At 49.7% G+C, this 44563-nt stretch carries 42 protein-coding genes; 37 read left to right on the plus strand and 5 right to left on the minus strand.

Annotation, left to right across the window (positions count from 1 at the left end):
* The 14 genes from FD09_RS13855 to FD09_RS13920 form a co-directional block, all read left to right on the plus strand.
* A partial coding sequence (locus tag FD09_RS13855) for a hypothetical protein (RefSeq protein ID WP_057822292.1) occupies window positions 1-1304 on the plus strand: 1304 nt, incomplete at its 5' end.
* The gene (locus FD09_RS13860; protein ID WP_057822293.1) at window positions 1304-1936 is read left to right on the plus strand and encodes a hypothetical protein; all 633 of its coding nucleotides are present in this window, start codon (window positions 1304-1306) and stop codon (window positions 1934-1936) included. The genes FD09_RS13855 and FD09_RS13860, both read left to right, overlap by 1 nt.
* A 118-nt stretch (window positions 1937-2054) precedes the next feature.
* The gene (locus FD09_RS13865) at window positions 2055-2315 is read left to right on the plus strand and encodes a hypothetical protein (RefSeq protein WP_057822294.1); all 261 of its coding nucleotides are present in this window, start codon (window positions 2055-2057) and stop codon (window positions 2313-2315) included.
* Complete coding sequence (locus FD09_RS13870) at window positions 2315-2992, plus strand: hypothetical protein (RefSeq protein ID WP_057822295.1); 678 nt, start codon at window positions 2315-2317, stop codon at window positions 2990-2992. The genes FD09_RS13865 and FD09_RS13870 overlap by 1 nt, the downstream gene beginning before the upstream one ends.
* 27 nt (window positions 2993-3019) lie before the next feature.
* Window positions 3020-3502: a hypothetical protein gene (locus FD09_RS13875; RefSeq protein ID WP_057822296.1), complete on the plus strand. Its 483-nt coding sequence runs from the start codon at window positions 3020-3022 to the stop codon at window positions 3500-3502.
* A 120-nt stretch (window positions 3503-3622) separates the two neighbouring features.
* Entirely contained in the window at window positions 3623-4480 is an 858-nt protein-coding gene (locus tag FD09_RS13880) for a hypothetical protein (protein WP_157053842.1), read from the plus strand.
* A gap of 23 nt (window positions 4481-4503) precedes the next feature.
* Entirely contained in the window at window positions 4504-4962 is a 459-nt protein-coding gene (locus tag FD09_RS13885; RefSeq protein WP_057822298.1) for a hypothetical protein, read from the plus strand.
* The gene (locus FD09_RS13890; RefSeq protein ID WP_057822299.1) at window positions 4959-5441 is read left to right on the plus strand and encodes a DUF5085 family protein; all 483 of its coding nucleotides are present in this window, start codon (window positions 4959-4961) and stop codon (window positions 5439-5441) included. The genes FD09_RS13885 and FD09_RS13890 overlap by 4 nt, the downstream gene beginning before the upstream one ends.
* A gap of 43 nt (window positions 5442-5484) precedes the next feature.
* A complete protein-coding gene (locus tag FD09_RS13895; protein ID WP_057822300.1) occupies window positions 5485-5946 on the plus strand; it encodes a hypothetical protein in 462 nt (153 codons plus the stop codon).
* A gap of 108 nt (window positions 5947-6054) precedes the next feature.
* Window positions 6055-6501, plus strand: a complete 447-nt coding sequence (locus tag FD09_RS13900; protein ID WP_057822301.1) for a YwiB family protein — start codon at window positions 6055-6057, stop codon at window positions 6499-6501.
* 44 nt (window positions 6502-6545) lie between these two features.
* A complete protein-coding gene (gene rpoE / locus FD09_RS13905) occupies window positions 6546-7217 on the plus strand; it encodes a DNA-directed RNA polymerase subunit delta (protein ID WP_162261529.1) in 672 nt (223 codons plus the stop codon).
* Between the two features lie 157 nt (window positions 7218-7374).
* Window positions 7375-9018, plus strand: a complete 1644-nt coding sequence (locus FD09_RS13910) for a CTP synthase (protein ID WP_057822302.1) — start codon at window positions 7375-7377, stop codon at window positions 9016-9018.
* 138 nt (window positions 9019-9156) lie between these two features.
* Entirely contained in the window at window positions 9157-10419 is a 1263-nt protein-coding gene (locus tag FD09_RS13915; RefSeq protein WP_057822303.1) for a UDP-N-acetylglucosamine 1-carboxyvinyltransferase, read from the plus strand.
* Window positions 10420-10522: 103 nt separating this feature from the next.
* Entirely contained in the window at window positions 10523-10804 is a 282-nt protein-coding gene (locus FD09_RS13920; RefSeq protein WP_057822304.1) for a type B 50S ribosomal protein L31, read from the plus strand.
* Window positions 10805-11017: 213 nt separating this feature from the next.
* Here FD09_RS13920 and FD09_RS13925 read toward each other — a convergent pair whose 3' ends face one another.
* Both FD09_RS13925 and FD09_RS13930 read right to left on the minus strand, forming a co-directional pair.
* Window positions 11018-11674: an HAD family hydrolase gene (locus tag FD09_RS13925; RefSeq protein WP_083487962.1), complete on the minus strand. Its 657-nt coding sequence runs from the start codon at window positions 11672-11674 to the stop codon at window positions 11018-11020.
* A complete protein-coding gene (locus tag FD09_RS13930; RefSeq protein ID WP_235812303.1) occupies window positions 11664-12911 on the minus strand; it encodes a multidrug efflux MFS transporter in 1248 nt (415 codons plus the stop codon). The genes FD09_RS13925 and FD09_RS13930 overlap by 11 nt, the downstream gene beginning before the upstream one ends.
* 251 nt (window positions 12912-13162) lie before the next feature.
* On the opposite strand from FD09_RS13930, the gene FD09_RS13935 reads away from it, so the two are divergent.
* The 10 genes from FD09_RS13935 to FD09_RS13980 all read left to right on the plus strand — a co-directional run bounded on the left by FD09_RS13935 (window position 13163) and on the right by FD09_RS13980 (window position 23619).
* Window positions 13163-13939, plus strand: a complete 777-nt coding sequence (locus FD09_RS13935) for a hypothetical protein (RefSeq protein WP_057822305.1) — start codon at window positions 13163-13165, stop codon at window positions 13937-13939.
* A complete protein-coding gene (locus tag FD09_RS13940; protein ID WP_057822306.1) occupies window positions 13932-15029 on the plus strand; it encodes a D-alanine--D-alanine ligase family protein in 1098 nt (365 codons plus the stop codon). The genes FD09_RS13935 and FD09_RS13940 overlap by 8 nt, the downstream gene beginning before the upstream one ends.
* Before the next feature lie 22 nt (window positions 15030-15051).
* Window positions 15052-16425 carry a UDP-N-acetylmuramoyl-tripeptide--D-alanyl-D-alanine ligase gene (locus FD09_RS13945; protein ID WP_057822307.1) on the plus strand — a complete coding sequence of 458 codons (1374 nt, stop codon included), beginning with the start codon at window positions 15052-15054 and terminating at the stop codon, window positions 16423-16425.
* A gap of 403 nt (window positions 16426-16828) precedes the next feature.
* Window positions 16829-18292 carry a MutS-related protein gene (locus FD09_RS13950; RefSeq protein ID WP_235812304.1) on the plus strand — a complete coding sequence of 488 codons (1464 nt, stop codon included), beginning with the start codon at window positions 16829-16831 and terminating at the stop codon, window positions 18290-18292.
* A 278-nt stretch (window positions 18293-18570) separates the two neighbouring features.
* Window positions 18571-20061: a degradosome RNA helicase CshA gene (gene cshA / locus FD09_RS13955; protein ID WP_057822309.1), complete on the plus strand. Its 1491-nt coding sequence runs from the start codon at window positions 18571-18573 to the stop codon at window positions 20059-20061.
* Window positions 20062-20419: 358 nt separating this feature from the next.
* Entirely contained in the window at window positions 20420-20779 is a 360-nt protein-coding gene (gene acpS, locus FD09_RS13960; protein ID WP_057822310.1) for a holo-ACP synthase, read from the plus strand.
* Entirely contained in the window at window positions 20779-21906 is a 1128-nt protein-coding gene (alr, locus tag FD09_RS13965; RefSeq protein WP_057822311.1) for an alanine racemase, read from the plus strand. Before acpS ends, alr begins: the two co-directional genes overlap by 1 nt.
* A 328-nt stretch (window positions 21907-22234) precedes the next feature.
* Window positions 22235-22480 carry a hypothetical protein gene (locus FD09_RS13970; RefSeq protein ID WP_057822312.1) on the plus strand — a complete coding sequence of 82 codons (246 nt, stop codon included), beginning with the start codon at window positions 22235-22237 and terminating at the stop codon, window positions 22478-22480.
* 30 nt (window positions 22481-22510) lie between these two features.
* Window positions 22511-22879, plus strand: coding sequence for a type II toxin-antitoxin system PemK/MazF family toxin (locus FD09_RS13975; protein ID WP_057822313.1), 369 nt, complete (start codon window positions 22511-22513; stop codon window positions 22877-22879).
* Window positions 22880-23100: 221 nt separating this feature from the next.
* Entirely contained in the window at window positions 23101-23619 is a 519-nt protein-coding gene (locus FD09_RS13980) for a QueT transporter family protein (RefSeq protein WP_057822331.1), read from the plus strand.
* Here FD09_RS13980 and FD09_RS13985 read toward each other — a convergent pair.
* Window positions 23616-24302, minus strand: a complete 687-nt coding sequence (locus FD09_RS13985) for an O-methyltransferase (RefSeq protein WP_057822314.1) — start codon at window positions 24300-24302, stop codon at window positions 23616-23618. The two genes, FD09_RS13980 and FD09_RS13985, sit on opposite strands and share 4 nt — an antisense overlap.
* Before the next feature lie 179 nt (window positions 24303-24481).
* Here FD09_RS13985 and cbpA point away from each other — a divergent pair, with 179 nt between their 5' ends.
* Window positions 24482-25156 carry a cyclic di-AMP binding protein CbpA gene (cbpA, locus tag FD09_RS13990; protein WP_057822315.1) on the plus strand — a complete coding sequence of 225 codons (675 nt, stop codon included), beginning with the start codon at window positions 24482-24484 and terminating at the stop codon, window positions 25154-25156.
* Window positions 25157-25212: 56 nt separating this feature from the next.
* Here cbpA and FD09_RS13995 read toward each other — a convergent pair whose 3' ends face one another.
* A complete protein-coding gene (locus tag FD09_RS13995; RefSeq protein WP_057822316.1) occupies window positions 25213-26394 on the minus strand; it encodes a L,D-transpeptidase family protein in 1182 nt (393 codons plus the stop codon).
* Window positions 26395-26971: 577 nt separating this feature from the next.
* Window positions 26972-27952 carry an L-lactate dehydrogenase gene (locus FD09_RS14000; protein ID WP_157053844.1) on the minus strand — a complete coding sequence of 327 codons (981 nt, stop codon included), beginning with the start codon at window positions 27950-27952 and terminating at the stop codon, window positions 26972-26974.
* A gap of 247 nt (window positions 27953-28199) precedes the next feature.
* Between FD09_RS14000 and pth the strand changes: the two genes are divergently transcribed.
* The 12 genes from pth (at window position 28200) to lysS (ending at window position 44200) form a co-directional block, all read left to right on the plus strand.
* Window positions 28200-28757, plus strand: coding sequence for an aminoacyl-tRNA hydrolase (gene pth / locus FD09_RS14005; protein WP_057822332.1), 558 nt, complete (start codon window positions 28200-28202; stop codon window positions 28755-28757).
* A 25-nt stretch (window positions 28758-28782) separates the two neighbouring features.
* Window positions 28783-32316, plus strand: coding sequence for a transcription-repair coupling factor (gene mfd, locus FD09_RS14010; RefSeq protein ID WP_083487968.1), 3534 nt, complete (start codon window positions 28783-28785; stop codon window positions 32314-32316).
* Window positions 32309-33895 (plus strand): putative polysaccharide biosynthesis protein, encoded by a 1587-nt coding sequence (locus FD09_RS14015; RefSeq protein ID WP_057822318.1) that lies wholly within the window; start codon window positions 32309-32311, stop codon window positions 33893-33895. Before mfd ends, FD09_RS14015 begins: the two co-directional genes overlap by 8 nt.
* 363 nt (window positions 33896-34258) lie before the next feature.
* Window positions 34259-34531: an RNA-binding S4 domain-containing protein gene (locus tag FD09_RS14020; RefSeq protein ID WP_057822319.1), complete on the plus strand. Its 273-nt coding sequence runs from the start codon at window positions 34259-34261 to the stop codon at window positions 34529-34531.
* Window positions 34532-34662: 131 nt separating this feature from the next.
* Window positions 34663-35061 carry an FtsB family cell division protein gene (locus FD09_RS14025; protein WP_057822320.1) on the plus strand — a complete coding sequence of 133 codons (399 nt, stop codon included), beginning with the start codon at window positions 34663-34665 and terminating at the stop codon, window positions 35059-35061.
* A gap of 386 nt (window positions 35062-35447) precedes the next feature.
* Complete coding sequence (locus tag FD09_RS14035) at window positions 35448-35975, plus strand: S1 domain-containing RNA-binding protein (protein WP_057822322.1); 528 nt, start codon at window positions 35448-35450, stop codon at window positions 35973-35975.
* Window positions 35976-36074: 99 nt separating this feature from the next.
* Window positions 36075-37427 carry a tRNA lysidine(34) synthetase TilS gene (tilS, locus tag FD09_RS14040; RefSeq protein WP_057822323.1) on the plus strand — a complete coding sequence of 451 codons (1353 nt, stop codon included), beginning with the start codon at window positions 36075-36077 and terminating at the stop codon, window positions 37425-37427.
* A gap of 17 nt (window positions 37428-37444) precedes the next feature.
* Complete coding sequence (hpt, locus tag FD09_RS14045; protein WP_057822324.1) at window positions 37445-37984, plus strand: hypoxanthine phosphoribosyltransferase; 540 nt, start codon at window positions 37445-37447, stop codon at window positions 37982-37984.
* A 90-nt stretch (window positions 37985-38074) separates the two neighbouring features.
* Window positions 38075-40303, plus strand: coding sequence for an ATP-dependent zinc metalloprotease FtsH (ftsH, locus tag FD09_RS14050; RefSeq protein WP_083487973.1), 2229 nt, complete (start codon window positions 38075-38077; stop codon window positions 40301-40303).
* Window positions 40304-40642: 339 nt separating this feature from the next.
* Window positions 40643-41521 (plus strand): Hsp33 family molecular chaperone HslO, encoded by an 879-nt coding sequence (gene hslO / locus FD09_RS14055; protein WP_057822325.1) that lies wholly within the window; start codon window positions 40643-40645, stop codon window positions 41519-41521.
* Window positions 41522-41590: 69 nt separating this feature from the next.
* The gene (gene dusB / locus FD09_RS14060; protein ID WP_057822326.1) at window positions 41591-42619 is read left to right on the plus strand and encodes a tRNA dihydrouridine synthase DusB; all 1029 of its coding nucleotides are present in this window, start codon (window positions 41591-41593) and stop codon (window positions 42617-42619) included.
* A gap of 51 nt (window positions 42620-42670) precedes the next feature.
* Window positions 42671-44200 (plus strand): lysine--tRNA ligase, encoded by a 1530-nt coding sequence (lysS, locus tag FD09_RS14065; RefSeq protein WP_083487974.1) that lies wholly within the window; start codon window positions 42671-42673, stop codon window positions 44198-44200.
* The last annotated feature ends 363 nt before the right edge of the window (window positions 44201-44563 follow it).

The following is a 44563-nucleotide window of genomic DNA, read 5'->3' on the forward strand; positions in this document are numbered from 1 at the left end:
ACAGTGAGTTGCCGCACATCATTGATGATCAACAGGATGCCTGGGCAAACTACGAGAAATCCAGTGAAGAACTCACTAAAAATGCCGATTTGTTACTGCAGGACATCGGGCATGTCATCAGCCAGTACATGGGACAACCCGCAGTGCGGATGAATGGGTATGTGGCGGGCAGCTTTCGACAGATGCTGGGCGCGAAGTTGTTGGCAGATACAGCGCAGGTCAGTCAAGTAGACCAAGACAACGTCCATTTGATGGGTCAATATGCCAAGCTGTTGAAGGACCAATGGAAATCCCATGTGGCCTATGTCAAAAAAGTGTTGCAGGCCAAGAAAGAAGAAATGAAAAAGCAGGGATGGGTGAACCTGCTTTTTGAAGCGGTGGTTACTGCCGTTGCGGTGGGTGCGGCGGTTGCAGCAGCTGTCGCGATGGGACCATTAGTTGCCGGAATAGCGGTTGCGGCAACGGCATTATTTCCTGTGAGCAGAATGATTGGTGAATATCATCAGGCTACGACTGGTGAAGATGGAGACAGATACGACTTCATAAAGAACGGATTTGTTTATGCTTTTGGAAAAAGTAATGGAGAAATTGCCTATCAGGTAGCGGATATTGGGTTATCGATAGTAGGCAGTACCAGTGCGTTAAATGAGTTTTCCAAGGTATTTGGGGTGGCCAGCGCGAAAGAACTCAAAATCGGCGGACTTAGTTTCGTCAAGTCTGTGTTATCTGCAGAGACCTCTGGGGAGGTTAAAAGTATCGTGATCTCAAAGAGCAAAGATATTTTGAGCAATGCGCGCAATAATATTAAGGCCACATGGACAAGCAAAGTGACGGTGCATAGCCTATTTGAAGGAGCAGACCAGACGACAGTGTTGAACAATGCATCCAAATCGATGGCGGATAATTTCAAGTTGGTTACTGCTGCGAAAGGAGATTTTTCTCAGATGGGTGAGGTGTTTAAATCGATCCGGAGTGCAAATTCCATTTTGCATAATCCAGTGATTAAAGAACACGCTGCCCGTAAGGAAGTAATTCAGACAATAACGAAGAGCTTTGGTGAAGCCTATGGCAAAGAAACACTGAAAAAGGGTGCAGAAAAAGCAGCGGACCAATATGTCATTGATCCGCTCTTAGAAAAAGGCCTGGGGATTCCTGAAGAACCGACTTCTGTGTCAGGTAAATTTGTTCAGTACGCAGGCGAGAAGTGGGGCAAGAAGTTTGGAGAGGGTGTTTTTAATCTCGGTAAGACCGATATCATCACACACAATCCCTTTGTTCGCAGCGTACTTGAGGGGGCGCACTAATGAATATGGCATGGTTAGCCAGCGCAGCCCACTCGCCAGTGTATTACTATTCGATCGCGGCTCTGATTTATCTGGGTGTACTGATACTTGTGGGGTATTACTGCCGAACCTGTATTTTGACACCAGGTAACGATAAGAAGATTATCATACTGCTTGTTGGGGGTATCCTTACGTTCGTTGTTTCTCAGTTGTTTGTCGGTGCGATGATCTTAAATGGATATGAGACTCAATATGGTAAATTTCAAGGCGCCATTGGTTCCGCCCTTGAGGCAACACTTGGCTTGCTATTGATTGGTTTGGCTGGTTGGCTGGTACCAGTAATGGTCAATTACTTTTATTTCAAAAGGGAAGTGATGACAGATACTAAATTGAAAACGCAGCAGCATTTCTATGCGACTAATCGGTCGTGGCTAATGGTCCGAACGGGTGGTGTTTTTATCACAATGTCGTTCATGTCTCTCGGCTTTTTCATTCTTCTGTTGTTTGCTCAATACACAGACAATAATGACCTTCGGATAAAGTCATTGGCAATTTCTCAACTACTTGTTCTTTCGCTGCTGGGAGCGTACATCGGGAAGACAATATTGCGGAGTAACGATTTGGTTTTTAAATGGAAGCCACAAATTGTGTAGGATGAGGGCAATCAGACCTGAAGGCCTTTGTGCTAGTACGTGCAAAAACGTGCTGAACTGATGCGTTATTAGAATGCCACTCTGAGCGATCTAAAAACTGACCGTTTATCAAGAAGTCATGAAGGTCTTTAGTGAAGCCTATGGCAAGGAAACACTGAAAAAGGGTGTAGAAAGAATTGCGGACAAATATGTCATTGATCCGTTCTTAGAAAAAAACCTGGAGATTCCTGAAAAACCGACTTCTGTGTCGGGCAAGTTTATTCAGTATGGAGGCGAGAAGTGGGGTGAGAAGATTGGGAAAGGTGTGTTTAATCTCGGTAAGACCGATATTGTTAAACACAATCCTTTTGTTCGCAGCGTACTTGAGGAGGCGCACTAATGAGTGTGACTTTAGCAATTGAGTCAACACATTCGGCATTGACTTACTATTCGGTTGCAGCACTGAGTTATCTGAGTGTACTTTTACTTTTGGGGTATTATTCCCGTACGTGTATTTTAACGCCGAATAAGGACAAAAAAATTTTCATTTTGCTGGGGGTAATTATCCTTGCGTTCGTTGCCGCCATAATTCTCGTAGGAATGATGATTATGTCTGGGTATGAAGCACATCTTGCAAGACAATTGAGTATCGCTGAGCAAGCAATAGACTCTGCATGGGGTGGTGCTCTGGGTGTGTTTTTGGTTGGCTTTGCAGGTTGGCAAGTACCTGTATTGGTTAATTATTATTACTTCAAGCGGGAATTAATGTTGGAGGCTAATTTACAAGCACGGCAACACTTTTATGCAACCAATCGTTCCTGGTTAGTTATTCGGCTCGGTTGTATCTTTATTATTGTGGGCTTTATCTTTCTAGCACTATTCATTGACCAGTTGTTTGTAAAATACACAAACTGGTCAACGCTTTGGAAGACAATTTCAGCACTAATTGAATTGGTGGTAGTGATTGTTGGCGGCATCATTGGTTGGCGTTTGTTGCAAAGCAATGATTGGGTATTTTGGTGGAAACCACAACTTGCAAAAAGCGTGAGGAAAACCCGAGGGAACGAATCGCAATAAAAAAGTTACAACCGTGGGAACCAATGGATGCAATTGAAAATTGACGAAGAAAAACACTATCAAGAGGAAAAAGGGGAGAGAACAATGGAAACAACATCGAATGTACTGTATTGGCTCGGACGTCTGGAAGGAGCAGCATTCTTCATTCTGCTTATTTTTTACCTGAACGCTTACCGCAACTACAAGCGTTCTTTGCAAAAGCCTTTTGGACAGGGAGGCTTAGAGCCGATTTCGAAAGGTTCTGAACAGGAGAAACAATTGAAGCAGGTTGCTGGAGCAAATTGGAAGTGGGTAGTGGCGTGGTTTGTCGTACGAATTGCAAATGTTGCCTACTATAACTGGTTAAACAACATGGAGGTGACAACTGCACAAGTATTCACGTTTTATAATCTCATACTGGGATACTATGCGTTTGCAATGGGTAGTGTGATTGTATTCGGCTACTTTGTTTGGCGTAAGACAAATCGAATTAAACAGGCTACACACCAATCAACGGTGGCCATTAAATAAGCGGAAGAAATTTAAAAGCAATACAGTGAAGAATACATCTGGATTATTTTCATCAATTGGTCAGAGTATTGATCACGTTAAAAATGCTTAAAACTCTGTCAATCAATGGATTGGAGCGGAATGATGAAGGAAGATATGTTGTGGCTGGATAAGTCCTATGCTTCAAACGCCAAAGCCATACTGCAAATCTCTAAACTACGTTGGGTTGTCGTGGTATCTGAGTTTATTTGTGGGATTATACTGTATTCTTTCGCTCAGGAAAAGTATGGCCAAACAGCCGCCATTCCAGTGTTGATGTACCTTGTTTTGGTTGCTCTCATTTGCCTTGTGGGCCAAAGCATCACCATGGCAAGGGTCAGTCAAGCTATCCAATTGCTTAGCTTTTCACTCACTACTGGTGCAATTGGCGGGTTAGTTATTTCTGTAGAGTTGGCGACCGGCTCATTATTTAAACAAATGCCATATTGCGTTTTTATTGGAAGCCTTTTTATTTGGTTAGTGATTGCAGCTGTTGTCTTTGCAATCCTGTATAGGAAAATGCTAAGAGGTGATTTTAAAAAGCAGATGTCGGCTGCAAAAACGAAACGAATTGTTCGACAGAGTAAAACATACTCAGGTATATTGGTGATGCTTATTGGCGGTTCATCATTATTTTTGCACATGGCTGAAAAGTCACAAGTCGGTCAGGCTATTCTTTGGGTGATGGGAACAATTAGTAGTATTTTCATTGCCGGAATGAGTGGTGGACTGATTCTCCTAGTACTTGCTAAGGCAAAGTTCCCGAGTTTTAACATTAAGATTCCGTCACGGCGGGAATTGCGAGAGGCGCGACGAGAAAATGCTGCGGCAAATACTGAGTTTAAGCAAAGAAAGCAAAATGGCGTTTTTTTTCAAGTGAACGATGTTAGCCCCAGCGAGAGTCATGATTCTCTTCAGATCCCACGACAGCATGTCAGCGAGTGGTTGAAAAACGAATAAAACCTAGAGGGAGGAAGAAAAATATGTCAATTATTCAGGAACACCCTTTGTACATGCCGTATTTGATGTCTACTGAAAAAGATGGCAGTCCCAATCAGTGGATTGATGGGCTGAATGAAATAGGTTCCAATCCGATGGCGGAAGGATTCTATCAAGTGGCGCCGATTATCGTCAAAGTGAGAGAGGTAACAAGCAGTCAGTTTCATTTCACCTATTATATGCCGGTGATTGCTGAACCGTCAGACCTCTCCTTATCTCAAAGTGGGCTTCAGTATGTGGATAAGATCGCAGTACCACATGCATTAATGATTCGTCAGGCTAATCATACCGACGATTACACGGCCGCAATTCGTGATTTAGAACTCTATGCCAATGAGAACAATTACCCTCTGACCGGAGATTTTTATATGGTGGTGACCGAGGTTTATGACACACATATTTTCGATATTTTTGGCGAGTTAGAAGCGGGGCGGTCGGAATGATTGCTACAGATCAATTTTTTTCATTTCCCAATTTTGTGGCCAAAATGTTTGCTGACGATAGCAAGACCATGCTCGCTGATCATTATGCTGAGTTGTATCAACAAATTGAAGAAGCGGGGTTAACGACGACGAATCGTTATGTATTCACCATTCTCAACATGTTTCGTGATGAATTGCCAATCTACGAGGTGGGTATTCCGGTGGTGGAGGACACCGCCAACTTCACGGATGCCAGTGTTTCTTTCCGCAGTGTTTTTTTCCAGAGGGATCTATTGATGACCCGGATTACGACGGATTTTGATCGGCAAGCGGTGCTGGCATACACCAACTTGAAGAAGTTTGCTGAGGAGTCTGGTTGCCAAATCATGGCCCCTTTTTTCAATGTGATGACTCTCCATGATGATGGCACGCCCTGGTATCTTGATGTGAGTTGCCGTGCTAAAACACAGATGGCACATACGCAAAAGAACCGGTTTTAACAATCGGCATTACGGAATTGAATTAGTGAAGGAAATGATCAGTATGGCACCCACCATTCAAGAACAACCGCTTTACATGCAGTATTTGATCTCGACACAGCATACGGCCAGTCCCGATGAATGGGCCACTGGTCTCAATGAATTGCAGGAAGTCATTGTGGATAAGGAATTCTATCAGGTGGCCCCTGTGGTCGTGAAGATGGCACGGTTAAGTGACGACCGGTTTCAGTTTATCTACTATGTTCCTATATCGTTACCCCTGACTGGTAATAGTCAATTCTCCGAGCAGTTTCACTATGTCGATAAGCTAGCGGTAGACCACGCGCTGGTTTTGCGTCAGGCCAATAATACGGCTAGTTATCGCGATGCCATTAAGATTCTTGAAGAGTATGCTAACCAAAACGGGTATACTTTATCCGGCGACTACTATATGGTCGTCACAGAGATCTACGATACTTACGTTCTTGATATCTTTGCTAAATTGGAATCGGGTTGGCACGCATAGCTGCTTTTTCATGTCACTTACCTCTCAAGTCATCGTCCATTCGCCGATTTGCGTATTGCGGTACAATGGTACTAGTAGAGTTGAGCAGTTTTGAAAGGAAGTGGCGTTGTGGCTCTTGAATCGGCAGTCCCGATTAGTATTCATTTGGAAACCCGTATTCAACGCAAGGACGAAGAGGAGCATCATGTGTACGACGAAGAGGGGACCATTGCCCAAGTCGGTGACAATCTCTATATTCGGTATGAAGAGACCAACCCGGAGAATGACGATAATCAACCGGTGACGGTGAAGATTGTGCCCAATGGGGATGTTCAAGTGACCCGGGGGCGCTCGGCCGGGAATACTTTTTCCCGGTTATTCTTCAGTAATGGTAAACGGGTGATTGCCAGTTATCGGACACCGTATGGGATGTTATCGATTGAGACGGTGACCCAGGCCCTGCAAGTGCGCATTCGGCAGGCGCCGCTGGCTGGGCGGATCAATATTGCTTATCAATTGATGGCCGCCGGGGAGTATCTTGGTGACTACCAACTTCAATTGCTTTTTGGTGCATGAGAGCGTAAGATGTGCTATAAGACTGTGAAAGGACGTGTACCCGCTTGAATCTGGACGTTTTTAAGGGTGAAAATAAAGACGAATTGTCAATGATCGAAGTCGCCCATGCTATTTTGAAGCAACGTGGCGAGACCATTCCATTCGCCGATTTAGTCAACGAGATCCAAACCTATCTCGGCAAGAGTGATGAGGAGATCCGTGATCGCTTATCGCAATTCTATACGGACCTGAACGTTGACGGCAGCTTTATCTCCCTTGGGGATAACGTATGGGGCCTGCGTTCCTGGTATCCGTTCGATTCTGTGGATGAGGCGGTCAACCACGGTGACGAGGACGAAGAAGATCGGCCGCGCCGCAAGAAGCGGAAGAAGGTCAATGCCTTCTTGGCCGATGTGGACAGTGACGATGACGTCATTGACTACAACGATGATGATCCGGAAGATGATGACTTCGATGATGATGACGACGACGACGATGATGATACGGACGATACCGATGATCATACGCCGTTGAGCAAGATCGCGAAGGATATTCCGGCGGATGATGATTCTGATGATGACGCGACAGACGATAGTCTGGACGATGGTATTGAAGGCCAGTTGCAGGAATTCTCTGACGACGACACGGACGATGATGATGCCGATGACGGTCCTGACTTCTCTGGCGACGATGATTCAAATGATGATGACTCGGATGAAGCCGACGAAGACAAGTAAAATACTTGACGACGTTGTTATTTTTTAGTAGGATACTTTTTGGGCACTCTCTAAGATTTTAGAGAGTACGGTCGCAAGCTCCCTGTTCGAAGGAATGGGGAGCTTGCTTTGTTTTTAATTATTTCCCCCACAAAATAATGGATGAAGGAGTTAATTTATGACCAAGTATGTATTCATTACCGGCGGGGTTGTTTCTTCGCTGGGCAAGGGCATTGTTGCTGCGTCACTGGGTCGTTTACTGAAGAATCGCGGTCTGAAGGTGACCTTACAGAAGTTTGATCCCTACATCAACGTGGATCCCGGCACGATGAATCCTTATCAACACGGTGAGGTATTTGTCACCGAGGACGGCGCAGAAACCGATCTGGATCTTGGTCACTACGAACGCTTCATCGACAGTAATTTGAACCAATATTCAAACGTCACCACCGGGAAGATTTATTCCGAAGTGTTGGCAAAAGAACGGAAGGGCGAATACTTGGGCGCGACTGTTCAAGTCATTCCCCACATTACCGATATGATCAAGGATAAGATCATGCGGGCAGCCACCACCACTGACTCTGATGTGGTTATTACTGAAATCGGCGGGACTGTCGGGGATATTGAATCCCTGCCATTCTTGGAAGCTTTACGGCAGATGAAGTCGGAAGTCGGCGCGGAGAATGTCACTTATATCCATGTGACCCTGGTACCGTACTTGCGGGCAGCAGGCGAAATGAAGACCAAGCCGACCCAGCATAGTGTCAAAGAGCTGCGCGGTTTGGGAATTCAGCCTAACGTTTTGGTATTGCGGACAGAGAAGCCGATTACTCAGGATATGCGTAACAAGATTGCGACACTGTGTGATGTGGCTCCGGATGCAATTATCGAATCCAGGGATGTGCCGGTGTTGTACACCTTGCCCTTGATGCTGCAAAAGCAGGGCATGGACCAGATTGTGTGCGATCAGCTCCATATTGATGCTCCGAAGGCTGATATGACTGCTTGGCGCGCATTGGAACAACGGGTGAAGCACTTGAAGCACAAGACCAAGATCACGCTGGTCGGCAAGTATGTGGAGTTGCAGGATGCCTATATTTCTGTCACTGAAGCATTGAAGCATGCGGGCTTTGCCTATGATTCCGATATTGAACTGACTAAGGTGCAATCTGAGAATGTCACGAAAGAAAATGTGGCAGACTTGATGGCCGGTGCGCAAGGGATCATCGTCCCTGGTGGTTTTGGTAATCGTGGTGTCGAAGGCAAGATTCTGGCCATTCAATATGCCCGGGAACACAATGTGCCGTTCCTTGGCGTCTGCCTAGGGATGCAAATGGCCACAGTAGAATTTGCCCGGCATGTGGCCAATTTACCGGAAGCCAACTCCACCGAAGTGGATCCCGAAACGCCGGATAACGTCATTGACTTGATGCCGGATCAAAAGGATGTCACTGATATCGGCGGCACTTTGCGGTTGGGTTCTTACCCGGCTAAGCTGAAGCAAGGCACACTGGTCGCTAAGGCGTATGGCAACCAGTCCGTCATTATGGAACGCCACCGTCACCGTTACGAATTCAATAACAAGTACCGGGAGCTCTTTGAGAAGAAGGGCATGGTTTATGCGGGGGTTTCTCCAGATAATCGCCTGGTCGAAATTATTGAATTACCGAAATTGAAGTTCTTTGTGGGTGTCCAATACCATCCTGAATTCCAATCTCGGCCGAATCGCCCAGAACCAATTTATAAGGCGTTTATCGGGGCCGCTTCCGATTTACCAGAAATTACACCGGTGCAAGCAGACCGGGCCAAACAAGAGAAGTAGTCCGATTCACGAAAGTCAGCCTGACAAGGGCTGGCTTTTTTTCTCGCAATTCTTTATCATAGTGTAGTATGCCTGTTTTCAAGTTTTTCGCAGGCCCTTCTAGTGAACGCATTTTTACGATAAAGGATTTTACACGAAATGAAAAAAATGATAATTCATGGTGGGAAACCGCTGGCCGGTTCGGTGACGATTGGCGGTGCTAAGAATAGTACTGTCGCGTTAATTCCGGCGGCCATTCTTTCCGAAACACCAGTGGTGCTCGACAGCGTACCGCATATTCAAGACGTGACCAATCTCATGTCTATTCTTGGCGAGATGAACGTGGAATGCAGCATGACGGGCGATACATTGACGATCGACCCGACGAAAATTGAATTTAAGCCCTTACCCAACGGTAAAATCAAGAGTCTTCGCGCCAGTTATTACTTCATGGGCGCGCTATTAGGGCGCTTTGGCAAAGCTGTGGTGGGACTACCTGGGGGCGATGATATTGGCCCCAGGCCGATTGATCAGCACGTGAAGGGGTTTGAGTCCCTCGGTGCAGTGGTGACCAACGACAAGGGCGTTGTGGTGATTGAATCCCCCACAGAGGGCCTGCACGGGGCGCGGATTCATTTTGATATGGTTTCCGTTGGGGCGACCATTAACGTGATCCTGGCTGCAGTCCGGGCGCATGGCCGCACGGTCATTGAGAATGCCGCCAAGGAACCAGAGATTATTGATCTTGCCACCTATTTGAACAACATGGGGGCGGTGATTCGGGGCGCTGGGACCGATGTGATCCGGATTGAAGGGGTGCCGCATTTGCGTGCTAAGAACGCGCACACCATCATTCCTGACCGGATTGAGGCCGGTACTTATTTGGCGATCGCGGCAGCAGTAGGCGAAGGCATCATCATCAAGAACATTATTAGTGAACATTTAGACGCTTATCTGGCCAAGCTGGAAGAAATGGGCGTCAAGATGAAGATCGATGAGGACAGCATCTTCGTCTACCCGTCTGGCGAGTTGAACACGGTCCAAATTCAGACAGGCACTTATCCAGGTTTTGCGACGGATTTACAGCAGCCCATTACGCCTCTTTTGTTGCGGGCAAATGGCGAAAGTATCGTCACAGATACCATTTATCCCAAGCGCGTGCGCCACATTCCGGAATTGCGGCGGATGGGCGCGGACATCTATACGGACCACGACGTGATTATTGTCCATCACGCCGACCATTTGCATGGCGCCACCGTGTCAGCCGATGAAATCCGCGCCGGGGCGTGTTTAATGCTGGCCGGTTTGATGGCCGATGGCACGACAACGATTATTAACGTGGAAAATATTTTGCGGGGATACGATCGCGTGGTCGACAAACTCCGCGGTATCGGCGCTGATGTGACGATGGTGGACAATTGAAAATGAGTCATTGACGAATGGCCAATGCACGTGGTAGCATACAGTATTGTGCGTAGTAATCTCTATTTCAGCAAATGATTTAGGGCAAAGGAGAGTATTAATAATGAAGCAAGGAATTCATCCAGATTACCATAAAGTCGTATTTCAAGATTCGTCGACTGGTTTTAAGTTCGTATCCGGCTCAACTGCCACTTCTAATGAAACCGTTGAATTTGAAGGCGAAACTTACCCATTGATCCGGGTCGAAGTGACTTCTGATTCCCACCCGTTCTACACTGGGAAGCAAAAGTTCACCCAAGCCGACGGCCAAATCGATCGGTTCAACAAGAAGTATGGTTTTACCGACAAGAACAAGAAGCCCGAAGAAGAAGAAAGCGCAAAGTAGTTCGGCGTTTTTGGTGGGGATTTTCCAGGAGACTGGGAAGTCCTCTTTTTTTGTGGAGAGGGCGCAGCGGACCGTTTAGGGGCGTAGGCAGAAGGCAGGGCAGGCAGAAAACCCGCACTTAGGTTTTATGCCTGCCCTGCCTTCTGCCCTAGCCCCTGGTCCGCGGAGCCCGTTTCTGGAGACTATGCCCAGTGAACCCCGTCATCCCTCTCTTCAAACAAGCTCCTCCAACCGCCCCACAAACTCCCCATAATCCCCAAACCGCCAATCCGCCTGACTTTGATCAATCACATAATCCTTCGGCCGTAACGCCCAAGTCGTCAACCCGGCACGCTTCGCTGCCGTAATACCGGGGATACTGTCTTCAATCACCAGGCAATTAGCCGGATCGAGTTGCAGGCGGGCTACGGTTTCGTGGTAGATTTGCGGATCGGGTTTGTTCCGGGTCATGGTGTCGCCACTAATCACGACTGAGAAATAATCAGTGAGGCCACAAGCCACTAGCATTCGCTGGATTTCATCTGGCGAACCGGCAGAGGCCAAAGCGGTTTGTATATGCCAGTCCTGGAGTTGTTGCAACGCCTGGGGGACACCATCGATCAAGTAGTCTGCATAGGGAATTCTGTGCGTCCGCCGATAATTGTCGAATTGAGCCCGAATTTTCGCCCGTTCTGCGGGATAGGGTAAGGCAATTTCCCAACCGGCCGCCGCCGATTTGCCTAAATAGTCTTGAATGTTACGGGAGCGCGGTGTGACTTGATGGCGGTCAAAGTAACGCATCCGTCGTTCAAAGTAGAATTTCTCACTATTAACTAAAACACCGTCCATATCAAAAATTACAGCTTGGGGCAATGTAGATTCATTCTTCACTTTCGTTGGCCTCTTTCTTCACGTGCTCGGATTGTCGAATATCTTTGGTGTTGAAATTAACCCAGATCAGGTTCACGAGGACTAGCAGGCTGGTGCTCAGAAATACAGCGGAGTAACTGAACATTCCGGAGATTGTGGAGCCGATCAGCGGCCCAGCCACATTGCCCACTGCTTGGAACGACTGGTTATAACTGAAAATTCGACCGGCGGCATAATGGGGACTGTATTTCGCCAGCAGCGTCTGGACTTGCGGAATCAAAGCCGCGTCAGAAATGCCGACGAGAAAACGCAGAAAACCAAGTTGCCAGATGTTTGTGACAAAGGCTTGGGGAATATACACGAGGATGGCGAAGATCAAACCGATCAATAATATTTTTTCGGTACCGATCCGGTCCCCCAATGCACCGAAGCGGGGCGCCACGAGTAATGTGGCCACCCCGGGCAGTGAGGCAATAATTCCGGATACCAGTGCAATGCCGCCGTGCCCGCCCATCAATTGCCGAACATACAGACTGAGAATCGGGCTGATGGAGTTATTGGAAGCTTGAATGATCATCGTGGTGACAAACATACCGATCACGACGTGGGGATACTTTAACTCATGGAAGACTTGTTTCATTGGGACGGATTCTGACCGTTTGACTGGGACAAAATGCTCGTGCACGAAAAACAGACTCAGGAAGAACACCAGCAATAATAGGGTGCCGGTCACAAAGAAGGTCGTCCGGTAACCCACCACCTCGGCGATAGCGCCGCCGAGCAGTGGTCCCAGTAGCATCCCAGATACATTTCCCGTAGTCAAAGTGCCCAGTGCTTTACCGGATTGGGAACGTGGGGCCGTCGTCGCAATCAGGGCGTTGGCGTTGGATATGTATCCGGCAAAGATGCCTTGAAGGAAGCGCAGCAAGACCAGCTGATAGACGTTGGTCACCAGTCCCATACAGGCAATCACCACGGCCATACCAAGGCTGGCCCGCAGCAGCATCAATTTACGGCCGCGCTCGTCGGCCATCTTGCCCCAGATGGGCGAGATGACGGCGGTGACTAAGAAGGTCGCCGCAAAGGTGAGGCCGCTCCAAAAGCTGAGTTGGGTGCGGGTGAAATCGCCTAGAGTGTCAATGTAAAGCGACATGAAGGGCATGATTAGGGAAAAGCCGATACCGGCCATGAAGTTGCCGAACCATAATACTCTGAGGTTTTGCTGCCACTCGGGAAGTTTCCTGCGTTGCTTTGCCAAGTTGATCGAGTCCTTTCGGTGGGGTGTGGGGGTAACTTTTAGTTTAGCATAGTGGGGGTGCGGGGCTGGGTGCGCTACTCGTAAACGGGCTGCGCGTCCCAGGCCCCTCGCGCTAAGCCCTCTCATCAGAAACGGGCTGCGCCCCTAACCGGTCGGCTCCGCCCTCTGTTCTTCTTGCACCATCCTCTCTAATAAAGTAGAGTATTTAAGGATAAGAAAAGCTTTGTCAAGTGAAGGAGCAGCGCTTTTTTATGGCGAATGCAGTGCTATACGTTCATTTAGAAACGGTGTCGAATTTGACCGTTTCGTATGGTATGAATGCGGATGATTTTTTGGCTGGTATTCCAGATATGCCGCACCATTTATTATTGTTGACCCCTGTGAACAGTCAGGAAATGGTTGATCCGCACACTGGGTTCAACGTGATTTCTGGTGTCGAAGATGTGGAGCGGTATTTGCGGGATACGAAGATCACACCCAAGAAGTGGATCGATTATCAGCACACGCTTTATCTAGACCAGATCACTCCCCAAGAAGTTGCGGAGATGCTCTATTTGGGGCACGCTTATAATCACTTAACACCGCCTTTCTACTATAAATTAGGTAATCAGTATGTGTATCTGGATCGACCGGACGGCACGCAAAAGATTTATTACCGCAACCTGGATCAGTTCTTTGTGAGTCTGGATCATGCCATTGCGCGGCATATCCGGGAACGGGAAGTGGAACAACGTTTTTGGCGGATGCTGCGTAATGATACGGTGGCGCCGCTGCCCGATCATTTGTGGGTGACCTTGCGCCCGTTCCTGATCGATGGCGTCCTCTTTAGCTTCGATGAAATTCGGATGCACCAAAAAGATTATCAAATTCCGCTTTACCGACTCCGACGTAAATTACTAATTACCGATCAAACATGGTTGCGGGGCGAGGACGACTTAGTGGGTCATCTGACCTATTCCCGCAAGCAGCACACCTGGCGGTTCGAATCGCCAACGACAGAAAGGAACGGGGAAGATGTCGATGCATAACACAGTCTTTTTACTATACGGCGGGGTGAGTTCGGAGCATGACATATCTGTGCTCAGTGCCCGGTCGGTGGTCGAAAATATTTATTACGAATACCACGATTTAGTACCGGTTTATATCACCAAGCAGGGCGAGTTTCTCAGCGGTGCATCCCTGACGGCACCTTTGTCAGATAAAACATCCTTGTACTTAGAAGCGGGCAGCACTGCCCAATGGCGGGAGGCCAAAACGTCGGTGGGCGTACCCCTGGACTGGCGGCGGCTGCAGGCCGACAACGTGCTGGTTTTCCCGATGCTTCATGGGACGAACGGAGAAGATGGCACGATTCAAGGATGGCTGGAAACAGTCGGGGTGCCTTATGTCGGCAATGGCGTGCGGGCCAGTGCCAGCGCCATGGATAAGATCATTTCCAAACAAATCTTTGCGGATGCTGATTTGCCCCAGGTGCCTTATGAATGGATCGACGATACGGCTTGGCAAATGAATGCAGCCCGGACTGATTTTCTGAACCGCGTATCCGGCGGCCTGCTTTTTCCACTTTACGTGAAGCCGGCCAATGCAGGTTCGAGTATTGGGATTACCCGGGTGACGGAAGAAAGCAAGCTGGTGGAAGCTATGGAATTTGCCTTCCACTATGACGATCGGGTTCTGGTCGAACAGGGTGTGCCCAATGCCCGGGAAATCGAGTTGGCGCTGCTGGGCAATCGGGACGATTTGAACATTTCTGTCCCTGGTGAGATCGGTAAGACCCGCTCGTTTTACGATTTCAATGCGAAATTCGTGGAGGGTGAAACCAAGCTGATCATTCCTGCTCAGATACCAGAGGAAACCACTTCGCAGTTGGAGGGTATTGCTCAAACGGCCTTCATGGAATTGTCTGCTTCCGGCTTAGCCCGGATCGACTTTTTACTCAGTGATGGCGGCGATGTCTATATCAACGAAGTCCAAACCATGCCGGGCTTCACCCAGTATTCAATGTATCCCTACCTGTGGCAGCATACGGGCATTAATTACGGGGACTTGTTAGAGGAATTGATGACGTTGGGGCAAAAGCAGTATACCCATCGCCAAAATATTGAGAAAAATTACTGATTAGAAAGCAGTTGGCATAAACATGCATTTTAAAGTGTCCGAAATTGTGGCGGCATTGAACGCGCCGGCGGTTCCGAAGAAGTTTGCAGATAATGAAGTGGATAGTGTCAGTTTTGATACCCGAGAAATTAAGCCCGGAGCCCTTTTTGTGCCGCTCATCGGTGAACGCGACGGTCACGACTTTGTCCCCGCCGCCATTACCGCGGGGGCCACTGCCACTTTTTGGCAAAAGGACCATACTGTGGATATTCCCACAGACATTGCCGTCATTATTGTGGATGATCCCCTCCAAGCCATGTGGCAGTTGGCGCAACATTATTTGCGCAAGATTAATCCCAAGGTAGTAGCAGTAACCGGTTCCAATGGTAAGACCACAACCAAGGATATGATTGCCACAATTTTAGCGACCCAATATAATGTGGCCAAAACCTACGCTAATTATAATAATGAAATTGGCTTGCCGTTCACGATTCTCAATGCGCCGACTAATACGGAAGTGCTCGTATTAGAAATGGGCATGGATCGGCCCGGCCAAATTTCCCATATGACTCAGTTGGCCCGGCCGGATGTGGCCGTGATCACGATGATCGGGGAGGCCCATATTGAATTCTTCGGCACCCGGGATAAAATTGCGGACGCCAAGATGGAAATCGTTCAGGGCCTATCTGCCGATGGCACCTTTGTCTTCAACGGTGATGAACCTTTGTTGCAAGAACGAGCGGCCAAGGTGACCCAAAAGCAAAAGACATTCGGCACCCAATCGACGGATGATCTCTATCCAGTATCCGTCAGTGCTGGCACCCATCACACCACTTTTGTGACCAATAAGTGGGCGGATGTGACCTTCACGATTCCCATGATGGGGGAGTACAACGTCCAAAACGCATTGGCCGCCATTCAAGCCGCCCGCGTTTTCCATGTTCTGCCGGAGAAATGTGCCCAAGCCCTGCGCAAATTTGTCCCGACGAAGAATCGGGCGCAGTGGCTAGAAGGCGACGCCGGTGAACAAATTTTGTCTGATGTCTACAATTCTAACCCCACCGCTGTCCGGGAAGTCCTCCACGATTTCGTCCAGGTTCCCACTGACGGTCAACGGATCATCGTACTGGGCGACATGTTGGAATTAGGCGACCAATCTGCCCAATTACATGCCAGCTTGGCGACGGATATTGATCCGGCCAAGATTGCCCAGGTATTCCTCTATGGCCACGACATTAAATCCCTCGCCGACGCACTGAGCGAAAAATACCCCACCACCGCTCTCCACTACTACCCCGTCGGCGACCAAACCACCCTCATCCACGACCTCCAAAACACCGCCCATTCCAGCGACCTTGTATTACTCAAGGGCAGTCACGGGATGCATTTAGAGAATGTGCTGGCGCGGTTAATGTAGCTCTAAACTTCAATTGTCCATGATATTAATGGGTTAAGACAAAAGTAGTGCCAATGCGCAGCATTGGCACTACTTTTGCCTTAACCTTTTTTATATCTTCCAATCACGTCATAATCTATACTCTCCCACCCACTTTTCGGTATACTTAACCCGAGGCAGGTGAGCAATTACGAATAATTACACAACAATAATCGTCGTCTTCATCGGCGCGGTCGCAGCGCTCTTCGCATGGTCCAAGTCGCGCGAACAACGACTGATCCAACGACTCCAACGCGAATGGGGCCAGTTTCCCCAATCGTACCGCAACGATTCAGAAGCCAGCCTAGAAGAGGCCTATGCGGCCCAAAAGAAACTGACAAAATATGACAGCCGCATTGACGATCTGACCTGGCATGACCTGGACATGTTCCGCGTGTTCAACCAAATCAACGCTACCCACTCCAGTGTGGGATCAGAACGACTTTTTGGCCAACTCCACAGCTTTAACTTCGGCGACGCAGCCAAACGAGAACCGCTGATTGACTTCTTTACCCAGCATCCCCAGGAGCGGCTAAAGATTCAAACCGATTTTGCCCACTTAGGACGCGTCGATCATAACCAGAGTCAAAATTACTTGCTCCACACTACGGAGAGTAATCTGCAGGGGATCGCTAAATACGTCGTGATGGCAGCTATTCCCTTGGTATCCTTGATCACTTTAGGCGTCTCCTGGCTGTTGCGGGCAACCCCCGTCATTGTGGCATTTCCTTTCGCCGGGATCATTCTTTTGATTAGTGCACTGTTTAATATCATTTATTATCAAAAGCAAAAGACGGTCTTGGAAGCTGAAATGATTTCCATGAGTTATCTAGTCCGCACCATCGTCACCTCCAAAAAACTGGCTAAAGTGGCGACGCCGTCCCAGGCACAGATCAAAAAGAATCTGGGACCTTTGGCAGCGATCACCCAATTTGCTTTTGCATTTCGGACCACAGATGCCAGCGACATGGGGTTCTTGATGGACTACTTGAACGGTTTGTTCATGCTGCCGTTTATCGCATACAACTTCGTGTTGAAACGACTCCAGAATCAACACGCCGCGGCGTTAGATTTATGGACGACGGTGGGAGACTTGGAGGCAGCCATTGCCATCGCCAACTATCGGTTAGCGGCTGGCAACACGTGTATCCCCGTATTTCGCAAGGGCAGTGTGACCGCTGAAGGACTCATTCACCCGTTATTGCCAAATGCCGTCGACAATCCAGTGAACTGGCGGCGCAATACCATCATCACCGGTTCCAATGCATCCGGTAAATCAACCTATGTGAAGAGTGTCGCAGTCAACTGTATTTTGGCGCAAACCATTAACACCTGCACGGCCAAATCATTCACGCTGCAGGCCGGCCATGTTATCACTGCCATGGCGGTTCAGGACAACCTGGCAGAAGGGGACAGTTACTTTGTTTCTGAAATCAAAGCAATCAAACGTCTGCTCGACCTGGTCGCCACCGGGCAGCATTGTTACGGGTTTGTGGATGAAATCTTGAAAGGCACCAACACGGTCGAACGAATTGCCGCGTCGGCCAGCGTCGTCGCCTGGCTCAATCAATTCCCGAGTCTCGTCATGATCGCCACCCACGACAACGAACTCACCGAAATGCTCGCCGATTCTTGCGACAACTGGCACTTCCAAGAAACAGTCACCAAGGACCACGGCGTCGAATTCGACTACCAACTCCACCAAGGTCCGGCGACATCCCACAATGCCATCGCTTTACTCGGCACCATGGACTACCCTGAATCCCTCATCCACGAAGCCAATCAACTCGCTGATGAATTCGAGCAAACCAAGAGCTGGCCGAAAGTACCAGTTGCCCAACCAGAGTAATTATTGTCAGCTTTGATACTGTGTGGTGACGGAACTACCGCCGCAGCTTGCGCAGCACTGGCACGGCAGGCATAGACTTTCTACCTGGTTTTCCGAAAACGAGCTTCCAGGAATGCTTCGCGTTTGCACCCACCGCACACTTGTGCTAGTATTGTAAGAATGCAAATTGTCATGTACCTATGTTGAGGTACAAATAAAGGAGCCAGTTCCGCGCACACACAGTGCGGCGTCTATTAGCGGGGCAGGGTCCTTTGTGTTTTCTACAAGGAGGAACTTATTTGAATTTTGACGAACTAGGTTTAGAACCCAAATTGCTGCAAGCTGTTTCCGAAGCGGGCTTTGAAGAAGCCACACCGATCCAGTCCGGGACGATCCCACTGGTATTGGCAGGTAAAGACGTGATCGGACAAGCCCAGACGGGTACCGGTAAGACAGCCGCTTTCGGACTGCCCTTACTGCAAAAGCTTGATCCCAGCAAGAAGGGTGTCCAAGCCATCGTTATCTCGCCAACGCGGGAACTGGCCGTCCAGACCCAAGAAGAACTCTATCGCTTGGGCAAAGATAAACATGCAAAAGTGACGGTCGTATACGGTGGTGCTGATATTCGGCGCCAGATCCGCAATCTGAAGGAGAATCCCCAAATCGTTGTCGGGACTCCCGGTCGGTTACTGGATCATTTAAACCGGAAGACTGTGAAACTGGAGAATGTCCACACTGTCGTCTTAGACGAAGCGGACGAAATGCTCGATATGGGCTTCATTGAAGACATCGAGAAGATTCTCAGTTATGTCCCAAATGAACATCAAACACTGCTCTTCTCCGCCACCATGCCTGGCCCGATCATGCGCATTGCAGATCGCTTCATGCATGACCCTGAAGTGGTAAAAATTAAGTCCCAGGAATTAACTGCTGACTTGATTGATCAATATTATGTCCGCGCTCGGGAATACGAGAAGTTTGACGTGATGACCAGCCTCATTGATGTCCAAGATCCAGATCTGGCACTGATCTTTGGCCGGACCAAGCGTCGGGTTGATGAATTAACCCGCGGCTTGCAAGCACGAGGCTATAACGCCGAGGGGATCCATGGTGATCTTTCTCAGCAAAAGCGGATGGCTGTTTTGCGTCAGTTCAAGAACGGCCAACTGGATATCCTGGTGGCTACTGATGTGGCAGCGCGTGGTTTGGATATTTCTGGGGTAACCCATGTATTCAACTACGACATCCCCCAAGATCCAGACAGTTATGTGCACCGGATCGGCCGGACTGGCCGGGCCGGTAAACACGGGGTATCGATTACTTTCGTGACTCCGAACGAAATGGGCTACTTGCGGACAATCGAAGAATTGACCAAGAAGCGTATGTTGCCGTTGAAGCCGCCGACGGAAGAAGAAGCCTTAGCTGGTCAATTGGCCAGTGCTAAGGAAACAGTGGTCCAAACCATTGCGGACGACGACTTGGAAAAATATGAACCGATGGCAGAAGAATTGTTGGAGCAATATACGCCATTACAATTGGTGTCTGCTTACCTCAAGTCCATCAGTAAAGATGGCTCTGACGTCAAGGTGACGATCACACCGGAACGGCCTCTGCCTTTCCGCAAAGCATCGCACCATCGCTCTGACAAGCGCGGCAGCAGCAACCAGCGTCATTACAGCAAGAACCGGAATAACAGCAGCAATCGCCGCAACCGTGACGACAAGCACAGCTATTCCCGGGATCACCGCTCTAAGGACAAGAAAAATTTCAAAGTACATTCACGCGCTTAATCATTAAACACAAATTGGGACTGGAGCAAGATCCTCCCTGATGAGCCGTGCCAAAGCTCCGCAATCTCCGGCTGAATGGGCTGGAACGCTGTGACGGCGGTTTGAGCCCGCAAAAACCGCGGTCTCAAACACGCCTAACCGCATCCGCGCAAAAAGCGCGCGGTGCGGTTTCCACAGCTGAGCCCATTCAGCCTCCGATTGCTACGCATTGGCACTACATCCATCAGGGTCAGGATTTTGTCCCAGTCCCTTTCTTTTTTGGAGACTGATTCACTTCCGGCAACGTTTTCTTGTAAAACGCGGAGTGTGATCGGCACCAGTTCGTGCTAAAATTAACCCAGAATTGGAGGTGCCGCCAGTGATCGCAGGTATCGGCGTCGATATCACCGACATTGACCGAGTACAAAAAGCAGCCGCGGGCAGCAAAGCTTTTGCCCAGCGCATCTTAACGGCCGCAGAATACACTGTGTATCAAACACTGACAGAGAAACGCCAAGCTGAATACCTGGCCGGTCGTTTCTCCGCCAAGGAGTCCTATAGCAAGGCATACGGCACGGGCCTCGGGCCTGTGACCTTCCAGGATGTTGAGATTCTGGACAACGAAAAGGGTCGTCCTGTGGTGACTAAGCACCCCTTTACCGGTATTGCTCACGTGTCTATTTCCCATACAGATACGGTGGCTATGACCGAAGTAATCTTAGAGAGAAGTGACACGTAATGGTTGTGGGTAATTTAAGACCAGCGACAGTGACCGTGGACCTCGCGGCAATTCGGCATAACGTATCCGAAGAAATCGCCCGGTTGGATGGCCATACTGAAATGTTTGCCGTAGTAAAGGCTGATGGGTACGGTCATGGGGCGGTCCCCGTGGCGCAAGCCTGTGCAGAGGCAGGGGCGACTGGTTTTTGTGTGGCATTACTAGACGAAGCCTTGGAATTACGGGCAGCTCATTTTACCCAACCCATTCTAGTCCTTGGTATCACGCCGGCCAATGAAGCGGCCATTGCGGCGGCCAACGATGTTTCCTTGACCTTTGGTACATTGGATTGGTTAAAGGATGCCCAGGCAGATTTGGCGGCGCATGCGCATCGGAACCTGAAGGTGCACATTGCCTTGGATACCGGTATGGGTCGGATTGGTTTTCGAGAGGAAGACGATCTGGCCGCTGCTGCGCAATATTTAACAGCGCATGCGGACAGCTTCACCACAGAGGGGGTCTTTACCCACTTTGCGACGGCGGATGAAAAAGACACCACGTATTTCCACGCCCAGGCCAAGCGCTTCAATGAGTTAGTGGCCGTATTACCGAAACGACCGCGGTATGTGCATGTCTCCAATTCGGCCACCAGTTTGTGGCACGCGGCCTGTAATGGCAACATGATCCGGTTTGGGGTGGCTATCTATGGGTTGAACCCCTCTGGTCGAGGAATTCCAGAAGTACCTTATCCGTTGCAGCCGGCCTTGAGTTTGACCAGTGAACTCACCTTTGTGAAACAACTGCATCAGGGCGACGCTGTGAGCTATGGCGCCACCTACCATGCATCCGGCGACGAATGGATCGGGACGATTCCGCTGGGCTATGCCGATGGTTGGCTGCGTCGGTTGCAGGGATTCCACGTGTTAGTGAATGGTGCGTTATGTGAAATTGTCGGACGGGTATGTATGGATCAATTCATGGTCCGCTTACCGAATAAAGTACCTGTGGGCACCAAGGTCACACTTGTGGGCAGTGATCAAGGGACGACTATCAGCATGCAAGATGTCGCCGATTATTCCCGGACCATTCATTATGAGTTATGCTGCATCTTGACACAACGCTTGCCGCGCCGGTATATTAACCAATGAGCTGTATTTTAGCTTAGGGGATATTTGGGAACTGAAGCAGAACAGTCAATTGTCGGAGTTGCGATCATCAGCAATTAGGAAGAGCGGTTCGCCGCTCAATTAGAAATGGGTTTCTCGTGTGGGAAACTTGTCTGAAGTAAACAGCACGACCGGTCAGTATGGGAACTGATTGGTACGGCTTTTCGACGTAAACGCGCGGTGCCTGGCAGAGAACCATGAGCTAAGGACCGCCAAGCAACAATTCTTAAGTGCGAGGATTGTCGCTTGGCGGACGCTTAGCTCGGGTTCTCTGGGCGTCAGGCACCGCGCTCTGTGGGGGTTAACTGATATGGGATACGATACGATCCAGATCCATTTGGATGCGTTGCTTAAGGAACAATTGAGTACTTACAGCCATACCAATATGGTGGATGAAAGTGCCGTTGTTTCAGCTGCACTTCGCCAGTACTTAGAGTCGGATCAGCCCACCTCAAGTGAGCTGGCGGCGGGGTACAAAGAAATGGCGACAATTAATCGGGCGATTGCGGCCGATTTTGCCGCCACGGAGGATCATGACGAACGTCGGATCGTTTAAGCCGACGGTATACTAAGAGGGGGCCAAAGTTTGGCGCAGGAAGTGAATCGCGGCGATATCTATTATGCAGATCTTTCCCCGGTGGTGGGATCTGAGCAGGGCGGCTCGCGGCCGGTGTTAGTGGTGCAAAACGACGTGGGCAATCATTTTAGCCCGACTGTCATTGTGGCGGCAATTACGGCGAAGATCCAGAAGCCGAAGATGCCGACGCATGTCGCCCTGACACCCCCTGAGGACGATATTGACCGTCCTTCTGTTGTATTGTTGGAACAAATTCGGACCATCGATAAGCAACGTTTGAAATACAAAGTCACGCATCTGCGGCGCCAGAAAATGGTTGCCGTTAATCGGGCATTAGCGATCAGTGTGGGTTTACAACCCATCAAAAACGATCGCTGAAGCAAGTTGAGCGTGAGCAATCACGCCGTTTGTGCTATACTACATGGGCTGCCTTGTGCAGTCTATTTTTTTTGCAGAGGCCGCAGCCGACCGGTTAGAAGCGTAAGGATAAGAGCTTCTGGTCGGTGGATCCCGCTTATGCAAGCCCGTTTATTGTGGCGATTGCCACCGTGGTTCGTAACCATCCCACGAAAACAAAACTATTGGAGGAATTTATTATTATGTCTCGAGCACATAGCGCGTATTCTTTACGCGCAATTTTAGTTAACGCGGTCATTGCTGCGTTGTACGTCGCCTTAACTTTAGTGGCGGCGGCGTTTCACTTATCCGGTCTGCAAATTCAATTCCGGGTTTCTGAAGGATTGAATCACTTGGTTGTTTTTGACAAACGGTATATCTGGGGTGTAACCCTAGGCGTCTTGGTCGCCAATCTGTTAGATACAACTACCCCAGTAATTTTGAATGTGCCATTCGGTGTGGCCCAAACGTTACTCAGTTTATTGTTAGTCGGTTATGTGGCGCCGAAATTACCGAAACTATGGATGCGAATGGTGCTTAACATCATCGTCTTTACAATTTCCATGTGCATGATTGCCTGGATGCTTCATTTGGCATACAAGTTGCCGTTCTGGATCACTTACTTGTCGACAGGTGTCTCTGAAGCCATTATCATGACGATCACCGCACCAATCATGGCTGCAGTTGATCAGGCTGTGCACTTCTCCAAAGTACTCGACTAAAAATGGTACGCCTTATCCGCGTTTTTCGTCATCATCAATAACCCATCCCCCAGCGGTATCAAGGTCGCAGTCAGGTCTGGTTCAGCAAATACGCTGTCTAGCAGTTGACGCAAGTTGCGATGAATTCCCTTGAGCCGATGGGGGATTTCTGTCTCTGGCGAAAAGACGGTACCGCCTTGCAAGACATCATCAATGAACACTGTGCCGCCCACTTTTACCCGGGCGAGCACTGCGGGCAATTGATGGATGTATTGAGCTTTGGCGCTATCCATGAAGGCGACGTCATACGTGTCGGTGAGCGTCGATAAAATGTCTGTGGCATCACCGGTCAACATGGTAATCTGATGATGGTGATCATATTGAGCCAGATTGGCGCGGGCATGGTCAATCATCGTTGGTGCCCGCTCAATGGTGGACACCTTGCCCTGGCTGCCCATGAGGTGGGAAAATAAAAGGGCAGAGAAGCCGATCGCTGTGCCCAGCTCCAACACACTGGTCGGGTGGACTTGGCGAAACCAGGTCTGAAAATAATCGACGGTTTCATGGGGGATGATAGGCACATCCCGGTCCCGTGCACTAGTCTCTAGTTCTGCCAAGGGTGCAGGTAAGGGCTGACCATGACTGCGCAGGAAGTTGCGCAGCGGCACTGGGATGGCTGGGTGATGGAGCATTTCATTATGCATAAGAAATCAACCTTTCGTGAAAGTGCCTTTCTACTGTAGCATAGAAAAGCTTATATTTTTGTGTCAGATGGCGCATTGTTTCTCATTAAAACGTTAGATTTCTGTTTCGCCAAATCCTGGATTTATGGTATCATGAAACAAAGCAAGGGCATATTTTCATGCCGCAGGAGGACAGTCACATGATTATTAAATCGTTGGTATTGAAGAAAGAGTTTCTCACTACCGTGAAAGAAACGGCGACTTTAGCGGAAGCGTTACAAGTGCTTGAAGAGTCCGGCTTCCGGTGTGTGCCGATCTTGGATGAGTCGGGTAAGATTTTCCGCGGCAATATTTATAAGATGCATATTTATCGGCATAAATCCCAGGGCGGCGACATGAACTTACCCGTGACGTACCTGCTCAAGAACGCGACGAAGACCGTACCGGTTAACTCGCCGTTCTTTAAGGTCTTCTTTAATATTAAAGACCTGCCATATATCGCGGTACTGGATTCTGATGGCACGTTCTATGGCATCTTAACCCACGCAAAGTTGTTATCCATGTTGTCTGAAGCGTGGAACGTAGATGTCGGTTCATACGTATTGACGGTATTGTCTGCTGGGGAGCAGGGCGATCTGGCGGACATGGCGAAGATCATTGCCAAAGATGCGTCAATTGCGGGTTGTATCACCTTGGATGCCCATCGGGAACAATTCGTGCGGCGGACATTATTCACGTTGCCGGCCGGCATGGATGGTGCCACGATGGAACACATCGTTCGTCGTTTGGAACGCAAGAACTTCCGGGTCGCTGAAATTGATGACCTGCAACAAGGTATCACCATCCGCAATGATGAGATCAGTCCAGATTATTAATTAATTAAATGCAGTAAAAAAGCACAGCCGCGGCTGTGCTTTTTGTGTGCATCCGATTAGTAAATGAATACTGGTGTGCCAGCTGGGATCAAGTTATACAACTTGGCCATTACATCCGGCGGGGTGTTCACACACCCGTGACTGCCGTGTTCCTTATACCAATCACCGCCGTATTTCGGTTGCCACGGGGAGTCATGTAAACCGACCCCGGTGTAATCAATATAAGTCTTGGGGATTTCGTTCCCGGAGTAATTTTGACCAGAACCACTCACCAGTGGATGACGGGTAAAGTCGCTGCCCTTCTTGATTGTGGCGGCTAACTCTGTGGCTTCACTGGATTGCTGAATGCTCCAGCCCCAGGTGCCAGCCGGAATGGAAACCGTGCTGCCGCTGTGAGTCTTGAACGTTCGCGTCTTGTCAATTGTATTGTACTTCGTTGCCAGTTCGGCCAGGAAGTTTTGGAAGACGCTGGGGTTCACAGACACTTCGCCATCTTTATAATAGATACTGCTGCGGATCAACGACTCTGGAATCGTCACAGTATCACCACTGATGGAATAATGGCCCTTGACTGTGCTGAGCTGTTTAAGCGTGCTCAAATCTTTTTGCAGTTTCTCTGAGTTGGCTTTGACCGTCGGTTGCACGTAGGTATTTTGCAAGTTCCCCGTGGTTTGACCAGTAGCCACCATCTTTTTGACCAGCTTTTCGACCTTGCCAGTATCTAAATTATTGCCATAAACTTCTTTGGTGACCACGAATTGGCCATCCTTTTTGGCAATCGATGCATTGGTCGTTTGACTGCGATTGGCATTCAACTTATTCACAGTCGTCGTGACAAAGCTATTGATCTTTTTCTGATTCAGTTTAAGTGAAGTGGAGCTGTCTGTCGCTGCAGCATCGGCCTGACCCCCGACCATCGCTGCCGGCCAGCTCCAGGGATTCTGTGCACTCTTGAGCTGTGCCAAATCCGTCCCGACATCTTGGGCACTGCCCACGACATGACCGGTAAATTGAGCGACGACTTTACCCTTGTCGTCTAACTTGTATTCTCTGTCCAAGGCCGTTTTCTTGATCGTCTTCTTAGCTGTCTGGACATCCATGCCACCAATGGAAACACCAGCGAAAGTGGTGTGGGGGAGCATGGTGTTTTGATAGTGGAGCGCAAACCCCATATAGATGCCCAGAAGCGTTAGCAGGACCAAGCTGCCAACGATGATGACACCTTTCTTTATACGCACGTAAACCGGCTCCTTTTGTTGAATTACTTGCTAAAGTATACCATGCCTGGGATGGGATATAAACGATTTGTTACCAAATTGTTTCTGCCACATTGCAAATGAGTTACACTTACGAAAATCCCCCAAATCCCACCCCCACTGACATCTTTCACACTATCGAGGCCTTAATCGTCTCAAATGGACACAAAATACCGCAGTACGTCACTAATTCGATATATTACATTGCAAACAACCGGTCTTATGTCAACCAAAGATGTGGAGAAAGAACTGTGATCCACGACGGAAGTAGTGCCAATGCGAAGCAATCGGAGGAAAAATGAGGGGCTCAGCTGTGGAAACAGCAATAATCTTGGCCCGGTTTTGGCCAAGATTATATGCTGTTAGGCGACTTTGAAACCGCGTTCCTCAGCGGGTTCAAAGCGCCGTCACAGCGTTCCAGCCCCTCATTTTTCCGTAGATTGCGCATCATTGGCACGGCAACAAACCACATTTTTGACCACAACAAAAAAACTCCCGCCAGATTCAATCCGGCAGGAGCGATAAATCAGTCACGCCTAACGCAACCAATTAAATTAAATTACTGACGAGTCTCAATGTCGTTCTTAGAAAATGCGTCAGTCAAAACCTTCTTCAACTGAGAAGCAGAAGAATGCATTGATTGCATCTCGTGGTCAGTCAAAGGCAGTTCCAAGATGTTGGTAATCCCCTCACGGTTGACAACCGCAGGCGTACCAATGTAGATGTCGTGCAAGTCGTATTGACCGTCCATATATACAGATAACGGTAATACTGCATTCTCATCGTCCAAGATAGCGCGGGTAATCCGTGCCAGGGCAGTAGCGATACCATAGAAGGTCGCACCCTTCAAGTCGATGATCTTGTAAGCTGCATCACGGACATCTTCGAACATGGTAACCAGTTCGCTTTCATCCACTTCAGGGTGAGCCTTAACCCAGTCAGCGATCTTGATGCCGCCGATGTTGGCATGTGACCAAACAGGGAATTCAGTATCCCCGTGTTCACCCATGATGTAAGCGTGGACGGAACGAGCATCGACGTGCACTAATTCAGCAATGGATTGACGCAGACGCGCAGTATCCAAAGAAGTACCAGAACCGATGACCCGTGCCTTCGGGAAGCCAGATAACTTCCAAGTAGCATAAGTTAAGATATCAACAGGGTTAGCAGCAACCAGGAAGATACCATTGAATCCAGATTCAACAACTGGATCAACGATGGACTTCAAAATCTTGAGGTTCTTGTTAACCAAGTCCAGACGAGTTTCGCCTGGCTTTTGCGGAGCACCAGCAGTGATTACAACCACGTCGGCATCCTTCGCGTCGGAATATTCAGCAGAGTAGATCGTCTTAGGAGAAGTGAAAGGTAAGGCGTTGGACAAGTCAATCGCGTCACCTTTTGTTTTATCCTTCGCAATATCAACAATGCCGATTTCTTGGGCAATGCCTTGCAGAACCATAGCATATGCGTAGCTGGAACCAACCGCGCCGTCACCAACAAGAATTACTTTTTGGTGGTCTTTTTCAGTTGTAGAAGCCAAGATCTTCATTCCTTTCAATTGTTAAAACATTCATGCACCACCAGTATAGCACACCTTTCGTGAAAATTTGATCCCAAACCGAACGATTTTCAAGGGAACGCTTCCATGTCGCAGTTTCCTGGCCTGCAAGGTGTTTTCCAAACATGTTATAATACAGCTATTGTACATGAAAACAGATGTCTGGCCGGCCCTGTGCTGGCCTTTTGGCGTCTCGTGACCCTGTAGACGGAAGGAAATGGCAGACACAGTGAAATTGATTGTTGGGCTTGGCAACCCAGGGAGCAAGTATGCCCGTACTAAACACAATATCGGCTTTATGGCCGCCGATCGGTTATTAGATGAAATGAGCAACACCCAGCAGCACCAGCAATTCGAGGCAGAGACCTGGTCAGGCTTGCTCAATGGGGAAAAGGTGATCGTCGCTAAGCCCCTCACTTATATGAATGATTCTGGTCGCGCCGTGGGTCCACTGCTGCATTACTATAAGTTGACGCTCGATGATCTGCTAGTTATTCAGGATGATTTGGACATGCCCGTGGGCAAGGTCCGGATTCGGACCCATGGCGCTTCTGGCGGTCATAATGGTATCAAGAGTATTATTCGGGCAGTTGGCGGTGATGCCTTTCCCCGCATTAAAGTGGGGATCGATCATCCGCCGGTGGGAACCGTAGTGGACTGGGTATTAACGCCCTTTGTGGGGGACAATGCAGTGGCGGTGGCCGCGGCGTTAGATGATGTCGCCAAGGCTGCCACAGATTGGGCCGGTGGTGCTAGTCCAGCCGATTTGATGAACACGTATAACTGAAAAAACGGGAACGAGTGACGAACGAATGAATTTAGTGGAATGGATGGGGCAAGAGCCGCAACTGAACAAATGGTTGGCGGAGCAGCAGGCCGGTGATCGGACATTGGTCATTGGTTTAGGGCCCAGTGCGAAGGCATTGGCGCTGACGACCTATTTTGAACAGACTAAAGCGCCAGTGCTGGTGGTTGAACCTACGACGCTGGGGGTTGAACAGTTAATACCGGATTTACAAAGTTTAACGAGCAGTGCCACGGTCTATCCGTTTCCTGTGGATGAAGTGCTGGCCACCGAGGTGGCTACCGCCTCACCCGAATCATTGGCCGCACGAGTGGCAGCACTGACCGCATTGGCGAACGACGAACCAGGCATTTTTGTGGTATCTGTGGCTGCTTTGAGTCATTTGCTGCCTAGTCCTGAAATTTGGCAACAGCAAGCTTTCACAATTAAGATTGACGGCGAAGTGGATCCCCAAAAGCTGCCCGATCGGCTCGTCACGATGGGTTATCGCCGGGACACGCTGGTATCTCGGCCGGGCGAGTTTGCCATCCGCGGGGATTTGATCGATATCTTCCCATTAACCGCTGACCATCCTATCCGGGTCGAATTATTCGATACCGCGGTGGACTCTTTGCGGGTATTTGACGAGGGCGATCAACGCAGTATGGACAATATTGACGCGGTCACCATTCCGCCGGCGACGGACCTCATTGTGCCCCGACCACAGCTAAAGAAAGTGGCCGCTGCCCTGCAAAAGCAGCTGCCCCAATTGCAGGCCAAAGCCACGGAATCGGTACAGGATGCGTTAGCCACCAATTTGGCGAATACCATCACAGACTTTGCTCAAGGGGAACTGGGCGACAAGGCCAATTTATTTAGAGAACAACTATTTGGCGGCAAGTTCTCCCTATTAAATTACTTAACCGCCAAAGGCACAGTTTTCTTGGATGATTATGCCCGGATTAACGAAACTGCGGCGAGTGCTGAACAGGACACGGCTGAATGGCAAACCGACTTGCTGGCCCGGGGGGAGATTTTACCCAATGCCGAATTACAGGCCGATTGGCGCGGAGACTTGCGCCGTGATCCCCATACGCGGGTGTATTTATCTGTGTTTCAAAAAGGGATGGCCCATGTGAAGCTGGATCATTTGTATCATGTGACCAGTCATGACGTCCCTCAATTCTTTAGCCAAATGCCGATGCTCAAAACAGAGATTGATCGGTATCAGAAATTGAACCAGACGGTAGTGATTTTGATTCAATCCCAGCACCGGATTGAGAAGCTGCAGCAAACCCTGCAAGACTTTGAAATTCATACCCGGGTGACCAGTCCGGATGAGATCGTCCCCGGCGCGGTGCAGCTCGTCCATGGCAATCTGTCTGCCGGATTCAGTTTGCCTGAGGCCAATTTAGTCGTGCTCACGGAACATGAACTGTTCAATCGAGTACGCCAAGCTCGGCCGCGGCCGGCTCACTTTAGTAACGCCGAACGGATCAAGAGCTATAACGAATTAAAGCCCGGCGATTATGTGGTCCATGTCAATCATGGGATCGGGAAATACATGGGCATTCAGACCCTGACGGTGGACGGCAAGCACCAGGATTACATCACGATTCAATATGCCGATGACGGGAAGCTCTTTATCCCCGTGACGCAGATGAAAATGGTGCAAAAATACGTCGGCAGCGAAGGCAAGACACCTCATCTGAATAAATTGGGCGGCAGTGAGTGGCAAAAGACTAAGCGCCGCGTGGCTAAGAAAATTGAAGATATTGCTGATGATTTAATCGCCCTCTATGCAGAGCGGGCCTCGCAAAAAGGGTACGCTTTTTCTCCAGATAATGACCATCAGCGGGAGTTTGAAGCGGCCTTTGCTTATCCGGAAACACCGGACCAGCTGCGCAGCACCACCGAAATCAAGCGGGATATGGAGAAGCCCATTCCCATGGATCGGCTGCTGGTCGGTGATGTCGGCTTTGGTAAAACCGAAGTGGCATTGCGGGCGGCGTTCAAGGCCATTCAGGATGGCAAACAGGTGGCCTTTTTGGTACCCACCACGATTTTGGCTCAGCAGCATTATGACACGATGCTGGATCGGTTCTCCGATTTTCCTGTTAGCGTGGGGATGCTGTCTCGCTTTGTCACAGCAGCGGATGCGAAGAAGACCCTTGCGGGGTTAAAGAACGGCAAGGTGGACATTGTGGTCGGTACCCACCGTCTGCTTTCCAATGATGTCCAGTTCAAAGATCTCGGTTTGCTGATCATTGACGAAGAGCAGCGCTTCGGCGTGAAGCATAAGGAAAAAATCAAGTCCCTCAAGTCCAATGTGGACGTTTTGACCCTCACGGCGACGCCGATTCCCCGCACGTTGAACATGTCCATGTTGGGGGTGCGAGATCTGTCGGTGATCGAAACACCACCAGCAAATCGCTATCCCATTCAAACTTATGTGTTGGAACAAAATGCAGGCACGATTAAAAATGCCATTGAACGGGAAATGGCCCGTAATGGCCAGGTGTTTTACATGCATAACCGGGTCCACGATATTGAACGGACCGTTGCTCAGCTGCAAGAACTGGTTCCCGAGGCGACCATTGCATACGCCCATGGCCAAATGACCGAAAGTCAGCTGGAACGGGTGATTTATGACTTCGTGCACGGTCAATACGATGTCTTGGTCACGACGACGATTATCGAAACCGGAGTCGATATGCCCAACGCCAACACTTTGATCGTGGAGAATGCTGATCGGTATGGCCTCTCTCAACTCTATCAGTTGCGGGGACGGATCGGGCGGTCATCACGGATCGCTTATGCCTACTTTATGTATCAGCAAAACAAGGTCCTCACCGAAGTGGGGGAAAAGCGGCTGGCGGCGATTCGAGATTTCACCGAACTTGGTAGCGGCTTCAAGATTGCCATGCGGGATCTGTCCATTCGCGGGGCCGGCAATCTGTTGGGTAAACAGCAGCACGGCTTCATTGATTCCGTCGGGTATGATATGTACACCCAGATGCTCCATGACGCCGTAGCGGCGAAGAAGGGCCAAAAGACCCAGGAGCGCACTGACGCCGAGATTGATCTGGATGTGGAGGCCTACCTCCCGCCAGACTATATCGGCGATCCCCGGCAAAAGATTGAGATTTATAAACGAATCCAGCATCTGACTAGTACCGATGGGATGGAAGAATTACAATCAGACTTAATTGATCGATTTGGGGAGTATGATGCTCCCGTCGCCCGATTATTGAAGGTAGGTTTATTGAAGAATCAAGCGGACGCAGCCCTGTTGACAAAAATAGAGCGAAAGGACGCGCATTGGACAATGAGTATTGGTCCGGCCGGTCGCGCCAAACTGGGCGGTGAAGATCTATTTGCGTTATTGAGCAATACCTCTTTACAGGCCCAAGTGACAGACCGCGACGGCGGGTTTCAGATTACGTTGATTCAACGCAAGGGAATCACGGATGACGCGATGATCGACACCTTCATGACGCTGACCGCCGCCTTGCCTAAGATTGAGAAACACACAGTCCATGCCGGGAGTGATAATGAGTAAACGCACCCAACGCACGGTCTTTGGTTCTGCAGCGCTGCTGAGTATCGCAGCACTCATTGCCAAAGTGCTATCGGCATTTTACCGAGTACCCCTGCAAAACTTGGCCGGGGATTTGGGGTTCTATGTCTATCAACAAGTTTATCCGCTATACGGGATCGGCATGACGTTTGCCTTAAACGGGCTGCCGGTTTTTATTTCGCGTCTTGTGGCAGAAAAGTCGGCGGCCGATCGACCCGGCTTGATTAAGCAATTACGGATGATTCTGGTCGCTGTAAGTTTACTGGCATTCGTCGGGTTTCAATTGACCGCGGGCTGGATTGCCCAGGCTATGGGTGATCCAGGATTGACCCCGATGATTCAAGCAGTGGCTTGGATGTACCTTTTCATGCCCACCTTGGCCCTAGGTCGCGGCTACTATCAAGGGGTACTGGACATGTCACCCACGGCAGTGTCGCAAGTGGTAGAGCAAATTCTGCGGGTGGCCGTGATTATTTGGGCGGCCTGGTACTATCACAGCCATCCCGGGATGGACTATTACCAAATGGGTACTTTTGCTATGATGGGGGCCACGGCCGGAGCAATTGGCGCTGCCATAACCCTTTATCGGTATCGGCATCGGGACCCGTTCTGGCATACGGTCAAAATGGCAACGCCGGATAATTCATGGTCGCTGTTGACCCGCCGTCTTGTGTTGCAGGGCGGTTCAATCTGTTTGTTCGCCGCTGCGTTGATTTTGTTCCAATTAGTGGATTCCTTCACCGTGGCGCGTTCTTTGCAAAGTATTGGGACGATGCCTATTGAAGCCCGAGCTTTGAAGGGCATCTACGACCGGGGCCAACCATTAGTGCAGTTGGGGCTGGTCCTTTCCAGCGCGTTTGGCACGACCCTGGTGCCCAACTTGACCCATGCACTGCAAACCGGCAACCGATTGCGCATCCAACGGCTGGCTACCCAAGTCACCCACATCAGTTTAATGTTCTCCGTCGCTGCCACGGCGGGTTTAATTGCCCTATTACCCTGGATCAACCAGTTTCTCTTCGGCGATCGCGAACAGCTGATTACGTTGGGACTGTACCTGGTAGCAATCGTCCTAGTGGCGATGATCAATACGTATAACAGTATTTTGCAAAGTGTTGGTAACTACCGGGCAGCGACATATGGATTATTGATCGGTTTGGCATTGAAAATTGTGCTGACCGGTCCGCTGATTCGAATATTTGGACTGGCGGGCGGTTCAATTTCCACCCTCATCGGTCTAGGGGTGGTCTGGTGGATCATTTTTGAACAACTCCCGCCGATGATCCGCGTCGCCGTTTCCACCAAACTGTTCGGTACACGGCTACTGGGAATCACCATACCGATGATGGCTTTTACGTATCTGATTGCTGTCTTCGCCCAAGGCATTATTGGCACCAGCCGCGGCGACAGTATTATCGTCACCCTCATCGGTATCCTCGCCGGCGTCGCCATTTTCCTAATCGCCGCACTCCGCTCCAAACTACTGACGACCCGAGAGTGGTTGGTTTTACCGTTTGGCAGTGCTATGCTACATGTGGTGCAGCGGTTTCAAAGAAAATAGAGGGCGGAGGCCACCGGTTAGAAGCGTAGGCACAAGGACGGGCAGGCAGAAAACCCGCACTTAGGTTTTATGCCTGCCCGTCCTTGTGCCCTAGCTTCTGGTGGCCGCAGCCCGTTTCCACGAGAGGAAAAAAAGGGCGAAAAACCCGCACTTAGGTTTTGCGTCCGCCCTGCCTTATCCCCTAGCTTCTGGGGCGCGGAGCCCGTTTCCACGAGAGGAAGAAAAGGGCAGAAAACCCGCACTTAGGTTTTATGTGCCCCGGCCTTTGTGCCCTAGCCTCTGGGGCGCAGCGCCCGTCTCGGGGAACAAGCCCCGAAAATTTTAAAACTCACCATAATTGCCAAAAATAAAAGGAGCAAACAAATGAGATTAGACAAATTTCTAAAAGTATCTCGCTTAGTCAAACGCCGTTCCGTTGCCAAAGAGATCGCCGATAAGGGCCGTATCTTAATCAACGGCAAACCCGGCAAATCAGCCAGCAGCGTCGACATCGGCGACCAATTAACATTACTGTTCGGCAACCGCACTTTAGTTGTGACGATCACCGATGTGCGCGACACCACCAAAAAAGATGATGCCGCCTCACTGTACAAGATTGACAGTGACGAAAAAACGAAAACAGATTCACCATTCTAAGTCGACAGGGTGGAGAACAGCTTGCTATACTAAATAGGTAAGCCTGTTAGAACTTGCCTAGAATTTTTCTAAACAGGCCTGTGACGATCCGTCAGTAGAATTGGAACAGCACAGTATTGGGGGTAGTACGCGTGCAGAAACCAAAGCAAGAATCACCAACCAGTAAAATCATCCAATTAAAGAAGAAAACAAGCTCACCAGCACCCAAGCCAGTCAAAAATATTCGGGCAGTTCATTGCCACCGGGCACTGGCTTTGGTGGCGGCATTAGCGTTGTTGCTCTGTCTATTCGGCTTCAACATCTACCGCGCGGCTTCCGCCCAGGCCGAAGTTCAGGGCAACCTGCATCGCAGCCGCCAGGAAATGGCCACGGTAAAAGCTCAGAATGACAAGCTCAAGACAAGCGTCCAACAACTGAATGATCCCAACTATCTTGAAAAATATATCCGCGAGAAATATTATTTCTCCAAACCAGGAGAGATCATCTTCAGCCTGCCCGGGGATAAGGGCAAAGACGTGACTGCAAAATAAGTTACCTAGCTTGAATCGAGTATGCAGCACGTGTAGTAATTAGGGACCGGACAAAAGTGTGAATTTTGACGTATCCAGTGCCAATGCGGAGCAATCGGAGGTGAAATGGGGCTCAGTGGTGGAAACCACACAGCGCGGTGGTTTTCCGCGCTGATGTGGTTAGGCGTCTTGAAGACCGCGTACTTTGCGGGCTTCAAGCGCCGTCACCACGTTCCAGCCCCATTTCACCGCAGATTGCGCAGCATTGGCACGGCCGCCAAACGCAACTTTTGCGCAGCTCCTATTTTTTAACGACGAATTACAAATGGTCCAAACCACTTGTCAAAAGTAAATATGGTATACTAACAGTACATTCAGTACAATTTTTTAGGAGGATTTTTCCATTTATGGCGATTGAAGTTGGCGCGAAGGTCAAGGGTAAAGTCACGGGCATCACGAATTTCGGGGCGTTCGTTGACATTGGTGAACATAAGACCGGCCTGGTCCATATCAGTGAGGTGTCCGACAAATACATTAAAGACATCCACGACGTGCTCAGTGTAGGGGATGAAGTCACAGTGAAGGTCATCAGTGAACACGATGGCAAGATTTCGCTCTCCATCCGGAAGGCTGTGGATAATCCCCATCCGCGGCCACAGCACAGTGATTCCCGGCCAAATCAACATGGTGGCAGCAATTTCCATCACAGTAGTAACGACCGGGGCGAGCGCAGTGAACGCGGCGGCCGGCCAGAATATAACAACCGGCGCAGCAATGATCGGCGCGGGGGCGGCGATCGCCGCGGCGGCGGTCACGGTCCCAACGACTTTGACAGTATGCTGTCAGGGTTCTTAAAGGAAAGCGACGATCGGTTGACGACGTTAAAGCGCAGTACCGAAGGCAAGCGCGGCGGCCGTGGTGGTCGGCGCAGCTAAGGGGACATACCGATACGTTTTGATTGGTATTAAAGCACAACGGGCAAAAAGTCGACTGACTTTTGCCCGTTATTTAATTTCCACAAGGAGGAAATCGACATGTTGACGCGGGCTGACTTTTGGCAATTCGTGCGCCGCTTTAAACTGGCCCCGCCCAATGAGACGATTGTTTTAGGCGTCTCCACTGGCGTGGACTCGATGGTGTTGCTGGATTTGGTCCGACACGCGCCCGTTGGGTGGCAACGTGCGATGCAAGTGGTGTATATCGATCACCAGTTACGGTCGCAAAGCCGGGAAGAAACGGATTTTATTCAGACATACTGCCACCAACGAAATATCCCCTTAACAGTCGCGACTTGGCATCATGGGCAATTGACCAGTGGAGTGGAAGAAGCGGCGCGGATTTTCCGGTATCAGACATTCGATGCGGTTGTACAATCCGCCCGCCCCGCCACACTGTGGCTCGCCCATCATAATGATGATGCTGTCGAGACGATGACGATGAAGCTGGCCCGCTCTGGGGCATTTTTTGAACAACCTGGATTGCAGGTGCAAACGATTCGCCACCAAAATACCCAAGCCGCCTTTTCGCTGGTACGGCCCCTTTTGCCATACACGAAATCGGACATCCGCGAATATGCCAATCGTCATCATGTACCCCATTATGAGGACGTCACCAATCAGGACGAGCGGTTTTTACGCAATCGCGTACGCCAGCAAATCGTCCCCGCTTTTCGCGATATGAATGCGGCCACTGCCGCCCACGTTCTTCGATATACTGAGGAACTTGCGGCCGCTCAAAGTTTGGTGGAAGACCGGCTTAGCCAGCTGATGGAACAAGTCGTGATCCGGCATCAGCCTGACCAATGGACGATGGATCGCACTCAGTGGCGGGCACTGCCGCGGGGACAGCAGTCGTTATTATTGCAATATGTCAGTCAGCCGAGCGGGCAAACGCTGACGGGTCGGCAAATTACTCAGTGTCTGGATCTTATCAACAGTTCACGGGCGTCTGGCGAAGTACAAATTACCCAGCAATGGCAGTTGCGAATTTCCTATTACACCATTCTATTTGGTCAAAATCAGACCAAAGTATGGGGGAAAAAGCTTCCTGTTGGCTTATCATGCAATAGTATTGTTTTTTTTCCGACTGGCGAAAGTTGGCAGTTACGCAAGATGGGGCCAGGAGTTGCCATTGCGGTACCCCGATCGGCGCCCGCCGTCGTGTTGCGTCAGCGCCAGCCGGGCGATGAGATTCAATTAACCAATGGCCAGCATCAATCGCTGCGCCGCTTTCTGATCAACCGTAAAGTGCCGCAAACTGAGCGGGATCAACTGGTGCTCGCTGCTGTGGGCCAGGCGGTCTGGTACATTCCCAATCTGTACACCCGTCAATTGTCTGAGCATGAGCAACCTGATACAATAAAGGTCATGTTACAGTATACGAAATAGCTTATGGAGGATTTGTTTTGCAGGAAGATATAAAAAAGGTGCTGTATAGCCAGGAAGATATCCATAATGTTGTGGTGCGTCTAGGCAAGCAATTGGCCGTTGATTACGCGGGTAAGAATCCGTTGTTCATTTGCGTTCTCAAAGGCGCAATCGTTTTCATGACGGACCTCATTCGCCAAATTGATGAATTCGTGGAGATTGATTTCATGGATGTATCCAGTTACGGCAATGCCACAGTCAGTTCCGGTGAAGTCAAGATTTTGAAAGACTTGGACACCTCTGTGCAGGGGCGGGATGTCGTGATTGTGGAAGACATTGTGGATACTGGCGCCACACTGCACTACTTAATTAAACTGCTGTCCACGCGCCAAGCGGCTTCAATTAAAGTCGTGGCTCTCATGGATAAACAAGCCGGACGGACGATTCCGGTTAAAGCGGACTATGTTGGGTTCGATGTACCCAATGAGTTCGTGGTCGGGTACGGTTTGGACTATGCGGAACGATACCGTAACTTGCCGTATATTGGCGTCTTAGATGAGCACGTTTATACCCACTAGCTACTTTGTGAAGGGCATTTTTCGTGCTATGATTACCCAAGTAAAGCCTTTTTGCGCGTCAATTTCGCGTAAAGTATAAGGAGAGAAATAATGAAAAATCGCAGAAATGGCCTGTTCCGCAGCACACTGCTGTATTTCTTTGTCTTCGTAGTGTTGATTGCGCTGGTCTCGACTGTCTTCAATCAGAATGGCAATAGTGGCGGTACTCAAGACATCAAGTCGAGTACGTTCATTACCGAGCTGCAAGACAAGAAGATCAAAGATTTCAATATTCAGCCGTCGGGCAGTGTCTATAAGGTTTCCGGTACTTACCGCGAAGCACAGACGGTAACCAATAAAAACACGGGTGGCTTTGGCTTGTTCCAAAATGGGGGCAGCACCACCACATCCGTGACGCACTTTACTTCCACGGTCTTGCCGAATGATGCGACATTGAATCAAATTCGGCTGACGGCCAAGAATGCCGATGTCGACTATTCCACAAGTGCGGAATCGCAGTCGGGATTCTGGTTGCAAATGCTGTTTTATTTAGTCCCCACGATCTTAGTCGTCCTCTTCTTCTGGTTCATGATGAATTCAGCGAATCAGGGAGGTGGCGGTAATGGCCGGGTGATGAGCTTTGGCAAATCCAAGGCCAAACCAGAGGATCCCAAGAAGAACAAAGTGCGGTTCTCTGATGTCGCCGGGGCCGAAGAAGAAAAGCAGGAACTGGTCGAAGTTGTCGAGTTCCTGAAAGATCCTCGGAAGTATTCTGCTTTAGGGGCCCACATTCCGCATGGTGTCTTACTGGAGGGACCTCCGGGTACTGGTAAAACTTTACTTGCCCGAGCAGTGGCCGGTGAAGCTGGGGTACCGTTCTTCTCTATCTCTGGTTCAGACTTCGTCGAAATGTTCGTCGGGGTTGGTGCCAGTCGTGTTCGGGACCTGTTTGAAAATGCTAAGAAGGCTGCGCCTTCCATCATCTTCATCGATGAAATCGATGCCGTTGGTCGTCAACGGGGTGCTGGTTTAGGCGGCGGCCATGATGAACGGGAACAGACATTGAACCAATTGTTGGTTGAAATGGATGGGTTCACAGGCAACGAGGGCGTTATCGTCATTGCTGCGACGAACCGGGCCGATGTATTGGATCCCGCATTGTTACGGCCCGGCCGTTTTGACCGGAAAGTATTGGTTGGCCGACCGGACGTGAAGGGCCGGGAAGCCATCTTACGGGTTCATGCAAAGAACAAACCCTTAGCGCCAGATGTTGATTTGAAAGTCGTTGCCCAGCAAACCCCGGGCTTTGTCGGGGCAGATCTGGAAAACCTGCTGAACGAAGCAGCGTTGGTTGCCGCGCGACGCAATAAGACCCAAATCGACTCATCGGATATTGATGAAGCCACCGATCGAGTGATCGCCGGACCAGCGAAACACGATCGGGTCATCAGTCCCAAAGAGCGTAACATGGTCGCCTACCACGAAGCGGGTCACGCCATCATTGGCTTGGTCTTGAACGATTCGCGGACCGTGCGCAAAGTCACCATTGTGCCCCGGGGTCAAGCAGGCGGTTATGCCATCATGCTGCCCAAGGACGATCAGTTCTTACTGACTAAGAAAGAATTGAACGAACAAATTGTTGGGATGATGGGTGGCCGGACTGCTGAAGAAATCATCTTCGGTACGCAGTCCACTGGCGCCTCCAACGACTTTGAACAAGCGACTCAAATTGCCCGCGGCATGGTCACCAAATATGGGATGACCGAACGCTTGGGCACCGTGACTCTGGAATCCGACAGTCAGCCATTTGTGGGTGCGGAATACGGCCAAGCACCGATTTATTCCCAAGCCACTGCGGCCGCCATTGATGATGAGATCCGTCAAATTATCGATGCCGCCCATAAACAGGCCTATGACATCATCCAAAGCCATCGTGAACAACACAAGGCGATTGCCGAAGCACTGTTGAAGTATGAGACATTGAACGAGAAACAAATTCTCAGCCTCTTCAACACGGGCAAGATGCCTTCTGATGAAAGTGATGAGTATCCGTCTGAAAAATCCGGCACGTTTGAAGAAGCCAAGAAGGCCTTAGAAGAACGCGACCACGAAAAGGCGGAACACGAAGGCGCAGAGCACCAAGAACAATCTGCCGATACGACGACCACCACACCGTCAAGCACCGCGGTAGAAAACAAGCCGATCGAAGGCACCCAAGGCTCCGAAGGCGATCAAGGCTGGCACTCCGCCGGCGAAGCACCCCACGATGCTTCCCAATCCGAACAAAGCGGATCAGCCACCAATTCGGACGACCACAAGCCGGAAGATTCTAACGCTTAATATGAATCAAGAACCGATCGGACAAATGTCTGGTCGGTTTTTTGATAATCAAGTGTAATTTTCGGATCGTGATGAAGGTAGTGCCAATGCGGAGCAAGCGAAGGTGGTAGGTGAACCGACTCATCCACAGAAACGGGCTCCGCCGACCAGAAGCTATGTCAGAAGGCAAGGCCGGCAAAAAACCTAAGACCGGGTTTTCTGCCGGCCTTGCCTTCTGACGCCGCTTCTAACCGGTCGGCTCCGCCCTCTTGTCGAAACTTCTCCCGCCCTCTATAATGTAGTATCGATTGCACACTTTTTCAGAAAAGTATATACAAATCAAAAAAGGAGACCTTTCACTTGCCAGATTATCTCGTACGCGCCGTCACCAAAGACGGCCATCTCCGGGCAATCGGCCTGGATGCCACCGATACAGTCGGTGAAGCACAACAACGCCATGACACTTACGGCGCTGCCAGTGCCGCATTGGGCCGGACCCTCATCGGCACCATCCTATTAAGTAACGCCTTACTCAAAGACGATGCCAAAGAAACATTGACCACCCGCGTCTTAGGCGATGGTCCAGTCGGTGCCATCGTTGCAGTGGGGACACCCAAGGGCACAGTCAAAGGATACATTCAACATCCCCATGTCCAATTACCGTTGAATACAGTAGGCAAAATCGACGTGCGCCGGGCAGTCGGCAAGGGCCTGCTGGCAGTGACGAAGGACCTGGGCTTGAAACAGCCTTTCACCGGTCAAGTCCCCATTGTTTCTGGTGAATTGGCTGAAGACTTCAGCTACTATTTGGCCAAGTCGGAACAAATTCCGTCCGCTGTCGGCCTTTCCGTTTTCGTCCAAGCCAACAATACTATCGGGGCGGCCGGCGGCTTTATGGTTCAAGCCATGCCCGGTGCCAGCGATGCCGAATTAGCTGCAATTGAAAAGAAAATCAAGGCATTGCCGCTGATTTCTGAAATGATGCGCGCGGGCGACACGCCAGAGGATATTTTGGCCAAAATTTTTGGCGCAGATAACATCAAATTCTTGGATACCCAGGCAGTTTCGTTCAAGTGTGATTGCTCTAAGGCACGGTTTGGCAAATCTATTCAAGCGTTGGGCCACCACGATATCCAAGAAATGATTGATGAAGATCATGGTGCGGAAGCGGTCTGCAAGTTTTGCGGTAACCAGTATCATTTTTCAGAGAACGAATTAAAAGAAATGCTCGCCAAATAATCGCATTTTGCTATGCCGATTGATTATTTGATATGATGGCAACGCTGAGTGCAAACGGAGGAACACATTATGGAATGGAAAATTGGTTCAGTGACGATCCCCAATCAGATCGTCGTCGCCCCCATGGCGGGCATCACGAATGCCGCTTTCCGGGTGACCTGTAAAGAATTCGGTGCCGGGTTGGTGGTCTGTGAAATGATCAGTGACCGGGGCATCATGTATGGCAACAAGAAGACTTTGTCGATGCTCTTTGTCGACCCCCGTGAGCATCCGATCAGCATTCAGATCTTTGGCGGGTCCAAAGAGACATTGGTGCAAGCCGCTAAGTTCGTGGACCAGAATACTGCCGCCGACATTATTGATATTAATATGGGCTGCCCTGTGAATAAGGTCGTCAAGACCGATGCCGGGGCTAAGTGGCTGTTGGATCCAAACAAGGTTTATGAAATGGTCTCTGCCGTGACCGATGCAGTGTCTAAACCGGTTACCGTGAAGATGCGGACGGGTTGGGATGAAGACCATGTCTATGCGGTCCAAAACGCTCTGGCGGCTGAGAAGGCCGGTGCAGCTGCATTAGCTATGCACGGTCGGACCCGGAAACAAATGTATCGGGGCAAAGCAGACTGGAATATTCTGGCTGATGTCGCCGATCATTTAACCATTCCGTTCATGGCCAACGGGGATATTCGGACGCCACAGGATGCCAAGTATGTCTTGGATCATGTGGGCGCCACCGCCGTGATGGTCGGCCGGGCTGCCTTGGGTGATCCATGGGTCTTAGGACAGATGAAGACATATATTGAGACTGGTGAACTAGTGCCTGACCCCACTCCCCAGGAGAAACTGACCACAGCCAAACTACAGCTGCATCGGTTAGTCGAACTCAAGGGCGAAAAGATTGCCGTCCCTGAATTCCGCCAGCAGGCGGCGTATTATTTAAAGGGAATTCCTCGGGCCGCCCAAGCCCGGGCATCATTGAATGAAAAGTGGACGGAAGATGAAGTGGATGCTGTCTTGACCCACTTTGAAGATGAAGTCGCTGAATATCTGGCGCACAAGGCCCAGCGTCAAGCAGAACGTGCCCAACGTGCTGGGTAAAATATTGGTATAGGAGGAACAACAGTAGTGGCTAAGCAAAAAGGAACGCAGATGAACGATCAGCTGATCGTTCGTCGACAGAAGATGGAAGAGTTGCGCGAACTGGGAATCGATCCCTTCGGCAAGCGGTTTGATCCCACGACTAACGCCCAGGAGTTGCATACCAAGTATGATGAGGAAGATAAGGATGTCTTGAATGGCCACGAAGTCCATGTGGTTATCGCTGGGCGCATGATGAGTAAACGCGGCAGCGGCAAGGTTGGTTTTGCAGATATTCAAGATCGGACCGGTCGGATTCAGATCTATGTACGCAAGGATGTCGTGGGCGAAGATAACTACCACATCTTTAAACGCTCAGATTTGGGTGACTTCCTTGGAATCAACGGCACAATGATGAAAACCGACTCTGGTGAACTCACTGTCCGGGCAGATCACGTGACTTTCTTAACCAAAGCGTTACGGCCGCTGCCGGATAAATTCCATGGCTTGACGAATGTCGAACAACGTTATCGTCAACGTTATTTGGATCTGATCACCAATCGGGAGAGTTATGACCGTTTTGTTAAACGCAGCCGTATTATCTCTGCCGTGCGGGAATTTTTAGATGCCAATGGGTTTATCGAGGTTGAGACCCCTGTTCTGCACACCCAGGCTGGTGGTGCGTCTGCCCGGCCGTTTATTACCCATCACAATGCACTGGATATTGATCTGTATCTGCGGATTGCGCTGGAATTACATTTGAAGCGCCTGATTGTCGGTGGTATGGAACGGGTTTATGAAATTGGCCGGGTATTCCGGAATGAAGGACTCGATACCAAGCACAACCCAGAATTTACCGAGCTAGAATCATACGCTGCGTACTTTGACTTTACGGATGTCATGGATGAGACGGAAGGTATTTTTCGCTATGCCGCCAACAAGGTTTTAGGCACTGGGACAGTCACCTATCAGGGTGAAACCGTCGATCTGGATAAGCCTTTCAAGCGGGTGCATATGGTGGACGCCATTAAGGACCGTACCGGCGTTGATTTTTGGCCAGCAATGAGTTTGGCAGACGCGCAGAAGCTGGCAGACGACCATGGCGTAAAATACGAATCCTATTGGAAAGTCGGTCACATCATTAATGCTTTCTTCGAACAATTTGTCGAAGACACTTTGAAAGAACCGACGTTCATCTATGGTCATCCAATTGAAATTTCTCCGTTAGCCAAGAAGAACAGTGAAGATCCCCGGTTTACTGACCGGTTCGAACTCTATATTTTAGGCAATGAATATGGGAATGCCTTCACGGAATTGAATGACCCCATTGATCAACGGTCCCGGTTTGAAGCCCAAGCGGCCGAACGGGCGGCTGGTAACGATGAGGCGCAACCGATTGATGAGGACTTCATTGCGGCTTTGGAATACGGTATGCCGCCGACCGGTGGGTTGGGTATCGGCATTGATCGGTTGGTCATGTTATTGACGGACGCGCCTTCTATTCGGGATGTTCTGTTATTCCCACCCATGCGGCCAGATACGACAGATGAAGCAGAAGCCGATAAGATTGCATCGCCTGATCCGCTGAATAAGAAAAAATAATGCAAAAAAAGTCGCCGCGGGGCGGCTTTTTTTTACACGTTTTTTGCATTCTATTCACACAAAGTTCGTTGTGACTCTATCTGGTAGGGACCAAGCAGGGCAGACAGTCGTTTGATACACCCAATTACCCGAACAATCATGTGTACCAATTGATATTTCGTTATGAATTTTCACATAAATATTAGTTCTTGCATTTTAGGTCTATGGTTGGTAATATAGTTAAGTCATGTGATGCGGATGCGTCACCAAGCGCCGCGCCAAGCGGTTTTGAAAAATAACTTGTTGACAACATCAACTAAACATGATATATTATCAAAGTTGCTTTTTAAGAGATTTGAAAGCAGCAGGCCTTTGAAAACTGAA

This window comes from Schleiferilactobacillus perolens DSM 12744 (assembly GCF_001435585.1).
Taxonomy (GTDB): Bacteria; Bacillota; Bacilli; order Lactobacillales; family Lactobacillaceae; genus Schleiferilactobacillus; species Schleiferilactobacillus perolens.

What these genes read in the sequence shown, in the direction of transcription:
- FD09_RS13860 (WP_057822293.1), top strand. Translation starts at nt 1,304, where the DNA reads ATGAATATGGCATGGTTAGCCAGCGCAGCCCACTCGCCAGTGTATTAC.
- FD09_RS13865 (WP_057822294.1), top strand. Translation starts at nt 2,055, where the DNA reads ATGAAGGTCTTTAGTGAAGCCTATGGCAAGGAAACACTGAAAAAGGGT.
- FD09_RS13870 (WP_057822295.1), top strand. Translation starts at nt 2,315, where the DNA reads ATGAGTGTGACTTTAGCAATTGAGTCAACACATTCGGCATTGACTTAC.
- FD09_RS13875 (WP_057822296.1), top strand. Translation starts at nt 3,020, where the DNA reads ATGCAATTGAAAATTGACGAAGAAAAACACTATCAAGAGGAAAAAGGG.
- FD09_RS13880 (WP_157053842.1), top strand. Translation starts at nt 3,623, where the DNA reads ATGATGAAGGAAGATATGTTGTGGCTGGATAAGTCCTATGCTTCAAAC.
- FD09_RS13885 (WP_057822298.1), top strand. Translation starts at nt 4,504, where the DNA reads ATGTCAATTATTCAGGAACACCCTTTGTACATGCCGTATTTGATGTCT.
- FD09_RS13890 (WP_057822299.1), top strand. Translation starts at nt 4,959, where the DNA reads ATGATTGCTACAGATCAATTTTTTTCATTTCCCAATTTTGTGGCCAAA.
- FD09_RS13895 (WP_057822300.1), top strand. Translation starts at nt 5,485, where the DNA reads ATGGCACCCACCATTCAAGAACAACCGCTTTACATGCAGTATTTGATC.
- FD09_RS13910 (WP_057822302.1), top strand. Translation starts at nt 7,375, where the DNA reads ATGACCAAGTATGTATTCATTACCGGCGGGGTTGTTTCTTCGCTGGGC.
- FD09_RS13915 (WP_057822303.1), top strand. Translation starts at nt 9,157, where the DNA reads ATGAAAAAAATGATAATTCATGGTGGGAAACCGCTGGCCGGTTCGGTG.
- FD09_RS13920 (WP_057822304.1), top strand. Translation starts at nt 10,523, where the DNA reads ATGAAGCAAGGAATTCATCCAGATTACCATAAAGTCGTATTTCAAGAT.
- FD09_RS13935 (WP_057822305.1), top strand. Translation starts at nt 13,163, where the DNA reads ATGGCGAATGCAGTGCTATACGTTCATTTAGAAACGGTGTCGAATTTG.
- FD09_RS13940 (WP_057822306.1), top strand. Translation starts at nt 13,932, where the DNA reads ATGCATAACACAGTCTTTTTACTATACGGCGGGGTGAGTTCGGAGCAT.
- FD09_RS13945 (WP_057822307.1), top strand. Translation starts at nt 15,052, where the DNA reads ATGCATTTTAAAGTGTCCGAAATTGTGGCGGCATTGAACGCGCCGGCG.
- FD09_RS13950 (WP_235812304.1), top strand. Translation starts at nt 16,829, where the DNA reads ATGTTCCGCGTGTTCAACCAAATCAACGCTACCCACTCCAGTGTGGGA.
- alr (WP_057822311.1), top strand. Translation starts at nt 20,779, where the DNA reads ATGGTTGTGGGTAATTTAAGACCAGCGACAGTGACCGTGGACCTCGCG.
- FD09_RS13970 (WP_057822312.1), top strand. Translation starts at nt 22,235, where the DNA reads ATGGGATACGATACGATCCAGATCCATTTGGATGCGTTGCTTAAGGAA.
- FD09_RS13980 (WP_057822331.1), top strand. Translation starts at nt 23,101, where the DNA reads ATGTCTCGAGCACATAGCGCGTATTCTTTACGCGCAATTTTAGTTAAC.
- FD09_RS13985 (WP_057822314.1), bottom strand. Translation starts at nt 24,302, where the DNA reads ATGCATAATGAAATGCTCCATCACCCAGCCATCCCAGTGCCGCTGCGC.
- cbpA (WP_057822315.1), top strand. Translation starts at nt 24,482, where the DNA reads ATGATTATTAAATCGTTGGTATTGAAGAAAGAGTTTCTCACTACCGTG.
- mfd (WP_083487968.1), top strand. Translation starts at nt 28,783, where the DNA reads ATGAATTTAGTGGAATGGATGGGGCAAGAGCCGCAACTGAACAAATGG.
- FD09_RS14015 (WP_057822318.1), top strand. Translation starts at nt 32,309, where the DNA reads ATGAGTAAACGCACCCAACGCACGGTCTTTGGTTCTGCAGCGCTGCTG.
- FD09_RS14020 (WP_057822319.1), top strand. Translation starts at nt 34,259, where the DNA reads ATGAGATTAGACAAATTTCTAAAAGTATCTCGCTTAGTCAAACGCCGT.
- FD09_RS14035 (WP_057822322.1), top strand. Translation starts at nt 35,448, where the DNA reads ATGGCGATTGAAGTTGGCGCGAAGGTCAAGGGTAAAGTCACGGGCATC.
- tilS (WP_057822323.1), top strand. Translation starts at nt 36,075, where the DNA reads ATGTTGACGCGGGCTGACTTTTGGCAATTCGTGCGCCGCTTTAAACTG.
- ftsH (WP_083487973.1), top strand. Translation starts at nt 38,075, where the DNA reads ATGAAAAATCGCAGAAATGGCCTGTTCCGCAGCACACTGCTGTATTTC.
- dusB (WP_057822326.1), top strand. Translation starts at nt 41,591, where the DNA reads ATGGAATGGAAAATTGGTTCAGTGACGATCCCCAATCAGATCGTCGTC.
- lysS (WP_083487974.1), top strand. Translation starts at nt 42,671, where the DNA reads ATGAACGATCAGCTGATCGTTCGTCGACAGAAGATGGAAGAGTTGCGC.